This is a genomic window from Niallia sp. (genome assembly GCF_031978665.1).
In the GTDB taxonomy this organism is placed as follows: domain Bacteria; phylum Bacillota; class Bacilli; order Bacillales; family Cytobacillaceae; genus Niallia.
This window is the reverse complement of the sequence record NZ_DALZDK010000002.1, coordinates 1-57,671: the sequence shown is the minus strand read 5'-3', so window position 1 is coordinate 57,671 and position 57,671 is coordinate 1. Positions and strand designations below refer to the sequence as shown.

Genomic DNA, 57,671 nt, shown 5'->3' with positions numbered 1-57,671 from the left:
GGAACAAACCTTTGATATTACGGGAATGACTTGTGCTGCTTGTGCTACTCGTATTGAAAAAGGGCTTAATAAATTGCAAGGTGTTGAGAATGCAACAGTCAATTTGGCGCTTGAAAGGGCAACGGTTAAGTATAGAGAAGAGGAACTTTCAGCAAATGAAATAAAAGAAAAGGTTGAAGGATTAGGATATGGAGTAGTAACAGAAAAACTAGAATTAGATATTTCAGGAATGACTTGTGCTGCCTGTGCCACTCGTATTGAAAAAGGGTTAAATAAGATGTCTGGTGTTAACCATGCAACCGTCAATCTTGCTTTAGAGAATGCAACAATAGAGTACAATCCGGCAAGTGTTGCTACAGATGAATTAATTGGAAAAATAAATAAGCTAGGCTATGGGGCAACAAAGAAAGAGTCCAAACAGGCAACCCTAAATCAAAGGGAAGCAGAATTCCAAAGACAGAAACAGAAATTCATATTCTCGATGGTTTTATCGCTCCCACTTCTATGGGCGATGGTTGGTCATTTTACATTTACTTCTTTTCTTTATGTCCCTGCGATATTCATGAATCCATGGGTGCAAATGGCTCTTGCAACGCCTGTTCAATTTTTTGTAGGGAAGCAGTTTTACGTAGGAGCCTATAAAGCATTAAAAAATAGGAGTGCGAATATGGACGTTCTTGTTGCATTAGGAACTTCCGCTGCTTATTTTTATAGTGTCTATCTATCCTTTCAGACATTAGGACATCTAGGCCATCCCGTTGGTCTATATTTTGAAACAAGTGCCATTCTTATTACGCTAATTATTCTAGGGAAACTATTTGAAACGAAAGCAAAGGGAAGATCCTCTGAAGCAATAAAAAAACTGATGGGTCTTCAAGCAAAAACCGCTGTTGTGATTCGAGATGGGGAGCAAAAGGAAATTCCCCTTGAAGAGGTTTTAGCAGGAGATATACTATTTGTAAAACCAGGTGAAAAAATTCCCGTAGATGGTGAAATTATCGAAGGGCAATCAGCGATTGATGAATCAATGCTTACTGGTGAAAGTATTCCAGTTGATAAACAAGCGGGAGATACAGTAATTGGCGCCACCATTAATAAACATGGCTTTTTAAAAATGAAGGCTACAAAGGTTGGCAAAGAAACAGCACTTGCGCAAATAATTAAAGTAGTGGAAGAAGCTCAAGGCTCTAAGGCACCAATTCAACGATTGGCAGATCATATTTCCGGAATTTTTGTTCCAATAGTAGTAACTCTTGCGCTTATTACGTTTCTTTTCTGGTATTTCATAATAACGCCTGGAGATTTTGGAGAAAGTCTAGAGAAGTTAATCGCAGTATTGGTTATTGCTTGCCCTTGTGCGCTTGGGCTTGCGACGCCAACGTCGATTATGGCTGGATCAGGCAGAGCAGCAGAATATGGAATTTTATTTAAGGGTGGAGAACACTTGGAAATGACCCATAAAATTGACACTATTTTACTAGATAAAACAGGAACAGTAACAAACGGGAAGCCTGTTTTAACAGACATAGTAACAGAATGGAGGGAAGAAGAATTACTATCCTTAGTTGGAGCAGCAGAAAGCAAATCGGAGCATCCCCTAGCAGAGGCGATTGTCAAAGGGATAACCGATCGAGGAATTGTCCTTCAGGATGCAGCTCAATTTGAAGCAATTCCAGGCTTCGGCATTCATGCGAATGTAGAGGGGAATGACATATTAGTCGGAACCCGGCGATTAATGGATCACTATCGCATAAATGTTGGAAAAATTCTTCCAAAGATGAAAGAGCTTGAATCACAAGGGAAAACAGCAATGCTTATTAGTGTTAATGGTAAATATGCTGGTCTTGTTGCTGTAGCAGATACAATTAAACAAACGTCAAAAGCGGCAATTAAGCGATTGAAGCAGATGAATATAGATGTTCTAATGATTACTGGTGATAACCAGCAAACAGCAGAAGCGATAGGGAGACAAGCAGGCATTGAACATATCATTGCAGAAGTTTTGCCAGATGGAAAGGCAGAGGCTGTCAAAAAGCTGCAACAGCAAGGGAAAAAAGTTGCAATGGTCGGGGATGGAATAAATGATGCTCCGGCACTGGCTTTAGCAGATATTGGAATGGCGATTGGAACGGGAACGGATATTGCAATGGAGGCAGCCGATATTACGCTCATTCGAGGCGATCTACAAGCAATTGCCGACAGTATTTTAATAAGCAGAAAGACGATCACGAACATTAAGCAAAATTTATTTTGGGCATTTGGCTACAATACAATCGGCATACCAATTGCGGCACTGGGGTTACTAGCGCCTTGGCTTGCTGGTGCGGCTATGGCATTTAGCTCTATATCTGTCGTATTAAATGCCCTTCGTTTACAGCGTTTGAAGCTCTAAGGAAAAAACATTTTCTGTTTCGTTCATAATCTATGACCATTTATCTCATACTACAATTGTACGTCGATAACTACTAGCAGGAGGTAACCAATATGGCGAAGCAGAAAAAATCTGAAGTAAATAACCAATGGGCAACTGCCAATACAGAAGTTACAAGTAAAAAACAACATAAAACAGCAACAGATAATCAATGGGCTTCTACTAATAAGAAACAGTAATGATTTTCCTTGTGAAAAGCATACCAATTGTGAGTTGGTATGCTTTTTATGGTTAATTGAAATTTTAGAAAGTTATTTTGCAGCTGCCTGCATTGCTTTAAATCGTTCGATATCATCAGGATTACCAAAGCTGCGATTATTTGTATCAAGGGCAGTAATTGTTTTAATATCGTCTGCATTGAGTGTAAAGTCAAATAAATCAGCATTTTCAATAATACGATGTTCATGAACAGATTTAGGAATAATTATCGTATCTCGTTCTAAATGCCAGCGTAAAATAACTTGAGCAACTGTTTTATTATGCTTTTTGGCAATCTCCGCTAAAGCAGGTAAATCGAATAAACCATTTTTGCCTTGACCGAGCGGGGCCCATGCTTCATGCGCAATATTATGTTGTGCCATATAATTTCTTAATTCCACCTGTTGGAAAAGAGGATGCGTTTCTACTTGGTTTAGCATTGGTGTTATGTTAGCTGTTTTCGCTAATTTCTCAAAATGGTGAATTTGAAAATTACATACACCAATAGCCCGGACTAATCCTTCTTCATAAAGATCCTCTAATGCTCTCCATGTCTCTTCAAAGCCAGGTGCTGCCCAATGAATGAGATAAAGATCTAAATAATCAAGCTGCAATTTTTTTAATGATTCGTGAAAAGCTTTTTTTGTTTCTTCATAGCCGAAGTCGGTTACCCAAACCTTTGTCGTAATAAATAATTCCTCACGAGGTACTCCAGCTGATTTAATAGCATTGCCTACAAATTCTTCGTTTTCATATCTTGTTGCCGTATCAATAGAGCGATAGCCATTATTAATAGCAGCAAGGACACTTTGTTCACATTCTTTAGGATCATTTACTAAAAAAACACCAAAGCCTACGTACGGAATTTCTATACCATTACTTAATTTCTTTGTCGCATTGAGTGATAATTCCATCATTTCACCTCGTTAGAATAGTTTTACTATCCTAAGAGTATCGATTTCTGGTTGATTTTTCAAATAATTGAGATTGGAAGCTGCAAGTAAGAGTCGGGAAGTCGCAAGTAAGAGTGGGAGAATCGCAAGTAAGAGTGGGAGAATCGCAAGTAAGAGTGGGAGAGTCGCAAGTAAGAGTCGGGAAGTCGCAAGTAAGAGTGGGAGAGTCGCAAGTAAGAGTCGGGAAATCGCAAGTAAGAGTCGGGAAGTCGCAAGTAAGAGTGGGAGAGTCGCAAGTAAGAGTGGAGAATTGCAAGTAAGAGTGGAGAATTGCAAGTAAGAGTGGGGAAATCGCAAGTAAGAGTGGGAGAGTCGCAAGTAAGAGTGGGGAAGTCGCATATAATGGGGAAATATATCAACAAATAAAGGTTAATTACCAATAACCTACTCTACATAAATAAAAAAACCCTCCAAAAGAAGGGTCTTAACTTAAAGTAATTATTTTACTGTTTCAGGTACACTTAAGCCTAAACCTTCAGCAACTTTTGTGCCGTATTCAGGGTCTGCTTTGTAGAAGTGACCGATTTGACGAAGTTTGATTTCTTCTAATTCTACTGGTTTCATTGCGCCAACAATGTTTGCAACTAATCTTTCACGTTCTTCTGTAGACAATAAGCGATAAAGATCTCCTGCTTGTGTGTAATGATCGTTATGATCATATGCAACACTTTCTGCTACTCCAGATACTGCAAATGGAGTCGTTTTGTTTTCAGGTGTTTCTTTTGGACCGCTAAAGCTATTTGGCTCGTAATAAACAGAACCGCCACCATTGCCATCAAAGCGCATTTGGCCATCGCGTTGATAGTTATTTACTTCATTGCGAGGACGGTTAATTGGAAGTGCATTATGGTTTGCACCAACACGGTAACGATGTGCATCACTATAAGCAAATAAACGACCTTGTAGCATTTTGTCTGGTGATACTTCTACACCAGGTACTAATGTGCCAGGAGAGAAAGTAGCTTGCTCTACTTCTGCAAAGTAGTTCTCTGGATTACGATTAAGTACCATACGACCAACTTCGATTAAAGGATAATCTTTTTGAGACCATACTTTTGTTACATCGAATGGATCAAAACGATACGTATCTGCATCTTCTAATGGCATGATTTGAACATAAAGTGTCCAAGCAGGAAAATCTCCTTTTTCAATGGCATTAAATAAATCTTCTGTATGATAATCAGGATTTTCCCCAGCAAGCTTAGCTGCTAGATTTACATCAAGATTTTTAACCCCTTGTTCTGTTTTGAAATGATATTTAACCCAAACGCCTTCTCCATCTTCATTCACCCATTTAAATGTATGGCTTCCGAATCCGTGCATGTGACGAAGGGTTGCAGGAATACCACGATCTGACATAAGAATGGATACTTGATGTAGTGATTCAGGTGAATGAGACCAGAAATCCCATACAGCTGTTGGGTTTTTTAAGTGTGTTTTTGGATCTCTTTTTTGTGTATGAATGAAATCAGGGAATTTAATCGCATCGCGGATAAAGAATACAGGTGTATTATTCCCAACGATATCGTAATTACCGTCTTCTGTATAAAACTTCACAGCAAATCCACGTGGATCACGAACAGTATCTGCAGAACCTAGTTCCCCAGCAACTGTGGAAAAACGAATAAACATTGGTGTTCTTTTTCCAACTTCAGATAAGAAGTTAGCTTTTGTGTATTTTGTTAAGTCATTTGTAACTTCGAAATAGCCATGAGCTCCAGCCCCTTTGGCGTGAACGACACGCTCAGGCACACGTTCTCTATTAAAATGAGCTAATTTTTCAAGTAAATGCACATCTTGAATTAAAGTAGGTCCACGATGTCCAGCAGTTATAGAATTTTGGTTGTCCCCAACTGGTGCTCCCCAGCTAGTCGTTAATCGATTATTTGACATATAAAAAATCACCTCATAATTTTGTTCTTTAGTATATGTATATTATAATATCACCTATAAATAAAAAATCAATATAATTTTATAATAATTATAAATAAGTTTTTGATAAAAGGGATTTATAGGCAAATAAATACATAAAACTAGTAGATATAGTAGAATTGGTAGAAAAAACTAATAGAGAATGGGTAAGCATGAATGAGAATAGGAGAACCTTTAAATAAGCTAAGTATGCCTTTAAGAAGAATGTTGTTTTATCCGATACATTTTATGATTGTAGTATCTGATTTATTCCGAATATCTGCTAGGATATAGGCTCTATTTCCCTTATAATGAAAGAAAGATTTTTGTCGGACAAAGATTATAGGGGGCTTTACTTGATGTTGCAAAGTGAGAAAAGTATTGTATTAATTGGTTTTATGGGAGTGGGAAAAACAACGATTGGAAATGCTTTAGCTAAAAAGCTTCAACAAGAATTTATTGATGCTGATCAGCAATTAGAAAAAAAATATAATATGAAGATTACTGAAATTTTTCGTAACTATGGAGAAGCGTTCTTTCGGAAAAAAGAGAAAGAGATGATCATAGCCTTATCTAAACAAAAGCAACAAGTCATTTCCTTAGGAGGCGGAGCTTTTTTGCAAGAAGACATTCGTAAGGTTTGTTTAGATAAATGTATTGTCTTATATTTAGATATGTCTTTTGAAGCGTGGAAGGAAAGAATTCCTTTTATTATTGATAGCAGACCGGTATTACAAGGGAAATCAGAGGAAGCAATAAAGGAATTATTTAATGAGAGAAAGAAAATCTATGCTAATCATCATTTGAAAGTAAAGATGGATGGAACAGAGCTAGAAGAAATAGTAGATTCCATCATTCATTCATTAAATCTCATAATAAAGGAGTAAGTGTTGGAGGGGAAAAATGTGAGGAAAAGAGTAACGGTCAGAGATGTCACAATTGGAGTAGGTATGCCGAAAATATGTGTGTCTCTTATTGGAAGAACAGAGCAAGAATTAAGGGAAGAGGCAGCATTACTTAGCGAACTCGAAATCGATATAATCGAATGGCGTGTTGATTATTTCAAAGAAGTGGAAAATACGAAAAGTGTTTTGAAAACACTCCACCTGTTAAGAAAAACGATCGGAGATATTCCATTGCTATTTACTTTTCGAACAGCAAAAGAGGGGGGAGAAAAGGAAATAGAAGAGGAAGCTTATTTCTCATTAAATAAAAGTGTAATAGAAACAGAACTTATTGATTTACTAGATATTGAATTATTTATGGGAGAAGACAGGATAAAGCAGGTAATCGATATGGCGCATTCACATCAAATCGCTGTTATACTATCCAATCATGATTTTGAAAAAACTCCTACGAAGGAAGAGATTCTCTCTCGGCTGCAAAAGGCTCAACAATTAGGTGGGGATATTCCGAAAATTGCAGTTATGCCTCAGTCTATTAAGGATGTCTTAACTCTATTAGATGCAACAGCAACGATGAAAGAGCTTGCTGCAGATCAACCAATTGTGACGATGGCTATGGGAGGAAAAGGGGTAGTGAGTAGAATGGCAGGAGAAATATTTGGCTCAGCTATTACATTTGCAGCTGCAAAAAAGGCATCAGCGCCAGGGCAAATTCCAATTGAAGAATTGAGAAATATTTTAAATATTTTACATAAAAGTTTATGAATCGGATTTCGCATAAGAAACGAATGGTGGTTGAGTTCTTATGCGAAGTCTTTTTTGTTTGGTTAAGGAAAAAATAGAGTAGGGTTTAAACTGACAGTCACCCAAAAAGCTTGCTTAAATAAAGAAAAAGTTGATACACTCATCTTTAAACGATATCTATTAATGGAGCTGTTTTTAGAAAATGGAAGTAAATGAGAGATTAGTTCAAACAAAAACATTCTTTGCGACACAACAAACATTGCCACTTGCTTTTCGGCTTCTGCAGCTGGAAAAGTTGAAAAATGCCATTTTAAAAAAGGAACAAGTTCTAATAGAAGCACTGCAGAAAGACTTAGGAAAGCATCCATTTGAGTCATACGCATCGGAAATTGGATTTGTGCTTAATAGTATAAGTCATACAATGAAACAGCTAAAAAGATGGATGAAACCAAAAAAGGTAAGAAGTACATGGAGTCTATTTCCTTCCAAGGGAGAAATTCTGTATGAGCCATATGGAACAGTTCTAATTATTGGCCCCTTTAATTATCCCTTTCAATTATTGATTGAACCATTAATTGGAGCAATTGCAGCAGGAAATTGCGCAATATTAAAGCCTTCAGAGCTTGTACCGACTGTTTCAGCCGTAGTAACAGAAATGATTAATGCTACATTCGAATCTTCTTATATTTGTTCTGTAGAAGGCGGAGTGGAGATGAATCAAGCATTAATCCATGCTAACTTTGATTATATTTTCTTTACAGGTAGTACGAAGGTGGGCAAAATAGTGATGGAAGCGGCAGCGCAACATTTAACGCCTGTTACGTTGGAGCTGGGTGGGAAAAGTCCTGTGGTTATTGATGAAACAGCAAACTTACTGATAGCAGCTAAGCGCATTATATGGGGAAAGACACTGAATGCGGGTCAAACATGTGTAGCACCAGATTATATTATGGTACACGAATCAGTCAAAGAGGCGTTAATCATCGAATTTAAAAAAACACTTATGAACTATTTTGGAGAAACGATTGAAGATAGAGAGGATTTCGGCAGAATTGTGAGCGAACGACATTTTCTTCGCTTAAGAGAGATGTTAGAAGCAGACCAGGATGGCATCCTATTTGGAGGGAAGAGTAACATAGAAACACGATTTATTGAACCGACTTTACTTGATGCTACTTGGGAATCGGCAGCAATGCAAGAAGAAATCTTCGGTCCTATTTTACCTATCTTATCGTATTCAAACTTAGACGAAGCCGTTGAATCGATGAATAAGCTGGATAAACCTTTAGCCCTCTATCTTTTTACGAACAGCAAGGAAACAGAAGAAAAGGTGATACATGCGATATCATCAGGAGGTGTTTGTATTAATGATGTACTGACACATATTGTTCCTCCAAGTTTACCGTTTGGTGGAGTTGGTGCGTCTGGGATGGGCGCTTATCATGGAGAATATAGCTTTACTACATTTTCTCATCAAAGAAGTATACTCAGGAAGAGTAGCAGAATAGATATCCCGATTCTTTATCCCCCATATACAGAAAAAAAGGACAAAATTATTCGTAAAGTACTTAAATAATAAGCTTTAGGAGGTTGATTTGTTGATTAATATACTACTAGAAGAAGCAAAAACGTTTATTGATACGGCATATAAGGAACTGAACAAGTCAGAAGAAGAGATCGAAAACCGACTTGCACAAGTAGAGAAAACTATCTATGAAAAAGGATATTATGAGCATACAGAAGAAGAATTGATATATGGGGCTAAAATGGCTTGGCGTAACAGCAATCGCTGTATTGGTCGATTGTTTTGGGAAAATCTACATGTAATAGACAAACGCCAGGTTAACACAGAAGAAGAAGTAAAAGAGGCCTTGTTTCAACACATTGCGTATGCAACAAATGGAGGGAAAATTAAGCCAACGATTACGATTTTTCCACAAAAAAGGGAAGATGCTTCTATCCGAATATGGAATCATCAGCTCATTCGTTATGCAGGGTATGAAACAAAACATGGAATCGTTGGCGACCCAGATTCTATAGCCTTTACCAAGGAGTGCCTAAAGCTTGGCTGGACTGGACAGCAAACAAATTTTGACATCCTTCCACTTGTTATTCAAATAAATGGGAAGAAGCCGAAACTATTTGAAATACCTAGAGAAATTATAGTAGAAGTACCAATTCATCATCCAGACTATCCATGGTTTAAAGAGCTAGATTTACAATGGTATGCTGTGCCGATTATATCTAGCATGCGTCTTGAAATTGGAGGTATTTCCTATACGGCAGCACCATTTAACGGGTGGTATATGGGAACAGAGATTGGCGCAAGAAACTTAGCGGATGAGAATCGGTATAATATGCTGCCAACTATTGGAGAATGGCTTGGCCATAACGTGAAAAAGAATGTCACACTGTGGAAGGATAAAGCTTTAGTTGAATTAAATATTGCTGTATTGGACTCTTTTCAAAAAGCAGGAGTAACAATTGTTGATCACCATACAGCTGCACAGCAATTTAAGACATTTGAAAATAAAGAGGTGGAAAAAGGGAGAGGTATTACGGGCAATTGGGCATGGCTTATTCCACCGCTATCTCCTGCAACTACCCATATTTTTCATAAACGATACAATAATGAAGGAAAAAAACCAAATTATTTTAATCAAAAATGTCCATTTAACTAGATATTAGAGTGGAACTAGATTATCTAAACTAGCTTAGTTCCCTCTAAATTCGGTAATGCCGAATGTTTGATCATAGTTGTAACCATTAAAATAAATATCTAAATCATGAAAATATCGATGTAGGTTTCTCATAGCGTCACGATCATCCTTCTCCGCTACAACTTGAGCATTTACAGTGATATCCTCGATGTCTTGGGCAATTTCTTCATCGGATACTTTTATATCTTTAAGCTCATCAAGAATGGATAGTGCTGCTTCCTTTTGTTTTTCATAGCTTGTCGTTTCAAGTCTGCCCCAACCCAATGTTTCGTTATAAAAGTCATGCCAATTAGAAATAAATGTGTGCCCACTCGTCCCATCTGCTAAAACAACAACTTCCTCATTTACAGGCGTATTGACTTGTTCTGTATCAAAGGATTCTTCTACTTCGGTAGATGCTTCCTTTACGACAGGTCGCTCATTTTTTGTTTGTAAGGGAGATTTACTGTCAAATAGAATTTGCATAACAAAAAAGGAAGAAACGCCGATTGCGGTAATTGATAGTAGGATGATAATAGTCCAAGTCCAAAGTTTCATCTGTAAAATATTCCCTCCTTTTGAAATACTCAACTATTAGTCTATCATTTGTCAAAAATGAATTCAATGATTCAAAATGAGTTCGGTAAGTGAATCAGCACACCAACTTCCTCTACTGCATGCATAAATTCATTAAAGCTGGACAAGGTAACAAAAAAGGGAGTGTTAGTATGGAAGGAGAAAAACATTTACCTATAGAATTTAGTGATCGCATGCATCATTTATTGGGCAATCTCCAAGAGAAAATTGGAGAACTCCAGCATACCATGGACGAAAGAGATTGCTGCATCTTAAATGACTTTGAAGAAGTAAATAAGTTATTTAAAAGTATTCATCACAGTGCTGCTACCTTCTATTTGCAATTATATTTAGAGCCTTATACAAAGGAGTTAGAAATACTTACAGCATGTGCACAAGCTTTATCAGAAAAACGTCATGGTGCATTAATTGCTATTAAGCGGAGAGGTGCTTTAGAAACGCTTATTCATTCAGGAGTGCCCTTACATGCGAAATTAACTGCGTCATTATTAGAAGCAATTTTCTATCCTGGAAATCCCTTGCATGACGGTGGGGTGCTAATTGAGGAAAATTTGATTGTTTCTGCGGGAAATATTTTTCCGTCCTCGGTTCATTACAGTGGAAAGGAAAAATTAGGGACAAGACACCGAGCGGCTATTGGCTTAAGTGAAATATCCGATGCTTTAGTTATTGTTGTATCCGAGGAAACAGGTAGAATATCATTTGCTCTGGGTGGCGTTTTATATCCTATTCAACCTGGCGGGATAAATAGGTAGAAGCTTATTTAGAAGCTATTTAGAAGACTAAACGACAAAAAAGACCAATAATGGTCTTTTTTGTTGAAATTAGATTAATGTCTTCAGGGTTTCCTGAAGCGTGCCTCTTGTTTCGGCATCTTTTTTTAAATGGATGCCTGCATGAATCATTTTTTTTACTAATTCTGGTCTCAATCCCGTAAGAATAGCTTTACAACCCATCATAGAAATTCCGGCTAATATTTTTTCGAAATAATCTATTACATCCATTTCCATTATAGCTATACCAGAGAGGTCAATTACGAGCGTTTGAATCTTTGATTCTGCTATGTCGTTTAGCACTTTTTCTTCAATAACTTTAATTCTGTACGAGTCAATAAAACCAATTAGAGGTAAAACTGAAACAAATTGCTTGATAGGGATAATAGGGACGGATAAGTGTTCCACCACTTCCCTTTGTTTATGGAGCATTTCATCTTTATATTTGGAATAACTAAGAAAGAAAGTATTTAAAAATTGATCTATTTTTTCATTAAATAATTTTTCCATGCTGTAAAAATTTTCACGACCATGTAAGATGTCCTTTTCTTCATCTAATATGCTTATAAAATGCCATAAAGTTCTTCTTATCGCTTGAATCCATTCTAGTTTCAACTCTAATGTCAATGAGTGTTTTGCCCAAGCAATTCCTTCCACTTTAGCAAAAGAGACTAAATCCTCCTCTTGTTGATCTACTGCATAAAAAATTAATTTTTTTGCATTTTTTAATAGATCGATGTTCCCTTTATTTAAAATATCTGTAATTTTAGTTGAAACATTAATTGCTTCCGTGAGTAATTTATTATTAAACTTCTTCTCATTTTTATTAATAAAAATTTTAAATTCTTCCTTTATGTACATTATTGAATTCATTTCTACTATCCTCCTGGATTAAATTAATGTAGAAAACATTAATTTACACAAATAAAAAGAAACATTAATGACGAACAATATCATTTACCCTCTTGTTAAGAAAATAAAACCTACAATGTTAACAAAAAAAGGTTTGGAATAGGAATTAGACTGATTTCTCTTGTATGAAAGGTCTAATAAAGATATAATAAAATTAACTGATAAAAGAAATGAGGTGGGAAGGATGTTAAGTTCAACTGTTTTAGTGCAAGGTTATATGATGGAAAATCTTTATATTAACCGTGCAAAATTTGCGATTGATGTTGTTAACGGGATAGGTATGCCCTTTTTTAAACAACTAAATAGCAAACTAAAACAGTGAAAACATCTCTTACCCACATCTATATGGACGGTTAAAGGAGTGCATTTTCATGCGCTCCTTTTTTAATGGCTTTGGTATAATCAAAGTCTTTTATTCTAGAGGATTTCAGTATGCCATTTATAAACGAATCTTTCTAAGTGTTCATGTAGAGGTATTTATATTTGATGGAAAAGCAGAACAATCTTTTCCTAAATAATGTGCCATGGAGAACTTGTTTTTCCATGGCTTTTTTGCGTTCTTCATAGCATAGGAATTAGTCGTCCATCAAGGAGGCTGGGAAAAGAGATAATCATAAAAAGGAGCGGGAATATGATTATTTGCAGTGTTAATAATGTAGCGAAAATGTATGGAGGAAATGCAATATTTGAAAATATCTCTTTAGAAATTAAAGAAAAAGAAAGAGTTGGTCTTGTAGGTAGAAATGGAAGCGGCAAGACAACATTATTTCGACTACTGGCAGGGAAGGAAACTCCTGATTCTGGGCAAATCCATTGGAAGAAAGGATTGAAGATTGGATACTTAGAGCAAATACCTGTTTTTGACCATTCTTTAAAGGTTAAAGAAGTTCTAAAAAGTGCATTTGCAAGCCTAGTCACTATAGAAGAGAAGATGAAAAAGATGGAAGATGGGATGGCTAGAGATATCAATCCAGATCAATTACAGTCATTAATAAATGAATATGGAAAATTACAGGAGTTTTTTACCAATGCTGGTGGATATGAGATAGAAGCTAGGATAGATAAAATTATCCATGGCTTGAATATTCAACATTTAGTAACCAAAGAATATGGGGCATTGAGTGGCGGAGAAAAAACAAAAATTGGTTTAGCCATGATACTTCTTGAGGAACCAGATTTTCTCTTATTAGATGAACCAACGAACCATTTAGATTTAATAGCGGTGGAGTGGCTTGGGAAGTTTCTTCAAGAGTATGATGGAACGGTTGTAGTTGTCTCGCATGATCGCTATTTTCTCGATGAGGTCATTCAGAAAGTTGTAGATTTAGAAGATGGTGAGGTAACTACTTATCATACTAATTTCACCAATTATACGAAGGAAAAGGAAGAAAGACTTTTAAAAGAGTTTCAAGCCTACGAGGAACAACAAAAGAAAATCAAAAAAATGAGAGAAGCCATTAAACGACTTCGTGAGTGGGCGAATCGGGCAAATCCACCAAATGAAGGACTTCATAAGCGGGCAAGAAATATGGAACGTGCTATTGAAAGAATGGAAAAATTATCTCGACCAATTATTAATAGAAAGAAAATGAATTTTGACATGGAGTCAAGTGAGCGAAGTGGCAAGGATGTGATTCTTGTTCGTAATGTTTCGAAAAGCTTTGGAGAACAGCTCCTTTTTCGCGGTGTGGATATGCAGATTAACTATAAAGAGAGGGCTGCAATCATTGGAGAAAATGGTACAGGGAAATCTACATTGATTAAGATGATTCTTCAACAATTGGACATAGAGAATGGAGAAATAAAGATTGGAAGTAAGGTGAAAATCGGTTATCTTTCTCAGCATGTATTAATGGAAATGGAAGGGGAAACTGTGATCGAAGCTTTTCGAAATGAAGTACATGTGACAGAGGGAGAGGCAAGACATATTTTAGCTCAATTCCTCTTTTACGGTTATTCCGTTTTTCAAAAGGTTTGTAATTTAAGCGGAGGAGAAAGAATGAGGCTTCGCTTAGCCCAACTTATGTATCAAGAAGTCAATCTATTAATTTTGGATGAGCCGACCAATCATTTAGATATTGAATCTCGTGAAGTATTAGAAGAGGCTCTAGAAAATTTTGATGGGACTATTCTTGCAGTATCCCATGATCGATATTTTTTAAATAAACTATTTCAAAAGATTTATTGGATTGAGTCACAAGAGATTCGCTGTTATATAGGAAACTATAATTATGCGCGAGAAAAATCAGAAGAAAAGCGCTTATCAAAAAGACAGGTAATCGATTCAGGAAAATGGAAAAAGCCGATTCAACCGATTAAGCCAAAACCAATGAGAGAAACTAGATTTAATCAAGCTCATTGGGAAAAAGAGTTAGAGGGATTAGAAAAGGAGATTACAGAAGTAGAGCAAAGAATAGAAAAAGAGGTGGAATGGGATTCATTAGAGAAGTTGGTTTCTGAAAAGGAAGAGCTTGAAAGGAAATGGGAGCAACTGTATCGACGAATAGATGATATTTAAAAAAAGCGAGAGGCTGTCTAAAGGGGGACAGTCTTTCGCTTTTTTTTCGCTGTTACAATTCAACAGCGCTTGCGTATATATCCTTTATCTTTATGATATAGAGCGAGTGCTACGATTAATATGAAGGTAGCAACCCAAATCGCTTTATTACCAAATTGTGTTGTTGTAAAGGTGCCTAATAATGCTCCAAATAAAAAGGAGCCGATAATAATCGAAAACTCTTTGAACTGTATCTTTGCTTCTTGACTCTGTTTGGTAAAGGCAGCATAAGCGGCTTGTGTAGCAGTCCGAAGATTTCCAGTGGTCATAGTCGAATTATAGGCCCATTTATCAAGTTTATTAAAGGTCGATATTTGTAAAGAAGATACAAAGGAAATACATGTTGTAACAATAATATTTGGTACAGAGGTTGGCAAAAATCCGACAACAAGCAATACGATACATTCAAGAATAAGAATCGAGCGTCTATAGCTATATAAAATTTCTCTAATAGAAGGAATTTTAACAATTTCAGAAACTAAAACCCCTAAAACAAAAGCCACTAATGGCGGGATGTAATGAAGGGATTCCAGCCATTTCCCTGTTGCAGCATTGACTGCAAATAAAACAATATTCCCTGTTTGGGCATTAGCAAATACCCCATCTCGGCTAATAAATGTATATGCATCTAAAAAACCACCAACAATCCCTAATAAAGCAGCTAGTAAGACGGAATTAGAAGATAAGGAAGGTATTGGTTTTAATTTATCAATCATAAAATGACTCTCCTTGCAGGATAAGTTCTTTCCCGTAAAAATGCTTAGGAAAAACACTACTATCTTATCATAAATCATAGAATGTTTATTTGAACAAAAAACGAATTTTTGATTTAGGAGATGGGACTCTTACTGAGCAAAAAAAGAGAAAATGCAAACATTCTCTAACTTTTCCTCATCTAGATAGTTTTTTTTTCGATGTACTCCAAATAATTATGTCAAGAATTTCATTACTGGTATAATGTAAATTTTTCGTAAACACTGTATTAATTTCGTGTAAATAATATTCAAGAATAGTGTAAATTTGTGTTGCAACTTGTTAAGATAACTTGGTATGTGTCTAAATGAAATAGGAATTAGGGGGACAAACTTTTGGAAATAAATTATCAAGAAATGATTTTCCAGTTTCTTGGAGGATTAGGGGTATTTCTTTTTGGTATTAAATATATGGGGGATGGCCTGCAGAATGCTGCAGGAGATCGTCTGCAAGAAATCTTGGATCGATTTACGACAAACCCGTTTATGGGTGTATTAGCAGGGATATTTGTAACGGTCTTAATCCAGTCTAGTTCAGGAACTACTGCAATAACAGTAGGGTTGGTAAGTGCTGGCTTTATGACATTGCGTCAAGCAATTGGTGTTATCATGGGTGCAAATATCGGAACAACTGTTACTGCATTTATCATCGGTATCGATATTGGGGAGTATGCTCTACCGGTTATTGCAGCGGGTGCGGTTCTTTTATTCTTCTTTAAAAATCCAAAAATCACTTCATTCGGACAAGTTGTATTTGGATTTGGAGGACTATTTTATGGACTAGAACTAATGAGTGCTGGTATGAAGCCACTACGATCATTAGAAGCTTTTCATGAGTTAACAGTTAATATGAGTAACAATCCAATTTTAGGAGTTGTAGTCGGAACAGTCATAACATTAATTGTTCAAAGCTCTAGTGCAACAATTGGGATTTTACAAGAGTTGTTTGCTACAGATGCTATCTCTTTACAAGCTTCTTTACCAGTATTATTTGGAGATAATATTGGAACGACAATTACAGCAGTTCTCGCTTCCATTGGTGCTTCAATTGCAGCAAGAAGAGCAGCAATGGTACATGTACTCTTTAACATTATTGGTACTGTGATATTTGTAATTATTTTAGCGCCGTTTACTCATTTCATTTCATATTTACAAGGAGCTTTAGGCTTAAACGAACCAATGACCATTGCATTTGCGCATGGGATATTCAATGTTTCCAATACGATTATTCAATTTCCATTTATCTTTGCATTGGCATGGATGGTGACAAAGCTAATTCCAGGAGAAGATGGGGCTATTATTACAAAACCGCAGCATTTAAATACAACCTTTATTGAACATTCGCCTTCCATTGCTATAGGTCAAGCAAAGGAAGAATTAGAAAGAATGAAGGACTTCTCTATTAAAGGCTTAGAAGAAGCATTTATGTACTTACAAACTGGTGAAAAGAAGCATAAAGAAAAAGCACTTCAATATGAGCAAGGGATAAATAATTTAGATAAAGAAATAACGAGCTATTTAGTAGAGCTTTCATCTAAAGCACTGACGTCGCATGAAAGTGAAGAGTTTTCCATCCTAGTTGATTCTATCAGAGATATTGAAAGAATCGGTGATCATATGGAAAATATCGTAGAACTTGTGGAGTATAAAATCAATAAAAAAGTAGAGTTTTCCACAGATGCGAAAAACGAATTAGATGACATGTATCGCTTCACAGTGGACACGTTAAAAACTTCTTATGAAAGCTTTTTTGCTAAAAATGTCGAGCTTGCAAAAAAAGCTATTACAAATGAAGAAGAAATTGATAAAATGGAAAAACAATACCGTAAAAAGCATATTAGCCGCTTAAATGAAAGAAAATGCAGTGGTGATGCGGGAATTGTTTTTGTAGATATTATCAGTAATCTGGAACGAGTAGGCGATCATGCTGCAAATATCGCAGAGGCGATTGCTATCGTTAAATAAATAAGTTAGGACCACATGAGTTATTATCATGTGGTCCTAACTTATTTTTATTGCTACTATTTTGACCAATAAATAGATAGCCATAAAAAAATGGTGAAGTATTCTAAAATAGTGAGTTTTTCATAGAGACTTCTGTAATAAAAATAGGAAGAAATAACGAAATATTCTATTTCTATTACTAATTTTACAAAAAGTTAGTGTCGATTTTACAATATTCAGTTATCTTTATATAGTAATGGATTCTATTAAAAATGTTTTTAGTAATAAAATTAATAGAAGAACATAACGATAATAGTTTTGAGGAGGAAAAAAGTTGAAAGACAATAGTAGAAAAAGATTATTTTCAATATTTTTAATTTTCTTATTAGTTTTTTCAAACTTCTTTAGCACACTTACGGGAAAGGCAGCCTCAGAAAATACAAAAGCAAAAGACTTATTTATTTCAGAATACATAGAAGGTACTTCCAATAATAAGGCCATAGAGTTGTTTAATGGAACTGGAAAAGACGTAGATTTATCATCCTATTCAGTTGAACTCTATTCAAATGGAAAAACAACGACAACATCTGCCCTTCGTTTAGAAGGTAAATTAAATGATGGGGAATTATTTGTGATTGCCCACCCATCTGCTAATGATACGATTAAAGAACATGCAAATATAACAAATGGTGGTGTAGCAAACTTTAATGGGGATGACGCTATTGTTTTAAAATATAATGATGAGATTATTGATGTATTTGGGAAAGTTGGGGTACAGCAAGAGTGAGGGAAAGACCGTACTCTAGTAAGAAAAGCTAATATCGTGTCTGGAAATCCTGGAAACGGTAATTTTGATTCATCTATCGAATGGGATACATATAAAAAAGATGATTTTTCTAATTTAGGAAGTCATCTGTTTGGAGAAGTGCAATATGGAAAAGAAGATCCATCAACAGAACCAACTGCACCGCTTTCTATTAAAGAAGCACGTGCAAAGATTGGGCAAAATGTAACAATCGAAGGCATTGTTACTGCCGACAATTCGAGTATCGGTGGAGGAAAGCTATCCACTTATATTCAAGATGATGAAGCGGGCATTAATATTTTTTCTCAGAATGCAAGTTCCTTTCCTGCATTAACAGAAGGACAGACAATAAAAGTTACTGGGAAAATAACAGAATACAATCAGTTATTAGAAATTGTTCCAGTGGAAGATGGAATGGAGGTAGTTTCTGAAAATAATGAGTTACCTGCACCTATTTCTATCAATTTAGCAGATTTAAATGATGCTAATGTAGCAGAGTTAAAAGAAGGACAATTAGTGAAAGTAAAAGGCTATGTGCAAACCGTTCCTGAAACACCTGCAGGCGGTGGATATAATGTTACAGTGCTAGATGAAAACTTTAATGGGACAACAGTACGTGTAATGGAAGAAACAGAGGCGATTTCTTCTATACAAACAGGAAACTGGTATGAGTTCACAGGAATTCTTAGCCAATATAATACGTATCAAGTCTTGCCTAGAAAATCCAGTGATGTTCAATTATTGGCAGAACAACCAGCCGCACCTTCTGCGAAAGGGGAATATGAATCTACTGTTAGCAGTGTAGTAGACGGAGATACCATTCATTTACAGTCCCCAGTATTAGGGACAACGAAAGTTCGTTATGTGAATATCGATACACCAGAAACCTATCATACTCCACAGAATGAAGCGGATGAAAATCAATTAGAACATGGAAATAAAGCAAAAGCATACCTAAATACACTTTTAAAGCCGGGGGATGAAGTGATTGTAAAAGTAGGGGAAGAAGCAACAGACGATTACGGCCGCCTACTTGCACAAGTTATTCGTAAGAGTGATCAATTAAACACCAATCTGGAGATGGTGAAACAGGGATATGCATCGACTTATTTTATTTGGCCAGTCGGGGATGAAGCGGATTATAAAATGTTCCAGACAGCAGTGAAGGATGCGAAGGATAAGAATAAGGGGATTTGGGATAAAGACAATCCTTTAATGGAACAGCCGTTTGAATTTAGAGCAAGGGAACAAGGAAAAGGCTTGTTACGATATGTAGGAAATTCCGAAACAAAGAAATATGTGTCACCAGAGGATTTTAAGGAAGTTCCAGTAGAAAATCGCATTTTCTTCGCTAGTGTAAAAGAAGCAGAGAGCAATGGGTATACTCCTTTAAATGTTGATGGAGAGAAAGATGCCATTAAACTACAGCTTCTCAGTGTAAATGACCTTCATGGCAAGGTTACAGAAGAATATGAGGATGATACGAAAACGAATAAAATTGGCAGAATGGATTATTTAGCTACTTACTTGAAAGAAAGAGAAGCAACAAATCCGAATACGCTTATTGTACATGCTGGGGATATGGTGGGTGGAAGTTCACCGCTTTCCGCATTGCTTCAGGACGAGCCTACCGTAGAAATGATGGAATCAATCGGCTTTGATGTAGGTACAGTTGGCAACCATGAATTTGATGAAGGGGTAGACGAGATGCTCCGTTTAATCGATGGTGGAGATCATGTAAATGGAACAAAGGGGTATGATGGTATTAATTTTCCAGTGGTGGCAGCAAATATTGAATACAAGGATACTGGCAAATTAGTACTCAATCCATATGCTATCAAAGAAGTAGAGGGAGTCAAGGTTGGCTTTATTGGGGTCGCTACAACAGAAACGCCAAATATGATCATTGCAAAAGGGAATGAAAATGTTCGCTTTACAGACGAAGCAGAAGCCATCAATAAGTATGTGCCAGAACTGCAATCACAAGGTGTAGAAGCGATTATTGTTCTTGCACATGTTCCTGGAAATCAAGCTGGCGAAAGTGCAACCGGTGATATTGCAAAAATCGCAACAGAAGTAGATGATGCCGTTGACGTTATCTTCGCCGCTCATAATCATGTGAAAATAAATGCAGAAGTGGATAATAAATTAATTGTACAAGCAGGAGAATACGGAAAAGCTTTTGCAGATATTGATTTAGAACTTGACCCCAAAACAGGAGATATCGTGGGAAAATCAGCTGAAATCGTGGATGTAGTTCAAACTGGAGTTACTCCAGATTCTGAAGTCTCTTCTATTTTAGCGAAATACCAAGAATTAATTGGACCAAAACTAAATGAAGTAATTGGTTTTGCTGCGACTGATATGGTTGGTGGATATGCAACAAAAGAGGCAGAAGGGGATAACCCTGTAGGAAATTTAATTGCTGATGGCATGAAAGCGGCCATGGATAGTGATTTTGCTTTAATGAATGGAGGTGGAATACGTGATAATATTTTTTCCGGGGAAATAACGTGGAACGATTTATTTAATATTCAGCCTTTTAATAATACATTAGTAAAAGTAGAGATAAGCGGTAGTGATTTAGAAGAAATTTTAAATAGTCAATTTAGTAGCTATGGACCAGATCTTAGTATAGGTGGATTTTCGTATACTTGGGATAGCAAGGCAGGCACATTTGGAGAAGTAGTAGATATTTTCTTGCCTAATGGGAAGAAAATAGATCCGAATGGAAGTTACACAGTAACAGTTAATAATTATATGGCAGAACATACGTCAGATAAATACCTTCTTCAAAAACTAGGGGAGAATCCAATTCAAGGTGGAGAAGATTTAGAAGCGACTGTAGAATTTGTAAGAAGCTTTAATGGTCCAATCTCTTATAATACGGGAAGAATTAAGGAGATAAATACAGAACCACTTCCATCCATTTATGGTCAGTTCCTTGGTGTCAATGACTTGCACGGAAAAATTGATGTAACAGGAACAGTCGATGGTATTAATTATGGAAGAATGGATTATTTGGCGACCTATTTAAGAAAAGCGGAAGCAACAAATCCAAACACATTGTTAATACATGCAGGGGATATGATTGGCGGAAGTTCGCCTGTATCAGCTCTTTTACAAGATGAACCAACTGTCGAAATCATGGAATCATTAGGCTTTGATATGGGAGTGGTAGGGAACCATGAATTTGATGAAGGGGTAGAAGAAATGCTCCGCATGATAAATGGAGGGGAGCATCCTAAAGGAACGAGTGGATATGATGGAATGAATTTCCCAGTCCTTGCAGCAAATGTGGAATATAAGGAATCTGGTGAATTAGTATTAGACCCATATGCAATAAAAGAAATCGATGGAGTAAAGGTTGGCTTTATAGGTGTTGCGACTGTAGAAACACCGAGTATGATTGTAGCCACAGGCAATGAACATATTCGCTTTACAGATGAGGCAGAGGCAATTAATAAGTACGTTCCTGAATTGCAAAAGCAAGGGATTGAAGCAATTGTTGTTTTAGCACATGTTCCTGGCGACCAAGAAGATGGAACAAATGAAATAACGGGAGAAATTGCAGATATCGCACGCAAAGTGGATGATGCAGTAGATATTATTTATTCCGCACATAATCATGTAAAGCTTAATGGCATTGTTGATAATAAACTAATCGTTCAAGCTTGGGAATATGGAAAAGCTTATTCAGATATTGATTTTACGCTTGATCCAGCAACAAAGGATTTTTCAGAAAAGACCGCTGAGATTGTGGATGTAATACAAGAAGGTGTTACACCAGATCCTGAAGTAAAGTCAATATTAGATAAGTATCTGGAGCAAGTTGGTCCAAAGTTAAATGAGGTTATTGGAATAGCTGCTACCGATATAACTGGTGGCTATGCACAAAAAGGAAAAGTTGGCGATAATGGTCTTGGCAATTTAATTGCCGATGGAATGAAAGCTGCGATGGACAGTGATTTTGCCTTAATGAATGGAGGTGGAATCAGAGATGATTTACTGGAAGGAGAGATTACGTGGCAAGAACTCTTTAATATTCAGCCATTTAATAATACCCTTGTTAAATTAGAAATAACTGGTCAAGAGCTAAAAGAAGTATTGAATTCACAATTTAGCTCTTATGGTCCTGATGTAAGTATTGGAGGATTTAAATATACTTGGGATGCCTCTTTAGGACAATTTGGACAAGTTGTTGATCTATTCATGCCAGATGGTTCAAAGGTAGATTTAGAGAAAACATATACTGTTACGGTTAATAGCTATATGTATCCACATAGCACCGATTCTTATTTATTAAATACCTATGGCGAAAATCCAGTTCAAGGACCCGAGGATTTACAAGCAACGGTCGATTTCATTCACTCTTTCGATGAACCAATTACTTATGATGCTGAAGGACGTATTTCCGAAGTGTCTAGTGAATTAGAAGAACCAGAAGTGGATCCAGAAACGCCAAGTAATGGAGACGGAGATCAAGGAGAGGAGCCAGAAACACCAGGCAATGAAGACGGAGGTCAAGGAGAGGGCTCAGAGACTTCAGGTGATGGAGATGAAGATCAAGGAGAGAATCCGGAAACGTCAGGTAATGGAGATAGAACAGAAACTTCATTGGATGGCAATAACGATACAGTATATCAGCAAGAAAACGAAAAAGGAAATTTATTGCCAAATACTGCTACCATGGCATACAATTTAATCATCGTAGGATTAGTATTGTTCGTAATTGGGTTTGTTGTTTTCTATACAAATAAGAGAAGAAAGGCATAAGATAACATGAAGTGGACGAAATGGTTATCCCTCCTGCTTATAGTAGGAGGAGTACTTTTTATTGGGTATGGTGCTTGGAATATTATGGACACGAAAGCACAAACAGAGAATTCTTTATCGGAAGCTAAGGCGGCCATCGACAAGGGGAATGAAAAATGGGTGGACAAAGAAAGTGAACGTTTTGTACCGTCCATTGGTGATGCAGTCGGATTATTACAAATTGACAAAATCGATGGGGTATTACCAATTGTAGAAGGGACCGATCCAGATGATCTTGAAAAAGGAGTCGGCCATTACAAAGGTAGCTTTTATCCAGATGAAAATGGACAAATTGTCTTATCAGGCCATCGTGATACCGTATTTAGGAGAGCAGGAGAATTAGAAATCGGAGACGAGCTTAAAATTGTGTTGCCCTATGGCGAATTCTCCTATCAAATCACTTCGACTAAAATAGTTGAGGCAGATGATCAATCGATTATTACATTAGATAATTCGAAGGAAGAACTCATCCTAACAACATGTTACCCTTTCCGATTTGTAGGAAACGCGCCACAACGTTATATTGTTTATGCAGAAAGAATAGGTTAACTTATACAAACTAAAACAAAAATGTCACATAGAGTATTTTATTGGTGTATCACTTATATTTAGTGGTGCATCTTTTTTTATTCTCTGGCTTAAGAGATAGTGAATTATCTTATCCTTTGTTTCCCTTAGAGTAAAAATTTTTAGGCTAAATATTAAAAAAATGTAAAGTATGGAACTTTATACAATAAAATTCGTAATAGTAATAACCAAGGTAAATACCTTTATTAAATTATATATGGTTTTAATAGAAAGGGGAGAAATTAGATGGCCTGGTTGCTTGTACTTGTAGTCATTATTAGTTGGTTTATTCTATTTTTACGCAAAAAACTCACCTTTAAATTTGGTTTATCTCCTAAAATATTAGAGATACAGCCAATTAAAGGGTTAAAAAAATTAAATGATGACCTAGAGCGTTCCCTTACTAGAAGTTATATGGAAAATGTAGAAGAAAGAGTTAAAAGTGAGAATAAATTGAAAGAAAATGAATATGAATGGCGTTTACTTGATTTAAAACGTTTTTTTGTTTTAACATCCCTTTTAAATGAGTCTCCGATGTTTAGTAAGAAAGTCGATGAATTATGGCATCAAATGCTCATGTTCACCCGAGAATACGATGATTTTTCCAGAAAATATCTAGGCACGACTCTTCATCACAGTCCAAATGTGAAGGTGAAACCTGATCCTGATTTGCGAGGATTTTTTGATTGGGTGTATGCAGAGCTTTTTCTGATAAGAAAAGAGAATATCTATTTGTATAAGGGATTTTTCCGGCATCCTGTCCATCCAACTATTATAGAGGACTTTAAAAATTTATCAGAAGATGAACTGATTAACCTATATTTTAAAAGTGATACGAAATATCAAAATACGGTACTCGCACTTATCGCATCCATGAAAAAAACGGTAAAAAAGGTAAGAGATTATCAAAGAAGTGTCATATATGACAGAATGAAAAAAAGCAAAAGAGAACAAAAGTTTAACTCTATGCTTGTTCCTTTTTTATCTGTTTCTTATTTTCATTATGAGGAATTTTCAAGTTATATGAAAATGACAAGTGATAGTTCTTCAAGTTGCACAAGCTGCGGATCGGGGTCGGATAGTTCCTGTAGTAGTAGTTCTTGCTCTTCCGATAGCTCCTGCTCAAGCTGCGGGGGAGGTTCGGATTAATAAAGGGAAAAAAGGAAAGATGATGACATCCTAGATGCAATATCTTTCCCTTTTTGTTTAAAACATGCTATTCCAAATTAGCATGCTTTCCATACATTTTATTGGAATCTAGCTCGTTTATTTCCATGTATTTTAAGATCACGCTATCCAAGACAATTAAGAGTAATTGTTCAAACAACGAACCCATTGGCTGAATGCTATGTGCTTCTTCATTACCTCTATCTTTCGGTGAACCGGGCAATGTAATGACCTGATCAGCGAGTTTCCCTACAGTAGATGCAGGAGAGATAGTTAGAGCCGTAATATTCCCACCAATACTTTTTGCTTTTTCTACTATAGTAATAATACTTTTCGTTTCACCAGATCCAGTTCCTACGATAAGAAGATCGTCTTTTTCATAGGTAGCGGCAACTGTTTCACCCACAACAAAAGCATCAATTCCCATATGCATCATTCGCATTGCAAATGATTTAAGCATAAATCCAGAACGACCAGCGCCATAGACAAATACTTTTTTGGAATGAAGAATACGCTCGACGAGTTTTTCTAAGTCAACATTGGCAATAAGTGTTCCAGCCTGAGATAGCTCCTGAATAACATGTGCAAAGTAATCAGTTGTTTTCATCGAATTATCCTTGAGCAATTAGTTCTTTAAATTTAGAAGCAGCTTCACTTAAGTTATCTTGGCTAGTAATTCCTCCACCAACAATAACTAAGTCAGGTTGTGCAGCAATAACTTCCGGCAATGATTCTAATTTAATTCCACCTGCAACAGCTGTTTTCGCATTTTTTACAACACTTTTGATTGCTTTTAAATCTTCAAAAGAGTTTTTTCCAACAGCTTGTAAATCATAGCCAGTATGAACACAAATATAATCAACACCCAATTCATCAAGTTGTTGTGCGCGTTCTTTGATATCTTTAACAGCAATCATGTCGACAAGAATTTCTTTTCCGAGTTTCTTTGCTTCCGCAACTGCTCCTTTAATAGATTCATCTTCTGCAACTGCTAAAATAGTGACAATGTCTGCACCAGCATTAACTGCTTGGCTTACTTCATATCCAGCAGCATCCATAATCTTTAAATCTGCTAATACAGATACGTTTGGAAAAGCTTCTTTAACTTGCTTTACAGCGTGAAGTCCTTCGTTTATTACAACAGGTGTTCCAATTTCTACGATATCAACGTATTGTTCAACCTGAGATACAACCTCGATTGCTTGTGGGATATTAACTAAATCCAATGCTAATTGTAATTTCATTTTAGTACGCTCCTTTTCATTATAATGTGCTGTAATATGTTTAAATTCTGTACAATCGTCATTATACGTTTTATAATCCATTTAAGTAAGTACGCACTTTATTTTTATATAGTGACAAAAAGTATACTATGTATCTTTTTAATGAGGGAGGTTTTTTCTTGGAAAGAATGGCAGGCAAGGAATTTAATTGTGAGAAAGAACTAACGCTTAATATTATTGGTGGGAAATGGAAAATGCTGATTCTCTGGCATTTAGGAAAAGAAGGAACAAAACGATTTGGAGAGTTAAAGTCCTTAATTCCTGGAATAACCCAAAGGATGCTTGTTAATCAATTACGTGAATTAGAAAATGACTATATTGTAAAAAGAGTTGTATATCCTGTTGTGCCCCCCAAAGTGGAATACTCCTTAACGAAGGAAGGAGAATCTCTAATGCCTATTTTAGATGCTATGTATAGCTGGGGAAGAAACTATATGGATACGGTGCTAGAGAATCCTCCAGTGATCAAAGAACTGCAATCGTTGGAATAAATATTTTTTAACATGCAAAATATTAATGCCCTCCTTGTGAGGGTTTTCTTAATTCCCAAACTTATAATGTGTAAACACATTGCTGCTAAATTCGTTCATCCTTCGATTTCTTGCTCTAGAGCTTAATTTATTATTGATATAAGACTTTTCCTATGGTATTATTCTACATATGTTAATGCAATCGTTTGCACTATAAGGTGAATGATTACGCAATTTTTTTAATATGAAATGATAGCGTTTACTATGAGGGCGTAAAAAATAATGGAGGTGCAAGTATGGCAGTAACCATTAAAGATGTTGGTAAATTAGCAAATGTTTCTCCCTCCACCGTTTCAAGAGTACTTGCAAATCATCCGAAAATAAGTGATGAAACAAAGCGCAAAGTTCGCGAAGCAATGGAGGAATTAGGATATCATCCGAATCTCCAGGCGAGAAGTTTAGTAGTAAAGAGCACGAAAACACTGGGGATTGTCATGCCAAACTCGACTGAAAGGGTGCTGGAAAACCCATTTTTTCCAGAAGTATTAAGAGGAATTTGTTTAGAGGCAAGAAAAAGCCAATTTGGCATATATTTGACGACTGGCGCAACAGAAGAGGAAATATTACAAGAAGTAATAGAGATGGTTCATGGAAAAAGAGTAGATGGAATCATTCTTTTATATAGTAAAACAAATGACCAAATCATGGATTACCTCATACAAAATAAATTTCCGTTTACTGTCATTGGTAGACCATATCAAAATGCTGAAAGAATTACGTTTGTGGATAATGATAATGTGTTTATTACAAAACAAATTACGGAGCATTTAATACAATTAGGGCATAAAAAAATCGCCTTTATTGGTGCAAACATGGAAATGGTTTTTACCATTGATCGTTTAAAAGGATTTAAACAAGCATTAAAGGAAAATGGAATTGCTCATCAAAAGGAATTGATTGTTTATGATAAGGAATTAGCTGGTCGAACGAAAGAAAAACTTGCTGAAATATTAAATATGGAGAGTCGTCCAACAGCGCTAGTTGTCTCCGATGATTTTATCGCCATTGAATTAATTAGCTATGCCGAGGAACTTTCTATATCTGTTCCCGAAGATCTATCGATTGTAGCGTTTAATAATATTTCAACTGGTAAGTATATGAAGCCCTCGTTAACAAGTGTTGATATTAATATTTTTCAGCTTGGAGTCGAGGCTACGAAATGCTTACTAGATGATATTACGTATCCGAATTCGGTAACGAAGAGAATTACAGTACCAGCGAAAATGGTGGAAAGAAATTCTTGTTGTAAAGTAGCGGAGTAATCCAAGCTTTAAAGTGGTAATAAAACAGAAACTAGATGTAGAAAGGAAGAAAAAGCAGTGACTCAAAAGTGGTGGAAAGAAGCAGTAGCTTATCAGATTTATCCTAGAAGTTTCATGGATTCAAATGGAGACGGGATAGGGGATTTAAAGGGAATCATTACAAAATTAGACTATTTAAAAGAACTTGGTATTGATTGCATCTGGATTTGCCCAATGTATAAATCACCAAACGATGATAATGGCTATGATATTAGCGATTACCAGGATATTATGGATGAATTTGGAACGATGGAAGATTTTGATTTACTTCTTTATGAAGTTCATCAGCGGGGAATGAAGCTAATTATAGATTTAGTCATTAATCATACAAGTGATGAGCATAGATGGTTTTTAGAATCCCGTTCTTCCCTCGATAATCCGAAAAGAGATTGGTATATATGGAGAGATGGAGTGGACGGAAAAGAGCCCAATAACTGGGAGAGTATATTTGGAGGCTCTGCATGGAAGCTTGATGAGGCAACAGGACAGTATTTTATGCATATTTTCTCAAGTAGACAACCAGATTTAAACTGGGAAAATGAAGAAGTGAGAAAAGCTTTATACGACATGATAAATTGGTGGCTTGATAAAGGAATTGACGGATTCCGCATTGATGCGATTAGTCATATTAAAAAAGAAGAAGGATTAGAAGATATGGATAATCCTTTAGAGTTAGACTATGTACCTTCCTTTGATAAACATATGAATGTAGAGGGCATTCAACCATTTTTAGAAGAATTAAAGAATGAAACGTTTGCTAATTATGATATTATGACGGTTGGAGAAGCGAATGGAGTAAAGGTAGAGGAAGCAGAGCTATGGGTTGGAGAAACAAAAGGGAAATTTAATATGGTATTCCAATTTGAGCATCTTGATTTATGGGATAATGAAAAAAATTATGGCGTAGATGTCATGGAATTGAAGCAAGTCTTAAATAAATGGCAGAAAGGTCTAGAAAACAAAGGGTGGAATGCTTTATTTATCGAAAACCATGATAAAGCAAGATCTGTTTCTACATGGGGAAATGATAAGGAATATTGGAAAGAAAGCGCTAAGGCGTTTGGGATGATGTATTTCTTTATGCAAGGAACTCCGTTTATTTATCAAGGTCAAGAAATAGGCATGACAAATGTTCAATTTCCAACGATTGAGGAATATGATGATGTTGCAACAAAAAATCTGTATTATTTGAAACGGGAAGAAGGAGTCAGCCATAAGGATATCATGGAAATTATTTGGTCATCTAGCCGCGATAATTCCAGAACACCAATGCAATGGTCAAGTGAAGCGTATGCGGGATTTTCAGAGCATACTCCTTGGATGGGAATCAATCCAAACTATTTAGACATAAATGTGGAAAACCAAAAGAAAGATCCAGATTCTATTTATCATTTCTATAAGAAGATGATTGAGTTGAAAAAATCTGGTCCAATTTTGACATATGGAACGTTTGATTTAATCGATGAGGATAACAAACAGGTTTTTGCCTATACTCGTACCTTGGATGATAAGAAAATGGTCATTATCGCCAATTTATCAGCAGAAGAGGCTGTATTTGAAAATCGAGTAGTAGAGTTAGAGTATGAAAGTCTTTTATTAGCTAATTATAAAGTAGAAGGGCATGAGCCAACTACTTCGATTTCATTGAAACCATACGAAGCAAGATTATATACATGTGAGTAAAATGAGGAAAGGGGCTTCCGAAGTCAGGAAACTGGCAAAGTGGAAGCTCCTTTTCTGCTGTTTTTAGGTGGAAAATCGTTAGTCTCAGCTATCCATATGTCTTTAAAAGCGAACGGCTATTTCTACCTTTCTAAATGAATCACTGCCAATGTACACCGAGAGATGCAAATTAATTCTTCTTTTTCATTTACTATTTTTATCTCATAAACCATGCTTGATTTACCTTGATGGATGACGTTGGCTGTTGCAGTAACGATCCCCTCTTTAACCGAGCGAATATGATTTGCATTTATTTCTTGTCCGAAAACTGCTTGCTTTTTAGCATCGATAAGGCTTGCTGCACCAACGCTTGCAGCAGTCTCAGCCAAAGCTACAGAAGCCCCTCCATGTAGGAAGCCAAATGGTTGTCTTGTTCTGTCATCTACTGGCATCGTTGCAATACATGACCCATTCCTTTTAACTTCCACTATTTGCATTCCTAAACTTTCCATAAGTGTATTTTTCATTGAGATGTTTGGCAACATAATTTTAATTCTCCGTTTTATTTTTTTCTTATTATAGCATAGTGAATTTTTGAATAAAGACAAAGCTTTCTAAAAAGAAGAACTGGCAGGAAAATTGCCTAATTATTTTAATCATGAAAAAATATTATTGACATAAAAATAGCAATAAAGTTAAAATGTTTAATAGTTAAGTTGCTTAACTAAACGGATAAGAGGTGACAGTTATTAATCGAACGGATATTAATCTAATCATTGACCGATATGTAAGCATAAATTTTTCTGTTAATCGTAAGTTTGATCAATTAATCAGGCAGGAAATTGGAGATGTTCTTACAACAGAACAGCATTTTACACTGCGTCATATAAACAATGTCAAGGTGTGTACATCAACAGAGCTTGCGATTGTCTTTGGTGTGAAAAAAAGCGCCATTACCCCCATCGTCAATCGCCTAGTTGAAAAAGGATGGGTGGAAAGAACAAGGGATGAGAAAGACAGGCGGGTGATTTATCTATCGCTAACGCCGGAAGGAAATGTAATTTTTGTCGATATGGAGAAAAAAATTCAGAGTGTGATTGAATCGGTTATTTCAAAATTTGATCATGCAGAAATCCAAAATTTCTTAGATACTTATGCCAAGCTAGATAGACTTATTGAAGAAAGTAAGGAATAGAAGTAGGAGGGAAATAAAGGTGAATACTATTTTAAAAGGGAAATGGTTTATTCTTGGGGCTTGGGTTATTGCTATAATTGGGTTATTTTTAATCGCTCCAAATATGGGAGAGCTGGTGAAGGAAAAAGGACAGATTCGTATACCAGATGAGTATTCCTCTTCCCAGGCAGGAAAAATCCTTGATGAAGTTCAGAATCAAAAAAATGTAGGGGAGCAGTCAACGGTCGCTCTTGTCTTTCATAATGATAAGAAGCTGACTGAAAAGGATTTAGCCGAAGCGAAAAAAGCAGTGAATGCATTAGAGGCAAACAAGGAAGAGCTAGGAATTACGGATATTCTTTCATCTTTTAAAAATGAGGATCTAAAAGATCAATTGGTTTCAAAGGATGGAAAAACAATCCTTAATTCCCTAACAATCAGCTGGAATGGAAGAGAAGCGGATGAAGTAAGTGATTCATTATATAATGCGATTGAAAAATATGATGTAGATCACTATTATACGAGTAACTGGATGATTGATCAGGATTTAGTAAATAGTTCACAAGAAGGGTTAAAAAAGACGGAAGGAATAACGGTTGTCTTTATTCTTGCAGTGTTGTTAATCGTTTTTAGATCGATTATTGCTCCATTTATTCCGTTAATCACAGTAGGTGTTACCTACATAGCGTCTCAATCTATTGTCTCCATTTTAGTGGATACATTCAATTTTCCGATTTCCACCTACACACAAATATTTTTAGTTGCGATTCTCTTTGGGATAGGTACCGATTACTGTATCCTCTTATTAAGTCGATTTAAAGAAGAAATGATGCATAGAGAAAGTATTTGGGAATCAGTTGTGGAAACATACAAGAATGCAGGAAGAACGGTCTTTTTTAGTGGTGTTGCTGTAATGATTGGTTTTGCTGCAATTGGATTCTCTAAATTTGTGCTTTATCAATCTGCTTCCGCTGTAGCAGTGGGCGTAGCTATTCTCCTTCTTGCATTATTTACAGTAGTGCCAATTTGTATGCTCTTATTAGGCAAAAAATTATTCTGGCCTTCAAAAGGATCAGCAGAACATGCAGATAGCAGGATTTGGGAAAAGGCAGGCGGTTTTTCTTTAAAGAGACCATTGCTTTCTTTACTAGTTGTTGCTTGTATCTGTGTTCCTTTCCTTGTCACATATGATGGTGACCTTTCGTTTAATTCATTAGAAGAAATTAGCGATGATTATCCATCCATTAAAGCATTTAATGCGATTGCTGACAGCTTTGGACCAGGAGAGTCAATGGCAACAACCGTTATTATAAAAAACGATGACCAATTAGATACCATAGAGTATTTATCACTGGCAGACTCAATTACCAATGAACTGGCTAAAGTGGATTTAGTCGATAAAGTCCGTAGTGTTACGAGACCAATGGGGGAATCCATTGAAGATCTTTATATTTCTAAGCAGGCAGAGTCATTGGAAGAAGGTTTGGATCAAGGAAAAGAAGGCATTGATCAAATTAGTGATGGACTACACAGTGCTGGAGATGAGTTGCAAAAGTCGGAGCCACAGTTAAACGAAGCATCAGATGGCATCACAGGGCTCATCAAAGGAACAAATGATGTAAAATCAGGGTTAGGAGAAATTCAAACCAATTTAGAAAAAATTGAAGAAGGTATTCGTCTGGGCTCTACCGGGTCTGATCAAATAAAAGCAGGATTGCAAGATGCAAAAGCAGGGGCGGAATCGTTATTAGCTGCCCATAAAGATTTACAAAGTGGTTATCAAAAGGTAGAAAGCAATCTATCTACCATTCTTAAGGAATACCAAAAAATTGGTTCAGGTGTAGAGCAATTAGCAAGTGGACTAAATGCGGTTCCGAAAGAAACGTTTGGTTATTTAGAAAATAAATATAGTGGATTGGCTGATGAGGAAGGATATGTTGGTATTAAATCAGGATTTTTAGGAGCTCAGCAGCAATTGCCTATCATTAGTGTAGGCGTAGAACAATTAAATGATGGATTAGCCGAACTGCAAAAAGGAATTAGTGCAGCAAATGATGGGTATGCAGAAGTGTTAAAAAATCAGAGCAATCTATCGACTGGACTAGAGCAGCTAATTGATGGAATTGACGAGCAGCAAAAGGGTTTAAACCAATTAGCAGACGGTCAAGGCCAAATAGTAAAAAATATGCCTAAATTAACAAATGGATTAACTAGTATTAATGAGGGCCAAAAGCAATTATTAGATGGCTTTAGTGACATTGGCGGACAGCTTGGACAATTGACTGATGGACTGAAACAAAGTGCAGAAGGATTAGACCAAGTATCAGATGGATTAGGGTCTGCTACTGATTATTTATCAGGATTATCAAAGAATGAAACTAATAGTTTCTATATCCCTGAAGAAGTATTAACTAGTGATGAATTTAAGGAATCGTTAGATACGTATCTATCTCCAAATCGTAAAATCATGACGTTTGACGTTATTTTCGCTGACAATCCTTATTCTAATGAAGCGATTGATCAAATCGACACAATCAAGGATAATGTAGAGCGCGTGACGAAAGGAACGAAACTAGAAAACGCAGAAGTTGCTGTTTCGGGAATAACAAGTACCAATGCAGATCTGCGGACGATGTCTAATGCCGATTACACGAATACAGTTATTTGGATGATGATTGGGATTTCTATCGTATTAATCTTTTTATTCCGATCCATTATTATGCCGGTTTATATTATTGGATCATTAATTTTGACATTCTATACAGCACTTGGAATAAATGAGGCTATCTATGTAAATATGCTTGGCTACACTGGAATTAGTTGGGCAGTGCCATTTTTCGGCTTTGTTATTTTAGTTGCATTAGGTGTGGATTATAGTATTTTCCTTATGGATCGCTTTAATGAATATAAGGATTTAACCATACAAGATGCAATGCTTGAAGCAATGAAGAAGATGGGGACTGTCATTATATCAGCAGCGATCATTTTAGGTGGAACGTTCGCTGCGATGATGCCTTCAGGAATGCTATCCTTATTGCAAATAGCAAGTATTGTGTTGGTTGGATTATTCTTATATGCCTTTATCATCCTGCCACTATTTATTCCTGTATTTGTAAAGAACTTCGGAGAAGCAAACTGGTGGCCGTTTAAACGAGTAAAAGATTAATAAGAAAGAGGAAGACTTTTAGGCTAAACCTTTAAGTCTTCCTCTTTTATTTGCAAAATTATAGCATAGATTTTTTACTTGAATCATTCAATTTACTATGTTTATATCCATATGAAATATAAATAATTAATCCAATTACAAGCCAGACAAGGAATCCCTTCCATGTAAAAGCACTTAGCTGAAACATTAAATAAACGCAAAAAATAACGGCAAGTGCTGGGACGAATGGTACGAAAGGTGTTTTAAATCCACGCTGCAGGTCTGGTTGTGTATAGCGTAAGACAACGACCCCGATTGAAACCATCGAAAATGCAAATAATGTACCAATATTTGTGAGTTCTGCCAACCGATCAAGTGGAACAAATCCTGCAAATAGCGCTACTAAAGCAGAGGTTACCCAAGTACTTACAATTGGGACATGTGTTTTCTTACTAACATTCTGCATCGACTTTGGAAGTAGACCGTCTTTACTAATAGCATAGAAAAGGCGAGTTTGTCCAAACATCATCACCATTAGTACGGTTGTGATACCGATAATCGCTCCAAGCGAAACAAATCCAGCTACCCAATTTTGATTGATAAAGTTAAGAGCAAAGGCTACAGGATCTTTTACATCCAATAATTGATAAGGAACAATTCCTGTTAGAATCAGTGACACAATAATATAGAGCACAGTACAAATTGCTAAAGCAGATATGATCCCAATTGGTAGATTTTTTTGTGGGTTTTTAACTTCTTCTGCCGCTGTCGAAACAGCATCAAAGCCAAAATAAGCAAAAATGACAACCGCAGCCCCTGTCGTAACTCCAGAAAAACCGTATGGCGTAAATGGCACCCAATTATCAGGCTTTACATACCAAACGCCGACAAATATAAATAGTAATACAACAGCTAGTTTAATAAACACCATCAGTATATTCCATTTTGATGACTCCTGGATACCTCTTGTTAATAGAAGCGTAATGATGAATACGATAATAATGGCAGGGACATCGATAAATGTTCCGTTAGCTAGGTTAAAGGCACTTGTCATAAAGGTAGGTAAGTGAATCCCAAATCCAGCTAACAAGCTTTGAAAATATCCTGACCATCCACTCGCAACTGCTGCAGAAGCAAGTCCGTATTCTAATACTAAGTCCCATCCAAGGATCCAGGCTATTACTTCTCCAAATGCGACATAGCTATAGGTGTATGCACTTCCAGATTGTGGAATCATTGATGCGAACTCCGAATAGCATAAAGCAGCAAAAGCACAGGCAAGACCTGCTATTACAAACGAAAGAATAAGAGCAGGACCCGCATATTTAGCAGCCGCAACACCTGTCAATACAAAGATCCCAGTACCGACAATTGCGCCAACTCCTAGCATTGTTAGGTCAAACGCTCCAAGCACACGATTTAAAGAGGTAGCAGTGCTTGAGGTTACTGCCTTTTTTCGAAAAATATTCATGTAATCCTCCTAATGATAAAAAATTGCGAAAATTGTATAAAAATGTCGACTGAATTTTAAAACGACTTTTTTCATTTTACTAATTTTTATATAGGCTGTAAAGAAAGATTTTTCTAAAAATGAATAGTTCGGGACTTTTTTACCATACATTTTTTTATTGGATATAATAAGTGGACGATTATAATAGATACCTACTGCGAATTAGAAGGAAAGATTAGCTGGGAAATTAACTTGTTTTTCTTGTTATTTTTCTTTATTGGATTGATAATAAAGGAAGTGGATTGAAAGAAAAATTAGTTAGGTATTTTAAATCGTCAGGGGTCTTTCACATGGAAACATTGCTTCAATTTTTTCAAAAAAAAGGGGTAAAAAGATTTTTTATTTTATGTTTAATTGGTTTGTGCCTTTACTTTGTTAGAAGTATGATAAATCTCATTTTATTTACGTTTATTTTTTCCTATTTAATGGATAGACTTGTTCAGTTTTTTACAAGTAGGTTTGCGATTAAACGAACGATTGCTGTTATCTTGCTCTATTTTTCGGTTTTATCGTTACTTATATATGGGATTTCAACCTATTTGCCTGTTGTCATTCAGCAAATATCGGTGTTAGTATTTCAAATTACAGATTTTTATATGCAGCCACATGATAATGCTGTATTGAATTTTATAGTGAATCTTATCAACAATTTTAGTATTACGACTTATTTGCATCAGGGTTTCACCTTTATTTTTACGTATTTTACAAATATTTGGGGGAATCTCCTTCAAGTATTTATGGCGATTGTGCTCAGCCTGTTTTTTCTATTGGAAAAAGATCGATTGCGACTATTTGCGACTCGTTTCCATACGAGTAAGATAGCACCGATTTATTTTGAATGTATGTATTTTGGAGAGAAATTTGTTGCTACATTTGGAAAAGTAATAGAAGCGCAATTTATTATTGCGATAATTAATTGTATTTTAACGACAACTTCTTTATATTTCCTAGGTTTTCCGCAATTATTTGGTTTAGGCATCATGATTTTTTTACTTGGGCTTATACCAGTTGCAGGTGTTATCATTTCTTTCATCCCGTTGTGTATTATTGGATACACGGTTGGAGGAATTACCCATGTAATTTCAGTTATTGTTTTAATTATGGTCATCCATGCAATAGAGGCATATATATTAAACCCAAAATTAATGTCTTCTAAGACTGATTTACCAGTGTTTTTCACATTTATTGTCCTAATATTCTCTGAACACTTCTTTGGCGTATGGGGCTTAATTGTAGGAATTCCTATTTTTATATTCCTGCTTGATATATTAGAAGTAAAGAGCGACAAAAAGCTACTGAAGAAGGAGTAAGTAGAATAGAACCAAATCAAAAAAGTCATCTCAAAATGAGATGACTTTTTTACGTTGATACGACTGTTTTTATAAGAATACAACGATAATAATAATCGCGATAATAATACGATAAATCGCAAACGGTGTTAATTTAACTCGATCAATTAGCTTTAAAAAGAATCGAATGGATATTAGTGCAAATATAAAGGCACTGATAAATCCTATAATAAAGAATGGAAGAGCAGCTGATGTGATGTATTCCCAATTGTTTAATAAAGAAATAAAGCTAGCCCCAGCCATAATCGGAACAGCCATGATAAATGTAAAGTCAGCTGCAACGCGATGGCTTAATCCCATTAGTACTCCACCAGAAATCGTTGATCCAGACCTTGAAAAACCTGGCCATAAGGCAATACATTGAAATAAACCAATAAAAAATGCTTGTTTATTTGTAATTTGATCCAAAGAAGTAGTCGTTGGTTGCTTCTTCTTTTGCGTATAGTCTGCGATAATCATCAGAATCGCTCCAACAATCAATGCATACGCAACCGTTTCAAAATTAAATAGATGCTCATCTATGTAATCATCAAAAAGCAGTCCTAAAACACCAGCTGGGATTAACCCAATAAGAACTTGTACTAAGCTCAATTTATGTCCAGTAATTTTCTCGCCATTGATGGTTTTTTTCAAACCTAGAATATTGAGGAAACGATCTTTAAAGATAATGACTACTGCTAAAATCGAGCCTAATTGAATAACGACTTTAAAGGTATTTGCTACTTCAGGTGAAAAAATTTCTCCTGATTTTAGCCATAAATCATCTACAAGTATCATGTGCCCTGTTGACGATACAGGTGCAAATTCAGTTAAACCTTCTACTATGCCTAAAATAAAGGCAACTATTAATTCCCATAATTTATCCAAACTTTGTTCACTCCTATTTATCAATTAATATAAAAATTATATTTTTTTCAAAAAGCATATACCAAACTATCATATCAAATATTTAGCAAAAGCTGAATGCTATATTATGTAAAATTTCTTTAATTGAAAATACACATAGAATATAACGAAGAAAGAGTTTCATAAGTTTCACTATATTTAAATAAACTACTTACCTATTTAACATGGTTAATAGCAGGAAAGAAGATATACTAAGGATAGAAAAAGCTGGAGAGGAAGAGAAGGAGATGGCACTAAAAGGAATTCTATCACTTGGTGATGCATTTATTGATTATGTTGCACGATCGAGTGCTAATAATTGCTTTGAAAGAAATTTAGGTGGAGCTTCTGTAAATGTTGCTGTACATATAAGTAGATTTGGCATTCCGAGCTATTATATTACAAAGCTAGGGAACAAAGAGGATAGCAAATTTGTAGAATTAGAAATGCAAAAGGAAAAGATAAATTTGGCTGATGCTGTTCGTACGCCAACAAAGAAGATATCCAAGGTGTTTGTCCATTTAGATGCTTCAGGTGAGAGGCATTTTCATATGTATGAAAATGAAACCCCGGATGAGGTCGTATTTGAAACAGATATAAAAGCAAAGTCTTTTGTAAATAAGTCCATCTTTTATTGTGGGTCTGGTACCCTCTTCCATCCACATGCAAGAACAGCAACAAAGAAAGCAATAAGTTTAGCAAAGAAAAAAGGCCTGATTGTTGCTTTTGATGCAAATATTCGTCTGAAAAGATGGGCGAGTGAAGAGGAATGCAGACAGGTAATTATCGAACTCTTGCCATATGTTGATGTTCTAAAATTATCAGAGGAAGAGCTTTGCTTTCTGATGGAGGTAAATACGGTAGAGGACGGGATGGTAATATTGGAAAAATTTCAAGTTCCATTTCAGCTCATAACAATCGGAGAAAGAGGAGCTATTGGCCGATTATCTGAGCAAAAAGTACATATACCTGCTAAATCCATAAGAGTAATAGATACGAATGGTTCAGGCGATGCATTTATGGCCGCAATATTATTTTGCATACATGGAAGGGGATTTCCTCATACGAAAGAGGAGTTGAGGGATTACATAGCACTTGCAAATAAAATGGGGGCAATGGTAGCAACTAAAAAAGGCGCATTGCCAAACTTGCCTAATTATCAAACGATACTTTTTTAAGAAAACAGACTATTTTAGCATAGGTGATCTGCTATTTTTGAATAAAAGAAGAAAAAGCATACTTATTTAGAAGGAACTGACCTCATGATGGCAGAATTCTAATGCAAGTATGCTTTTTTGTAACTTTTTAAGTCTAAAGACGTAGATAAAAATAATACAAGAGTTTGTTTCCAGTTGTAGATAATCTCTATATGATAAGAAAGAGGAAAAGAAAAGAGCTATTATTGAATGAATGTCGTTCATTGCACACGAAAATGGAATTTTATATGCAAGAAAACAAACCAATGTTGAATGATATTTATCCCTTATTAAAAATTTGAAAATTATGAATATAAGAAAGGAGGAATGTTTAGGTGACTGAAAAAAAAGTATATATTATTTTAACGGATACGGGCACGTTATTCACGCGCTGTATCAAGTTATTTACGAGAAAACCCCATAATCATGCATCTATTTCCTTTGATCCCCAATTAAATGAAGTATATAGCTTTGGAAGAAGAAAACCAAGCAATCCTTTTATCGGAGGATTTGTGAAGGAAAATGTACAACATGATTTTTTCCGAAATAGTCGCTGTATCATTTATTCCGTCTCCGTGACAGAGACACAATATGAAAAAATGAAGAATAAGATTGAACAAATGGAGAAGGAACAAAGAAATTATCGTTATAATCTTTTGGGCTTATTATTTATTTTATTTAAAATACCATATAATCGAAAAAATGCTTATTTTTGTTCTCAGTTTGTGGCATCCATTTTACATGAAAGTGGTGTTTTATTTTTTAATAAGCCACCATGTTTAATAACACCTTATGATTTATTAGATGAATACAATATGCAAAGAGTTTATGAAGGGAAATTATATCTGTATCCATTTGTTTTTCCGAAAACAGTAGCATAATGCAATTATTTTTTTATACACAACAAATTAACATCCGCCCAAAAGTAATTATGGGAGAAAACGACTTTAATTAAAATCTTATTATTAAGATTCTTATATAAATGGAAAAAAGTGGCCGTTTGAAATGGCCGCTTTTTTTGGTATGAAATGGATATATCACCCATGGTTAATGTCAGAACTTTTGGTGAAAATAAAAGTTAGAATGAAAGCTTTGACAAAGGGAATCCCATATAATATGATAACAATTGCTGACAAAACTTATCGGAATTAGGAGGATTAATATGAAGAAATTAAGTATATTGTTTAGTTTATTACTTAGTCTTACCATTGTTTTAGCTGCATGTGGTAGTAAATCAGATAATGAATCAAATGATTCTGCAGATAAAAAGGATGATAACAAAACAGATCTATTAGCGCAAATCAAAGAAAATGGAAAATTAGTGGTTGGTACGGAAGGTACATATCCTCCCTTTACGTTTCATGATGATGCAGGAAAATTAACTGGTTTTGATGTGGAAATCGCACAAGAAGTTGCAAAACGTTTAGGTGTGGAGGCAGAATTCATGGAAACACAATGGGATGCGATATTTGCTGGTCTTGATGCAAAGCGTTTTGACATGATTGCAAACCAAGTAGGGATTAACGAGGAAAGAAAAGAAAAGTATTCATTCTCTGATCCATATATTTCTTCTTCAGCTGTCCTTATCACAAGAGAAGATTCAGATGTGAAAAGCTTTGAAGATATTAAAGGATTGAAGTCGGCACAGTCATTAACAAGTAATTACGCAGAAATTGCCAAAGCAAACGGTGCAGAGCTAGTAGGGATAGATGGATTTAATCAAGCAATTGAATTATTGAACGCTAAACGAGTAGATGTAACAATTAATGATAAATTATCTTTCTTAGATTTTAAAAAGCAAAAGCCAGATGCAAAAGTTGTAATAGCAGATACTGCTGATGATGTAGCTCAAAGTGGATTAATGTTTAGACAAGGAAATGATACGTTAGTAGAAGCGGTAAATAAAGCATTACAGGAAATGATTGACGACGGTACGTATAAATCAATATCTGAGAAATGGTTCGGAGAAGATGTACTTAAATAATATCTTTACAGACCCAGAAGCATTTCAGCGATATTATGATATTGCAGTTAGTTCCCTTCTCCCTTTGGTGAAGGGGGCTATTTTATATACAATACCACTATCAATTATTTCCTTTATTATTGGGCTAATTCTTGCTGTATTAACCGCTTTAGCTAGATTATCAAGTATTAAAATTTTGCGAATCATTGCAGGTATCTATGTTTCCATTATTCGTGGAACACCATTACTCGTACAGCTATTTATTATTTTTTATGGGTTGCCGAATATAGGTATCACCCTTGAACCATTTGTAGCAGCTATCATTGGTTTTTCCTTAAGTGTGGGAGCATATGGATCGGAAATAGTCAGGGGATCCATTTTAAGTATTCCTAATGGTCAATGGGAAGCTGGATATTCGATCGGAATGAGCTATGTTCAAAATTTAAAAAGAATTATTTTACCACAGGCTGCGCGCGTTTCGATTCCTCCCTTATCGAATACATTTATAAGTTTAATTAAGGATTCGTCGTTAGCTGCTTTAATCCTAGTGACGGAAATGTTTCGAAAGGCACAAGAAATAGCGAGCACTAATTATGAATTTTTACTGCTATATTCAGAGGTTGCTCTCTTGTATTGGCTTATTTGTTTCCCGCTTTCTATTATGCAGCAGTGTCTGGAAAATCGCTTCGGGCGTCACTTGAATAAATAAAAACTTCTATTCGAAAAGATAAATAATTGATAAGGAAGGAGGGATGAGCATGATTTCCATCAAGGGCTTGTCTAAGAATTTCGATGATTTACAAGTTTTAAAGGATATAAATTTAGAAGTGGAAAAAGGCAAAGTAATTGTTGTCATAGGACCGTCTGGATCCGGGAAAACGACGATGCTTCGTTGTTTAAACATTTTGGAAACTCCAACAACTGGTCACATTACAATCGAGAATAAACAATTAGATTTCTCGAATAAAGTTACGAAAAAGGCTATAACAGATTTTCGGAAATTAACAGGAATGGTATTTCAAAACTATAATCTTTTTCCACATAAAACAGCCATTGAAAATGTAATGGAAGGTCCCATTACGGTGAAAAAGCAATCGAAGGAAAAAGCAAGAGCCAAAGCAACCGACTTATTAAATAAAGTAGGACTCGGTGATAAAATCGATTACTATCCATTCCAACTGTCAGGAGGGCAGCAACAGCGTGTTGGCATCGCGAGAGCGCTAGCGATGGAACCAGAAGTGATGCTGTTTGATGAACCGACCTCTGCTTTAGATCCAGAGCTTGTAGGGGAAGTATTGAAAGTAATAAAAGAACTTGCTAATGAAGGAATGACGATGATTGTCGTCACCCATGAGATGAAATTTGCGCAAGAAGTAGCAGATGAAGTTATCTTTATGGATGGGGGATATATTGTGGAAAAAGGAAATCCTCATGATATCTTTTCTGTGCCTAAAGAAAAAAGAACGCAGCAGTTCTTGCAATTAATACAATAAAAAAATGAGTTGTTCAGGAATCTCAGGCTATGAGATAAATTCCTGTAACAACTCAAAACAAAAGGGGGAATTACACTTTGTAGTATCATTGTGGACCCTTTTTTCTTTTTTTATACATACAAATATAAATTATTTTAAAACGGGGTGATTTCCAGTTAGAAGAATGTTATTGTTTCTCGTGAATTTTCTTATGAATAACTTCCTCTTCTAATAAACTAAAGAAAGCAACAAGGATTCCTGATATCAACGAAGCAATTGTGTAGACGGATAAACCAGTCATAGCATAGAAAAGAAACGTCGTGAAGATAGTCAACAAGCAGCAATAGATTATTGTGTTTACATATACGGGATTTTTCATTTCGTACCTTCTTTCAGCTAAGCATTTAATTTAGTATATGTACAGAAAAATAAATATACTACTTCTAAAGGATGATTGCCCTTTTTTAACGATAAAGGGGATAAGCCCTCACTGATTTTACAAAAAAGCATATTTAATAAGTATAAAGAATAGCTTGTATCACCTTCTTAGAAGCTGAATACACAGTCATATTCTTTATACCGTAACCCCATAACCTCCTCTCACTTTAGGTATAGCCGTTCGTTGGCTATACCTCTTTTTATTGTTAGTTTCCTTCTAAAAGATTGGTGTCATTCAAGAGGGAAATTCTAAGCTGGACTGCTGAGTTACAATCTATAGAGTCATTGTTATTTTTTACAAATTGCTTAAAATTGCTTAAAGCAGATGTTTTTTGTAAAATAGGTATAAACAACTATTTGTTTAGAGGTTACTTCATATTTATAATTCTTTTGTCATGCCGATAAAAGAAGTGTAAACAAAAAAGTTAGGTGTTAAGGAAGAATGATAGGTATTAAGAATTATAAAGAGGTCAGGATGGTATAATTATATGAAGAAAAGAACGATTTTTCGTAGTTTAAGAACAAAGATGATTGTCATAATATTTTTTGCTACATTATTTAGTACCATGATTTCGTTTAAGCTTCATGAAATTATTCGAGAAGCAGGAGTTTTCCCAGAAGCATTTAGTATTTTTGTAAATACGATTATTAATCTAGTTTTTGTAACGGTTATTGTCGCATTATTTACGCGACGAATAATAATAACTCCACTTAAAAAATTATTAAATTTTACGAAGAAAATTACAGAAGGCGATTTAGATATAGAGATTAAAAAGACTTCAAATGATGAAATTGGCCAATTGACAGATGAGTTTATTTTAATGAAAGAATTTATAAGAAATTTAGTTCAGAAAGTAAATGAAACGTCTGAACAGATTAATTCATCTGCCGAAAAATTAACGGCTAATACGGTGGAAACAAGCTATGTATCGGAGCAAATTTCTTCCGCTATTCAAAGTGTTGCGGCAGGATCTGAAGAGCAAACAAAAGGAATGGAATTCATTGTTGAGTCGGTAGCGGTTGTTAATAACGAAATTAAAGATATTGCTAAAAATACAGAAGAAATGGTGAAAAGTACAAATATTACTGTTTTGAAGGCAAAAGAAGGACAAGAAGTTGTTGATAATACAGTAACTCAAATGAGCTTAATCCAAAATTCAGTGAAAGAATCCAATGACTCTATTGTATTATTACAGGAGCGTTCTCAAGAAATTGGCCAATTCTTAAATGTTATAACTGAAATTGCTGATCAGACAAATCTATTGGCATTAAATGCTGCTATTGAGGCGGCAAGAGCAGGAGAGGCAGGGAAAGGTTTTGCAGTAGTAGCAGAAGAGGTAAGGAAGCTTGCTGAACAATCTAATCAGTCTGCTAAGCAAATTGCTGTATTAGTAAATGAAATTCAAAAAGATACCCTTTCTTCCGTGAAAACAATGAAAAGAGTAACTGAGGAAGTAAAAGACGGGATTAATATTACAAATGATACAAAGGAAAAGTTTCATATCATTTCAAACTCTATGTTATCTATGAGCAGCCAAATGGAAAATATTTTGGAGGCTGCCAATAAGATTTCTACAAATATAGTAGAAGTTGCAGGATCTGTAGATCAAGTTACTGGCATAGCGAAGGAAAATAGTCATAACTCAATAAGTGTTTCAGAAGCGTCGCAAGAACAATTGGCAGCAATTGAAGAAATTACTTATTCCACCAAATCACTAGCAAAAATTGCAGATGATCTAGTGGAATTAACAAAAACAATTCATGTAAATTAACTTTAAAGGAAAAGGTTATTAAAGAATGATCATAAGATAGTTAACATTTCCAGGAAAATTTTTCTGTGAGATGAGCTATTTTGATCATTCTTCTTTTTTTAGGGAAAACTAAATGGAATTAATATTTTTTATGACAATTGAAACAGATTTTATTCATTTTGGTTAAAGTTAGGAATCAAAATAATAAATTTCACGAAAATGATTGTCGAAAGTTGTTATTTCATGCAAATACAAATATAATGGAGAACTGTAAATATATAAATTACTCAACTAATTTACAGTAAATATAAATGAAAAAGAAATAATTTAGGGTGAAGAAGATTTAACCCACTGTTAAAAGTTTTACTGAACAAGGAGCAATGACAATATGTCCCAAAAAAATTCATCGAAAATAGATTATACACTTGTTCTAATATTAATGCTTCTATGTTTAACAAGTCTTATTTCTATATATGGAGCAAATTCTTCTTATGTGTTAAAGCAAGTTCTTTTTTATGGTGTTGGTATAGGAATTATCATCGGAGTGATTCGTTTAGATTCGGATCAGTTAAAAAAACTAACTTGGTATTTATATTCTTTTGGTCTTTTATTATTAGTCCTGCTTATTCTTGCACCGGAAAGCATTGCCCGAGAAATAAATGGTGCAAAAAGCTGGTTTACGCTTCCTGGTTTTTCTTTACAACCATCTGAGTTTGTAAAAGTATTTTTAGTATTAGCGCTCTCCCGATTAATTGTAGAACATCAAGAAAAATATATTGTGAAAACTTTACAAAGTGACTTCCTCTTATTATTTAAAATAGGAGGTGTAACAGCACTTCCGTTATTTCTAGTAATGCTTCAGCCTGACTTAGGAACATCTTTAGTATTGCTTGCTATTATGCTAGGGATGGTTTTTATCTCTGGTATCTCGTGGAAAATATTATTGCCTATCTTTTCCAGTTTTGCAGTTATTGCTACAGTTGTCCTTTATCTTGTTATTTGGCATTCAGATTGGATTACAACGTACTTCGGCGTAAAAGAATATCAAATGGGAAGAATCTATTCTTGGCTGGATCCGTATACGTATCAAAGCACAACAGGTTATCATTTGACACAATCCTTACTTGCGATAGGATCTGGACAAACGACAGGGAAAGGTGTTGGCACTAGTGAAGTGGTACTTCCAGAAAATCATACCGATTTTATTTTCAGTGTAGTTGGAGAAGAGTTCGGCTTTATTGGTGCGAGTATTATTATTAGTTTGTTTTTCTTACTTATTTATCACATAACAAAAGTAGCATTGGAAACAAAAAACACTTTTTATACTTGTATGAGTGTAGGAATTATTAGTATGCTTTGCTTTCATGTTTTCCAAAATATCGGGATGACAGTAGGAATCCTTCCGATTACTGGAATTCCACTCCCGTTTATTAGTTACGGTGGTAGTTCTTTAATGGGGAATATGCTTTCGATGGGATTAATTTTTTCGATAAGATATCATTATAAAAAATATATGTTTTCCAGTGATGAATAACGATTTTTTCTTAAAAAGATGAAAAGAGGCTGACAGGGTGCAGCCTCTTTTCGTCTATTCTTCCACAATTCTTAAATGAGGGGGAAAGAAAAGGAAAGAATATTAATTATGGGAAATCAATGATATTGATAATCATTATCAATAGGTGTAATTTAATAATAGAACAATTTATGGAAGTTGTCAACGCATATAGAAGGAGGAATGGAGAAAATGAATGAAAAATTTCGAGAAGAGTTTGATTCATTATTAAGCAATTATACGGAATTATTACTTGGAGAAGAAAACGAAGAGCTTAATGAAAAAGTACAAGTGTGGATGCTTTATTCATTTATGTCGAAAAACATGCCAGGTCTAGTGAAGCATTGGAATGCCAAATTTCCAGATGGCAAACAAACGATGATACAAATAATAACCGAAATAAAAAAAATAAATGAGATGAGAAAACAAAATCAGAAATAAAACATATGCTATATAGAAAGCTGGACAAAGTGTAAGAAACATACCACCCAATCATTAGGTGGTATGACGAAAAGAAGGTTTACTGAATGTTGGTATTTCCGTATGGAAACTGGTTACTATACCCTTTAAATTGCTGATAGGACTGTTGAAGCTTTTGCTGCTCAGCAGCTTCAAGCTTATACCAACCTTTTTGAAACATTAAATCATACAATTCTCTTTGCATATTTTGTGTTTCCGTAAAAATCGATAATAAATCTTGATATAGTGGCTCATTACTAGCTTCATTTAAAGCTATTGAATAAGAGTCTGTCATGTATTTCTCTGTTGAAAGCATATCATTAGTAAAATCACGATCATTCATTTGTGGTGTTTTTGGTACCTGCGCTTCAGGATTTTGAATTGGTTGTTGTTGGTTCATATCCTTTGTCCTTTCTCACAAGATTATTATTTATAAAGTCTGATTGGTGATTCATCCCCGAGAAGATGCTCATTCTGCCAAAGACAAGGTCAAAGCACGACATTGGCATTCTCTTTAGCAGAATGAGCATGATAAATCAACAATCGTTGCTTTTTCGTAAGTAGTTATTGTGTTTGTTGAGACATAGGCTGACTATTAGCATTTAGGTGATTAAGTATTCTTTCATAATGATGCTGATGCATTTGTCCACATTTTTCAAGCTGTGATTTAATAGCTGGATCTTGAGCGGTTTGAGCAAAAAAATGTGCTTTTTTCATCGCTAATAAATTCCAAGCAAGCATGTCTGTTAAGTAAAGGGAATCTTTTACTGTTACCATAACGGGTGGTTTCATCATCATCCCATTTGATTGAGCCATATTATTTGGTTGTTGCTGCATCAAGTTCGACCTCCTAATAAACTATTGCTTTTTATATTGATTATTTTGACTGTTAACTTTTCCACCACCATCTGTTTCAACGGTTGGACCAGCGTTACCTTTCACGCTAGCCGCACTAACCCCTGCTTTAGAAGGATTCTTTTTAAGACGTGCCATCTTTTTATTCACCTCCCTTTTCTTGGTTCATTATTAGCATTTCCTATTTTTCTTTTTTAATGAGCACGTTGCTTGGAGATGAATGATGTTTTATCCTTCATTCGGTATCATTTTCACATAGCATAAAAGGGTAATGAGTCAATAAATAATCATAAAATGAGAACAACCAAAACTTAATTTACTTTTCAAGGAGGAAGTAAGGTGAAAGAGATAAAATCAGTTGCGGTTATTGGATCTGGAGTAATGGGTGCAGCGATTGCAGCGCAGTTTCTTAACGCAGGAATTTCTACGATTCTTTTGGATATTGTTCCAAATCAGCTAACAGAAAAAGAAAAGCAACAGGGATTGACAAAAATGGATAAGGTGGTAAGAAATCGATTGGTACAGCTTGCCATCGAAAAAATGCAAACAGATTCTCCTAGTCCACTCACTTCCTTTGATAATTTATCGCATTTAACAATAGGAAATCTAGAAGATGATTTCTCTTTATTGAGAGAAGTAGATTGGATCGTGGAAGCAATTATTGAAGACATTCAAATAAAGAAGGAACTCTTTATAAAGGTCGATCAAATTAGAAAAAAAGGATCAATTGTGAGCAGCAATACTTCTGGTATATCCATAAATAGGATGAAAGAAAATCTTTCCTCAGATTTTCAGGCTCATTTTTTAGGCACACACTTTTTTAATCCCCCTCGTTTTATTAAATTACTTGAAATTATTCCTACAAACGAAACCACTCCAGATGTCGTGAAAAGTGTAAGTGAGTTTGCTCAAGAAGCGTTAGGAAAAGTGGTAGTAAAAGCAAGTGATACACCTAATTTCATTGCAAATCGCATTGGTTCTTTTGCATTTTTAAATATTGTGAAAGAAATGATAAAGGCTGATTTAACCATCGATGAAGTTGATCAATTAACAGGTCCACTCATTGGGCGTCCAAAAAGTGCTACCTTTCACACTTTGGATATGGTAGGGTTGGATACTTTTTATCAGGTCATTCAAAACATGCAAGGCAAAATGAAAATTTCAGAAGAAATAGAGATGTACCAAATTCCTGCGTTGTTAGAAGAAATGCTTAACAAGAAAATGTTTGGTAGAAAGGTGAAAAAAGGGTTTTATAGAAAAACGGAGCAAGGATTAAAAGTTCTAGATTATCATACGTTCACATACAAAGATTTGTCTGTAATGAAAGAACAAGTAATAGGCAAATCACTCCCTTTGTTTTTACAGGAGAAAAATAAAAAAGCGCAATTTCTATGGAAAGGGATTGCCCCATTTTTGCTTTATTCGGCAAAAATGGTTGGGGAGATTACCGATTCCATTTATGAATTAGATCAGGCTGTTCAGTCTGGATTCAACTGGAAAAACGGACCATTTCGTTTATGGGATAAATTATCTTTAAAAGACACGGTTCAACGAATGGAAGAAGAATCAATGAATATTCCTTTATGGATTAAAGAAATGATTGAGCATGGATTTGACCGATTTTTTATAGAGATTAATGGAGTGGATCATTATTATCATCAAGGAAAATATTTGCCCCTTCCAAAAAGCTTAGATCAAATAAGTATTCAAGAAAGCAAAAAGCAAAGAGGCGTACTTCTTTCCAATGATGGTGCGAGTCTTATTGATATAGGGGATGGCGTTTTATTGCTTGAATTGCACAGCAGAAATATGAGTATTGGTGTCGATATTCTTTCGATGATTGAGCATTCGATAGCAACGGTAGAGACAGAAGACTATAAAGGATTAATTATCGGCAGTGAAAAAAAGAATTTCAGTCTCGGAGCTAATTTAGCATTAATGCTGCTGGAAGCTCAAAACGAAGATGTTGTAGAGCTACAGCTAGCCGTCCGCCGTTTTCAACGAGTGATGAAACGTATAAAATACTGTAAAAAGCCAGTAGTAGCTGCCCCTTATCAAAGAACATTAGGGGGAGGAGCAGAAATTTGTCTTGCTGCTGGCAAGGTGCAAGCATCATTAGAAACATATATCGGACTTGTGGAAACAGGGGTCGGACTTATCCCAGGTGGGGGAGGAACAACAGCATTATATTGTAATAAGTGGAAGCAAAAGCAAAATCCATCCACAGAAGAATTACTACAGCTTACAGTTGAGGTATTTCAGACGATATTAACAGCTAAGGTTGCCTCTTCTGCTGTCCATGCTAAAGAATTAGGGTTCTTAACGGAGATTGATGGAATAACGAATAATGACCGATTTTTATTGAGGGATGCCAAAAAGGCAGTCCTCCAACTAGCAAATGAAAAGTATCTAATACCGAAAAAAGAAAAAATAGTGGTTGCAGGTAGAGTTGGGTATCAATTCTTAATGAAAGAAATAGATAAGCTTCAAAAAATCGGTTTTATATCTAAATATGATGCTTTTATTGCAAGTAATCTTGCGACAGTTCTTACAGGTGGCGATGTAGAATGTGGGGCATTGGTAGAAGAGGACTATTTATTAGACCTAGAAAGAGAAGGTTTTATTCGTTTGATTCAGGAACCAGAGACACAGCAAAGAATGCTACATCTATTACAAACAGGAAAGCCATTAACTAAGAAAAAAAAGAGATGACCGTTACTTCAAGCCTTAATTAAGTAGATAAAGAAAGGAAGGAAAGAATTACTATGCAAAAGGGTGGAAGTTTTTTAACAGAACAAATCACCGAAGAGGCTATTTTTACACCTGAGGATTTTACAGAAGAGCATCAAATGATTGCAGAAATGACGAGCGAATTCGTACAGAAAAAAGTATTACCACATTTAGCTGAAATGGAAAATCATCAATTTACTATTACGAAACAATTGATGGGGGAAGCGGGAGAGTTAGGATTATTAAGTTCTGATATTCCTGAAGCTTATGGCGGTTTGGGATTAGATACAATTAGTACTGCTGTTATCTCAGAAGCGATGTCTGTTGCAGGGGGATTCTCTGTTACTCATGGCGCTCATATAGGAATCGGCACCTTACCAATTGTTCTATTTGGAAATAAAGCGCAGAAGGAGAAATATTTGCCAGATCTAGCTTCCGGTAAAAAAATAGCATCCTACGCACTAACAGAACCTACTGTCGGATCAGATGCACTAAGTGTAAAAACAACCGCTGTTTTAAACAAAGAGGGTACTCATTATCGATTGACTGGCGAGAAGCAGTGGATTACTAATTCAGGAATCGCTGATATTTTTATTGTATATGCAAAAGTGAATCAAGAACATTTCACTGCCTTTATTGTAGAAAAAGTATTTCCGGGGATTTCAGTGGGAAAAGAAGAAAATAAATTAGGAATCAAGAGCTCGTCTACCTGTGCAGTCCGCTTTGATCAAGTAGAAGTACCAGTTGAAAATGTGTTGGGGGAAGTAGGAAGAGGTCATTTAATAGCATTGAATATTTTAAATATTGGGCGCTATAAGCTAGGTCTTGGAGCAATTGGCGCTAGTAAGGAAGCACTTAAAAAGACGATTGCTTATACAGACAAACGAATCCAATTTTCCACTCCCATATCCCGTTTTCCCCTTACGCTTGAAAAGTATGCGACAATGGCTTCCTATATCTACGCGGCAGAAAGTACCGTTTATCGAACAGCTGGATTGCTTTCAGAAGCGATGGACGGATTATCCGACGATGTAGGAATGAGAGAAATGGCAAAAATTATAAACGAATACGTAATAGAGTGTAGTTTAAACAAAGTTTTTGCTTCAGAAGTATTAGATATGGTAGTAGATGAATGTGTTCAGCTCCATGGAGGCAATGGTTTTATGGAAGATTACGACATTGTTAGAATGTATCGCGATTCAAGAATCAATCGTATTTTTGAAGGAACAAATGAAATAAACAGGTTATTGATACTGCCTACCTTGGCAAAAAAGAGTTTAAAAGGCGAGCTTCCGTTATTGTCATTAGCAGCTAAGACCGAGAAAGAAATGATTTCCTATCTACCAGAAGTGCCGGATGGAAAGCCATTATCACAAGAAAAGCTTCTCCTTTCGAATGCAAGAAAAATAAGCTATCTCCTATTTGGGATGATGCTGAAAAAATATAAAGAACAATTGGAAGAACAGCAAGAGATTATGGTGAATCTAGCAAATATCATCAATGCTGTCTTTGCAATGGATTCCAGTATTTTAAGAACGGAAAAGGCAATGGCGATGGGGATGCAAGAAGAAAAACAAAAATTATTATATACGGAAATATATTGCCAAGAAGCTTTTCAACAAGTGGTCACAGAGGCAACAGAAACTTTGGTATATATGCTTAGCGGCGATGAATTAAGATTAGCCCTTTCCGTATTGAAGAAATATACAAGATATACACCAAAGCCGATTATTGCAAGTAAGAGAGATGCTGCTCTACGAATATTAATGACTGGAGAATATCAACTATAAGGTTTAATTATGCTTAGGAAAGGCTCTTCTTGTCAGTACTAGTAAGTCTATGAACTGCCAAGAAGAATCTTTCTTAATAGAATGATAAGCACTGCAGAATGTAGAAAAAATTGAGAATTCTATCTCGGTAAAGAGGGAACGTAAAAGCCCTTCTTGATTGAAGTTTTACTTTATATAAAATTGTGATAATATTTAGTTGAATGATTTAAAATACATAGATTATGGGTGATGGAATGAAAGTTACTTTTTATTGGTATCCAAAATGCTCAACTTGTCGCAAGGCAAAAAAGTGGCTGGATGAAAATCATGTGTCATATGAAGAAGTACATATTGTTGATAATCCTCCTTCCCGCGAATTATTAGAGGATTTGTATAAAAAAAGTGGCCTTGAGTTAAAGAAATTTTTCAATACCTCTGGCCAGAAATACAGAGATCTAGGATTAAAGGATAAAATGAAAGAAGCTTCAGAAGATGAGCTACTCGATATACTTGCTTCTGATGGCATGTTGATTAAACGCCCTTTAACGACAGATGGAAATAAAGTAACATTAGGCTTTAAAGAAGAAATGTTTAAAGAAAGTTGGGCATAAGAAACCTGCTTTTTTTAATAGGTGGCTCTGGAAACAGAGTAAAAATGAAAAATACGGAGGGGTTTCATAATGACGGTACCAAAGGATTTGCGATATTCAAAAGAACATGAATGGGTAAAAGTTGAAGGGGATAATGCGCGTGTAGGAATTACACACTTTGCACAATCTGAATTAGGGGATATCGTATTTGTTGAACTACCAGAAGTAGGCGATGAAGTAACTGCAAATGAGCCTTTTGGAAGTGTAGAATCTGTTAAAACAGTTTCTGAATTATATGCTCCAATCAGCGGCAAAGTAGTGGAAGTGAATGAAGAGCTTAGTGATAATCCAGAGTTTGTAAACGAATCTCCTTATGAAAAAGCGTGGATGGTCGTTATCGAACCAAGCGAAAAAGCAGACATTGAAACACTAATGACAGCAGAACAATATGAAGAAATGACGAATGAAGGATAATTCAGGTAACGATGACATCGGTAAATTGCCGATGTCTTTTCTGCATTTACGTGTCTCTTTGTTAAGGATATGAATGAAAAGGCTCAAAAGAACATATAATTTTGAAAATGTTTAAACTATTTACCGTAAAACCTACTTCTTTCTCTTCTAGTTCGAATATGTTAAAGTAAACGAAATAATTCCTTTAGGTGATAAAATGAAAAAAGTAATCATTGTAGAAGGCAAATCGGATAAAAGAAAAGTAGAAAAGATTGTGCGTGAACCAGTGGATATCATTTGTACAAATGGAACCATTGGCGTTTCGAAGCTGGATGAATTACTAGAGGAACTAATGGATAAAGATGTATATATTCTAGTGGATGCAGACAAATCAGGAGACAAGATAAGAAAGCAGTTTAAAAGAGAGCTTCCTGAAGCAGAATTTCTTTATATTGATCGGAAATACAAAGAGGTTGCGGCCTCTCCAGAATATCATTTAGCAACACTATTATTACAGGCAAACATCGAGATTGAAGCAAAATATTTAGATGCAAGGATGAATGGATTATGATAGATTGGAAGATCGATCAATGGGAGGAACTAGTAAAGGAGTCTCCCGTTGCGTTTCTTTATTTGTATACACCTCTTTGTGGAACATGCATGGTTGCTTCTAAGATGCTAACGGTATTACATACGATGAAGCCAGAGTTAAACATAGGAAAAATGGATTTGAACTATGCACCAGAATTGGCCAAGAAGTACGAAGTCGAAAGTGTTCCATGTCTAGTTATTATGGAAGACGGGGAGCTAAAGAAGAAAGTATACAGATTTGAATCGGTTCCTCATTTAGTAGAAGTTATCAATACATATACGAAGTAAATAAGCCCTTTCCTCAGGAGGAAAGGTATTTTTTTATTTGTGCCATATAATACAAAATGTCTTGATCAATGAAAGCCGATTTGTTTTGAGGAGGGCGAAGAAGGTAACAGAGAAGCCTCATCAGAGCCCGTTTATTCAAAAAAGAGGCAAAAAGGTAATAGATAACTCTTCCTCAAAGACACAATCCTTTGAAAATCAAAGCTTACCAATACTGATTTCTATTCCAAAACAAATTTTCAAAAAGATTGTTTCTTATTAAAGAAGGTTTTTTTCTGCTGTTGCAAGAATAAGTAATAATAAGATTGTTCGGCAGAAAGTAGGAGATGCTTTTGCAGGAATGGATGACAAGTTTTGTAGATAAGTTGAACCGTAAAGAGTCTTTAAAACCATTATTACGAAACACTTCGTTTTCATTAGCAATATCATGTCAAAAGGACTCCTATCTAATGGAGGTAAGGAACAATCATTTTTCATGGAGAAGGATGAAAAATGAAAATCCAGATGTATGGTTAACGGGAGAAAAAGATAGTATTATCTCCGTTGCAAGTGGAGAGATTCTTCTGAGAGAAGCGAAAAAGAACGGAATGATTCAATTAGATGGATCTTTAAGGAAACTCCTTTTGTTGGAATCTTTGCTTTTCTTATGTAATTTACAACCTGTAAAACGAATCAGTTGAGTAGTGGACTCCTAAATAAACAGAAGAGATAATTACTTCCATGTTTCCTGAAATTCACCTTTTCTTACAGCAAGAGAAGGAGATTACAGGTTATTTTTTCACATTAATTCCAATTTTTCTTATCGTCTTAATTATGTTAGAAAATCTCACTAATTTAATTTGAAAATTCAGAAAAAATATTATATTAAAAAATGTGTTGACACTAATATCAGTAAGTGGTAAATTACATCTATCATATAAACGAATGTTAAATTTCATATAAATAATTTAACTCTTATCAAGAGAGGTGGAGGGATGTGCCCGATGAAACCCGGCAACCGTCAGTATACTGAAACGGTGCCAATTCACACAAAGCTATAGGCTTTGATAGATGAGAGAAAGGGATACTACTAATATTAGAAACCTTTCTGCTCATCTTGCAGAAAGGTTTTTTTATTATGTGGAATGATATGATGTGCTTTGTTGAAAACTATTCTAAAATAGTTAAACTGTAATTTTATATAGAAGTAGGTGAACAATATGATTAATGTGAACTCAGTTAAAAAAATATACTCCTCGAGAAGCGGGAAGGTCACTGCGGTTGATCACGTGGATTTAACGATCCATTCAGGAGAGATATTTGGAATAATCGGATATAGTGGTGCTGGAAAAAGTACATTAATCAGAATGCTGAACGGATTGGAAATTCCTACTGAAGGAAGTGTTTCGGTTGCAGGTCACGAAGTTTCCAAAATTAAAGGAAGCAAGCTTCGCAAGGCGAGACAGGAAATCAGTATGATATTTCAACATTTTAATCTGCTATGGTCAAGAACGGTAAAAGAAAATATAGCTTTTCCTTTAGAAATAGCAGGTGTAAAAAAAACAGCAAGAGAAAAGAAAGTGCTTGAGTTAATCAAGCTAGTTGGATTAGAAGGGCGAGAAGACGCGTATCCTTCTCAATTAAGTGGAGGACAAAAGCAGCGAGTTGGTATTGCTAGGGCACTTGCGAGCGATCCGAAAGTACTTCTTTGTGATGAAGCAACGTCTGCATTGGATCCACAAACGACCGATGCAATCTTAGATTTATTAGTAGATATTAATAAGCGTCTTGGTCTTACTATTGTTCTTATTACACACGAAATGCATGTCATTCGAAAGATTTGTCATCGAGTTGCTGTAATGGAAGATGGAAAAGTAGTAGAAACGGGACCGGTCATCGATGTCTTTAAGCAGCCAAAGAAAGAAATTACCAAACGCTTTGTACAACAAGTAATTGAACCAGAAGAAGCAAAGGATACGATCGAACATTTAACAGAACAATACCAAACAGGAAGCTTAATTATGTTGGGGTTTGTTGGTGAAAGTGCAGAACAGCCAGTTATCACTAACCTAATTCGATCATTTGCTGTTTCCGTAAATATCATCCAAGGCAAAATCTCTCCGACTCAAAATGGCTCGTATGGAACATTGTATATTCACTTGGATGGAGAGAAAGAAGAAATAGAGAAGGCTATACAATATCTTCATGCACAAGAAATTAGTGTGGAGGTGATTGAAGGATGATCGAAAGCTTACTGCCAAATGTAGATTGGGTAATAATGTGGAAAGCTACTGTTGAGACTCTTTTTATGACTGGATTCTCGATTATTTTTACCTTTATACTTGGAATTATTCTGGGGATTACTTTATTCTTAACCGATAAAGGGAATATGTGGAATAACATTTTTATTAATAAGGTGATTAGTGCAATTGTTAATATATTTCGCTCTATTCCTTTCATTATTTTATTGGTGTTATTAATCCCATTAACAACTTTCTTAATTGGGACAATGATTGGACCGAAAGCAGCTTTACCTTCCCTTATTATCGGTGCTGCTCCGTTTTATGCAAGACTTGTGGAAATTGGACTTCGAGAGGTCGATAAAGGCGTCATTGAAGCTGCCAAGTCAATGGGTGCAAAACCAATAACCATTATTTTCAAAGTTCTGTTACCAGAGTCAATGCCTGCCCTTGTCTCTGGACTTACTGTAACTACAATTGCATTAGTTGGATCAACGGCAATGGCTGGAATAATTGGAGCAGGTGGGCTTGGAAACTTAGCGTACTTACAAGGGTTCCAAAGGGGCAATGGCGATGTGACGCTAGTGTCAACCATTATTGTATTAATAATCGTATTTATCATCCAATTTATTGGTGATTCTATAACAAAAAAATTAGATAAAAGATAAGGAGAATAAAAATGAAAAAATTATGGTCTTTACTTATTGCCTTAACATTTGTATTTGTTCTAGCAGCATGCGGAAGCACAGATGATAAAGAAAATGGCGCTTCAAACACAGATAAAGAAACAACTAAATTAGTAGTAGGTGCTTCTAACGTACCACATGCTGAAATTTTGGAGCAGGCGAAGCCAATTCTTAAAGAAAAAGGAATTGACTTAGAAATTGTTACGTTCCAAGATTATGTATTGCCAAATAAAGCGTTAGAATCAAAAGAATTAGACGCTAACTATTTTCAACATATTCCTTACTTGAATCAACAAATTAAAGAGAACGGATATGACTTTGTAAATGCTGGCGGAATCCATATTGAGCCAATGGCTGTTTTCTCTAAGAAATATAAAAGTTTAGATGAGCTTCCAGATGGAGCAACGATCATTTTAAGTAACTCTGTTGCTGAGCATGGCCGTGTGCTTTCTCTTTTAGAAAAAGGTGGATTAATCAAACTTAAAGACGGCATTGACAAAGTAAATGCAACGATTGAAGATATTGTAGAAAATCCGAAAAATATTGAATTAAAAGCAGATTATGAGCCAGCTTTACTTCCGCAAATTTATAATAACAATGAAGGCGATGCAGTTGTAATCAATGCAAACTATGCATTAGATGCAGGCTTAAACCCAGTTGAAGATTCTATTGAAATTGAAGGAAGTGAATCTCCATATGCGAATATCATTACAGTTCGTAAAGGAGACGAAAATAAAGAAGCAATTAAGACATTGGTAGAAGTGCTTCATTCTAAAGAAATTCAAGATTTTATCAATACGGAATATAAGGGTGCGGTTGTACCAGTTAATGAATAACAATTAAGGCGATGTTCCTATAAAAGACCAAACATATGCGTATATCCAATTGAGAATTAAGTTAGTTTTATCAATAATGGATATAGCTTGTGTACAGGTCTTTATAGGAACATTTTTATTTTTTAAGTCTTTTAAAAAGGCTGTTTTCGTAAAGTTTGTTGCTATGACCTGCAGCCTGAATACACTTCGCTTTCCATGGGGCGAGCGGTGAGCCTCCTCGGCTACGCCTGTGGGGTCTCACCTTTCTCGCTAATCCC

Annotated in this window: 53 protein-coding genes and 1 riboswitch (1 of these 54 running past the window's edge); of the genes, 39 read left to right on the top strand and 14 right to left on the bottom strand. The window is 35.5% G+C overall.

The features are described 5' to 3' along the window. A protein-coding gene (locus tag RTL21_RS01425; protein ID WP_312092589.1) for a heavy metal translocating P-type ATPase crosses the window boundary here: on the top strand, window positions 1-2,392 show its 3' portion. The gene continues 41 nt to the left of window position 1, outside the view; 2,392 of the gene's 2,433 nt are visible here — the last part of the coding sequence; the start codon falls outside the window, past its left edge; its stop codon occupies window positions 2,390-2,392. A gap of 92 nt (window positions 2,393-2,484) precedes the next feature. After that, window positions 2,485-2,610, top strand: coding sequence for a hypothetical protein (locus RTL21_RS01420; protein ID WP_263479846.1), 126 nt, complete (start codon window positions 2,485-2,487; stop codon window positions 2,608-2,610). A gap of 72 nt (window positions 2,611-2,682) precedes the next feature. On the opposite strand, the gene RTL21_RS01415 is transcribed toward RTL21_RS01420, so the two are convergent. Next, window positions 2,683-3,543 carry an aldo/keto reductase gene (locus RTL21_RS01415; protein ID WP_312092586.1) on the bottom strand — a complete coding sequence of 287 codons (861 nt, stop codon included), beginning with the start codon at window positions 3,541-3,543 and terminating at the stop codon, window positions 2,683-2,685. Between the two features lie 113 nt (window positions 3,544-3,656). On the opposite strand from RTL21_RS01415, the gene RTL21_RS01410 reads away from it, so the two are divergent. Further along, window positions 3,657-3,842, top strand: a complete 186-nt coding sequence (locus RTL21_RS01410; RefSeq protein WP_312092584.1) for a hypothetical protein — start codon at window positions 3,657-3,659, stop codon at window positions 3,840-3,842. A gap of 178 nt (window positions 3,843-4,020) precedes the next feature. Here RTL21_RS01410 and katA read toward each other — a convergent pair whose 3' ends face one another. Next, window positions 4,021-5,475, bottom strand: a complete 1,455-nt coding sequence (gene katA / locus RTL21_RS01405; RefSeq protein WP_312092582.1) for a catalase KatA — start codon at window positions 5,473-5,475, stop codon at window positions 4,021-4,023. Between the two features lie 377 nt (window positions 5,476-5,852). On the opposite strand from katA, the gene RTL21_RS01400 reads away from it, so the two are divergent. From RTL21_RS01400 to RTL21_RS01385, 4 genes are all read left to right on the top strand, one after another. After that, on the top strand, window positions 5,853-6,380 hold the full coding sequence (locus RTL21_RS01400; protein WP_312092580.1) for a shikimate kinase: 528 nt from the start codon (window positions 5,853-5,855) through the stop codon (window positions 6,378-6,380). Between the two features lie 18 nt (window positions 6,381-6,398). Then, on the top strand, window positions 6,399-7,163 hold the full coding sequence (gene aroD / locus RTL21_RS01395) for a type I 3-dehydroquinate dehydratase (protein WP_312092578.1): 765 nt from the start codon (window positions 6,399-6,401) through the stop codon (window positions 7,161-7,163). Window positions 7,164-7,344: 181 nt separating this feature from the next. Beyond that, window positions 7,345-8,718, top strand: a complete 1,374-nt coding sequence (locus RTL21_RS01390; RefSeq protein ID WP_312092576.1) for an aldehyde dehydrogenase — start codon at window positions 7,345-7,347, stop codon at window positions 8,716-8,718. A 31-nt stretch (window positions 8,719-8,749) separates the two neighbouring features. Beyond that, window positions 8,750-9,823, top strand: coding sequence for a nitric oxide synthase oxygenase (locus RTL21_RS01385; protein ID WP_396954407.1), 1,074 nt, complete (start codon window positions 8,750-8,752; stop codon window positions 9,821-9,823). A gap of 33 nt (window positions 9,824-9,856) precedes the next feature. Here the strand turns inward: RTL21_RS01385 and RTL21_RS01380 are convergent, their stop codons facing one another. After that, complete coding sequence (locus tag RTL21_RS01380; protein ID WP_312092572.1) at window positions 9,857-10,399, bottom strand: hypothetical protein; 543 nt, start codon at window positions 10,397-10,399, stop codon at window positions 9,857-9,859. A gap of 170 nt (window positions 10,400-10,569) precedes the next feature. Here RTL21_RS01380 and cdaS point away from each other — a divergent pair, with 170 nt between their 5' ends. Continuing rightward, window positions 10,570-11,193: a sporulation-specific diadenylate cyclase CdaS gene (cdaS, locus tag RTL21_RS01375; protein WP_312092570.1), complete on the top strand. Its 624-nt coding sequence runs from the start codon at window positions 10,570-10,572 to the stop codon at window positions 11,191-11,193. A gap of 69 nt (window positions 11,194-11,262) precedes the next feature. Here cdaS and RTL21_RS01370 read toward each other — a convergent pair whose 3' ends face one another. After that, window positions 11,263-12,084, bottom strand: a complete 822-nt coding sequence (locus RTL21_RS01370; protein ID WP_312092568.1) for an STAS domain-containing protein — start codon at window positions 12,082-12,084, stop codon at window positions 11,263-11,265. Between the two features lie 223 nt (window positions 12,085-12,307). Between RTL21_RS01370 and RTL21_RS01365 the strand changes: the two genes are divergently transcribed. Beyond that, window positions 12,308-12,445: an RAxF-45 family protein gene (locus RTL21_RS01365; RefSeq protein WP_312092566.1), complete on the top strand. Its 138-nt coding sequence runs from the start codon at window positions 12,308-12,310 to the stop codon at window positions 12,443-12,445. Window positions 12,446-12,640: 195 nt separating this feature from the next. Then, window positions 12,641-14,641, top strand: a complete 2,001-nt coding sequence (gene abc-f, locus RTL21_RS01360; protein ID WP_483870163.1) for a ribosomal protection-like ABC-F family protein — start codon at window positions 12,641-12,643, stop codon at window positions 14,639-14,641. A gap of 59 nt (window positions 14,642-14,700) precedes the next feature. On the opposite strand, the gene RTL21_RS01355 is transcribed toward abc-f, so the two are convergent. After that, on the bottom strand, window positions 14,701-15,396 hold the full coding sequence (locus RTL21_RS01355) for a YoaK family protein (protein WP_312092562.1): 696 nt from the start codon (window positions 15,394-15,396) through the stop codon (window positions 14,701-14,703). A 372-nt stretch (window positions 15,397-15,768) separates the two neighbouring features. Between RTL21_RS01355 and RTL21_RS01350 the strand changes: the two genes are divergently transcribed. The 5 genes from RTL21_RS01350 to RTL21_RS01330 all read left to right on the top strand — a co-directional run bounded on the left by RTL21_RS01350 (window position 15,769) and on the right by RTL21_RS01330 (window position 24,712). Beyond that, complete coding sequence (locus tag RTL21_RS01350) at window positions 15,769-17,397, top strand: Na/Pi cotransporter family protein (RefSeq protein WP_312092560.1); 1,629 nt, start codon at window positions 15,769-15,771, stop codon at window positions 17,395-17,397. 313 nt (window positions 17,398-17,710) lie between these two features. Then, window positions 17,711-18,163 carry a lamin tail domain-containing protein gene (locus RTL21_RS01345; RefSeq protein WP_312092558.1) on the top strand — a complete coding sequence of 151 codons (453 nt, stop codon included), beginning with the start codon at window positions 17,711-17,713 and terminating at the stop codon, window positions 18,161-18,163. 36 nt (window positions 18,164-18,199) lie between these two features. Then, on the top strand, window positions 18,200-22,957 hold the full coding sequence (locus RTL21_RS01340) for a 5'-nucleotidase C-terminal domain-containing protein (protein ID WP_312092557.1): 4,758 nt from the start codon (window positions 18,200-18,202) through the stop codon (window positions 22,955-22,957). Window positions 22,958-22,963: 6 nt separating this feature from the next. Next, window positions 22,964-23,545 (top strand): class D sortase, encoded by a 582-nt coding sequence (locus RTL21_RS01335; RefSeq protein ID WP_312092555.1) that lies wholly within the window; start codon window positions 22,964-22,966, stop codon window positions 23,543-23,545. 264 nt (window positions 23,546-23,809) lie between these two features. Continuing rightward, a complete protein-coding gene (locus RTL21_RS01330; protein ID WP_312092553.1) occupies window positions 23,810-24,712 on the top strand; it encodes a glycine-rich domain-containing protein in 903 nt (300 codons plus the stop codon). A gap of 67 nt (window positions 24,713-24,779) precedes the next feature. Here the strand turns inward: RTL21_RS01330 and hxlB are convergent, their stop codons facing one another. Together hxlB and hxlA are read right to left on the bottom strand one after the other, a co-directional pair. Then, on the bottom strand, window positions 24,780-25,337 hold the full coding sequence (gene hxlB / locus RTL21_RS01325) for a 6-phospho-3-hexuloisomerase (protein ID WP_312092551.1): 558 nt from the start codon (window positions 25,335-25,337) through the stop codon (window positions 24,780-24,782). A 4-nt stretch (window positions 25,338-25,341) separates the two neighbouring features. Next, on the bottom strand, window positions 25,342-25,974 hold the full coding sequence (gene hxlA, locus RTL21_RS01320; RefSeq protein ID WP_312092549.1) for a 3-hexulose-6-phosphate synthase: 633 nt from the start codon (window positions 25,972-25,974) through the stop codon (window positions 25,342-25,344). A gap of 158 nt (window positions 25,975-26,132) precedes the next feature. Here hxlA and hxlR point away from each other — a divergent pair, with 158 nt between their 5' ends. The 3 genes from hxlR (at window position 26,133) to RTL21_RS01305 (ending at window position 29,527) form a co-directional block, all read left to right on the top strand. Beyond that, a complete protein-coding gene (gene hxlR, locus RTL21_RS01315; RefSeq protein WP_312092547.1) occupies window positions 26,133-26,504 on the top strand; it encodes a transcriptional activator HxlR in 372 nt (123 codons plus the stop codon). Between the two features lie 275 nt (window positions 26,505-26,779). Further along, window positions 26,780-27,805, top strand: a complete 1,026-nt coding sequence (locus RTL21_RS01310) for a LacI family DNA-binding transcriptional regulator (RefSeq protein WP_312092545.1) — start codon at window positions 26,780-26,782, stop codon at window positions 27,803-27,805. A gap of 57 nt (window positions 27,806-27,862) precedes the next feature. Then, window positions 27,863-29,527 carry a glycoside hydrolase family 13 protein gene (locus RTL21_RS01305; RefSeq protein ID WP_312092543.1) on the top strand — a complete coding sequence of 555 codons (1,665 nt, stop codon included), beginning with the start codon at window positions 27,863-27,865 and terminating at the stop codon, window positions 29,525-29,527. A gap of 122 nt (window positions 29,528-29,649) precedes the next feature. Here the strand turns inward: RTL21_RS01305 and RTL21_RS01300 are convergent, their stop codons facing one another. Continuing rightward, window positions 29,650-30,051: a hotdog fold thioesterase gene (locus RTL21_RS01300; protein WP_312092541.1), complete on the bottom strand. Its 402-nt coding sequence runs from the start codon at window positions 30,049-30,051 to the stop codon at window positions 29,650-29,652. Between the two features lie 194 nt (window positions 30,052-30,245). Between RTL21_RS01300 and RTL21_RS01295 the strand changes: the two genes are divergently transcribed. Further along, window positions 30,246-30,701: a MarR family winged helix-turn-helix transcriptional regulator gene (locus RTL21_RS01295; protein WP_312092539.1), complete on the top strand. Its 456-nt coding sequence runs from the start codon at window positions 30,246-30,248 to the stop codon at window positions 30,699-30,701. Between the two features lie 19 nt (window positions 30,702-30,720). After that, window positions 30,721-33,846, top strand: a complete 3,126-nt coding sequence (locus tag RTL21_RS01290) for an MMPL family transporter (RefSeq protein ID WP_312092537.1) — start codon at window positions 30,721-30,723, stop codon at window positions 33,844-33,846. A 58-nt stretch (window positions 33,847-33,904) separates the two neighbouring features. Here the strand turns inward: RTL21_RS01290 and bcaP are convergent, their stop codons facing one another. Beyond that, entirely contained in the window at window positions 33,905-35,296 is a 1,392-nt protein-coding gene (bcaP, locus tag RTL21_RS01285; RefSeq protein WP_312092535.1) for a branched-chain amino acid transporter BcaP, read from the bottom strand. Window positions 35,297-35,625: 329 nt separating this feature from the next. On the opposite strand from bcaP, the gene RTL21_RS01280 reads away from it, so the two are divergent. Further along, window positions 35,626-36,645 (top strand): AI-2E family transporter, encoded by a 1,020-nt coding sequence (locus tag RTL21_RS01280; RefSeq protein WP_312092533.1) that lies wholly within the window; start codon window positions 35,626-35,628, stop codon window positions 36,643-36,645. Window positions 36,646-36,714: 69 nt separating this feature from the next. On the opposite strand, the gene RTL21_RS01275 is transcribed toward RTL21_RS01280, so the two are convergent. After that, on the bottom strand, window positions 36,715-37,551 hold the full coding sequence (locus tag RTL21_RS01275) for an undecaprenyl-diphosphate phosphatase (protein ID WP_312092531.1): 837 nt from the start codon (window positions 37,549-37,551) through the stop codon (window positions 36,715-36,717). Between the two features lie 266 nt (window positions 37,552-37,817). Here RTL21_RS01275 and RTL21_RS01270 point away from each other — a divergent pair, with 266 nt between their 5' ends. The 5 genes from RTL21_RS01270 to RTL21_RS01250 all read left to right on the top strand — a co-directional run bounded on the left by RTL21_RS01270 (window position 37,818) and on the right by RTL21_RS01250 (window position 42,221). Continuing rightward, window positions 37,818-38,747 (top strand): carbohydrate kinase family protein, encoded by a 930-nt coding sequence (locus RTL21_RS01270; RefSeq protein WP_312092529.1) that lies wholly within the window; start codon window positions 37,818-37,820, stop codon window positions 38,745-38,747. 353 nt (window positions 38,748-39,100) lie between these two features. Beyond that, window positions 39,101-39,646 carry a hypothetical protein gene (locus tag RTL21_RS01265; RefSeq protein ID WP_312092527.1) on the top strand — a complete coding sequence of 182 codons (546 nt, stop codon included), beginning with the start codon at window positions 39,101-39,103 and terminating at the stop codon, window positions 39,644-39,646. A gap of 281 nt (window positions 39,647-39,927) precedes the next feature. Next, window positions 39,928-40,749 (top strand): amino acid ABC transporter substrate-binding protein, encoded by an 822-nt coding sequence (locus RTL21_RS01260; protein ID WP_312092525.1) that lies wholly within the window; start codon window positions 39,928-39,930, stop codon window positions 40,747-40,749. Continuing rightward, window positions 40,736-41,437, top strand: coding sequence for an amino acid ABC transporter permease (locus RTL21_RS01255; protein ID WP_312092523.1), 702 nt, complete (start codon window positions 40,736-40,738; stop codon window positions 41,435-41,437). The genes RTL21_RS01260 and RTL21_RS01255 overlap by 14 nt, the downstream gene beginning before the upstream one ends. A 49-nt stretch (window positions 41,438-41,486) precedes the next feature. Next, on the top strand, window positions 41,487-42,221 hold the full coding sequence (locus tag RTL21_RS01250) for an amino acid ABC transporter ATP-binding protein (protein WP_312092521.1): 735 nt from the start codon (window positions 41,487-41,489) through the stop codon (window positions 42,219-42,221). 166 nt (window positions 42,222-42,387) lie between these two features. Here the strand turns inward: RTL21_RS01250 and RTL21_RS01245 are convergent, their stop codons facing one another. After that, on the bottom strand, window positions 42,388-42,579 hold the full coding sequence (locus tag RTL21_RS01245; protein WP_312092519.1) for a hypothetical protein: 192 nt from the start codon (window positions 42,577-42,579) through the stop codon (window positions 42,388-42,390). A gap of 547 nt (window positions 42,580-43,126) precedes the next feature. Between RTL21_RS01245 and RTL21_RS01240 the strand changes: the two genes are divergently transcribed. From RTL21_RS01240 to RTL21_RS01230, 3 genes are all read left to right on the top strand, one after another. After that, on the top strand, window positions 43,127-44,410 hold the full coding sequence (locus RTL21_RS01240; protein ID WP_312092517.1) for a methyl-accepting chemotaxis protein: 1,284 nt from the start codon (window positions 43,127-43,129) through the stop codon (window positions 44,408-44,410). Between the two features lie 367 nt (window positions 44,411-44,777). Then, on the top strand, window positions 44,778-45,923 hold the full coding sequence (locus tag RTL21_RS01235; protein ID WP_312092515.1) for an FtsW/RodA/SpoVE family cell cycle protein: 1,146 nt from the start codon (window positions 44,778-44,780) through the stop codon (window positions 45,921-45,923). Window positions 45,924-46,133: 210 nt separating this feature from the next. Beyond that, window positions 46,134-46,382, top strand: a complete 249-nt coding sequence (locus tag RTL21_RS01230; protein ID WP_312092513.1) for a DUF2573 family protein — start codon at window positions 46,134-46,136, stop codon at window positions 46,380-46,382. A 79-nt stretch (window positions 46,383-46,461) separates the two neighbouring features. Here the strand turns inward: RTL21_RS01230 and RTL21_RS01225 are convergent, their stop codons facing one another. The 3 genes from RTL21_RS01225 to RTL21_RS01215 all read right to left on the bottom strand — a co-directional run bounded on the left by RTL21_RS01225 (window position 46,462) and on the right by RTL21_RS01215 (window position 47,393). Beyond that, window positions 46,462-46,800, bottom strand: coding sequence for a spore coat protein (locus tag RTL21_RS01225; RefSeq protein ID WP_312092511.1), 339 nt, complete (start codon window positions 46,798-46,800; stop codon window positions 46,462-46,464). 164 nt (window positions 46,801-46,964) lie between these two features. Beyond that, window positions 46,965-47,237: a hypothetical protein gene (locus tag RTL21_RS01220; RefSeq protein ID WP_312092509.1), complete on the bottom strand. Its 273-nt coding sequence runs from the start codon at window positions 47,235-47,237 to the stop codon at window positions 46,965-46,967. A gap of 21 nt (window positions 47,238-47,258) precedes the next feature. Further along, window positions 47,259-47,393 (bottom strand): YuzL family protein, encoded by a 135-nt coding sequence (locus tag RTL21_RS01215; RefSeq protein ID WP_082138326.1) that lies wholly within the window; start codon window positions 47,391-47,393, stop codon window positions 47,259-47,261. A gap of 201 nt (window positions 47,394-47,594) precedes the next feature. Between RTL21_RS01215 and RTL21_RS01210 the strand changes: the two genes are divergently transcribed. The 10 genes from RTL21_RS01210 to RTL21_RS01165 all read left to right on the top strand — a co-directional run bounded on the left by RTL21_RS01210 (window position 47,595) and on the right by RTL21_RS01165 (window position 57,414). Next, window positions 47,595-49,967: a 3-hydroxyacyl-CoA dehydrogenase/enoyl-CoA hydratase family protein gene (locus tag RTL21_RS01210; RefSeq protein ID WP_312092501.1), complete on the top strand. Its 2,373-nt coding sequence runs from the start codon at window positions 47,595-47,597 to the stop codon at window positions 49,965-49,967. 53 nt (window positions 49,968-50,020) lie between these two features. Beyond that, window positions 50,021-51,775, top strand: a complete 1,755-nt coding sequence (locus tag RTL21_RS01205; RefSeq protein WP_312092499.1) for an acyl-CoA dehydrogenase family protein — start codon at window positions 50,021-50,023, stop codon at window positions 51,773-51,775. Between the two features lie 233 nt (window positions 51,776-52,008). Continuing rightward, the gene (locus RTL21_RS01200; RefSeq protein ID WP_312092497.1) at window positions 52,009-52,365 is read left to right on the top strand and encodes an arsenate reductase family protein; all 357 of its coding nucleotides are present in this window, start codon (window positions 52,009-52,011) and stop codon (window positions 52,363-52,365) included. 69 nt (window positions 52,366-52,434) lie between these two features. Further along, a complete protein-coding gene (gene gcvH, locus RTL21_RS01195) occupies window positions 52,435-52,818 on the top strand; it encodes a glycine cleavage system protein GcvH (RefSeq protein ID WP_312092495.1) in 384 nt (127 codons plus the stop codon). Window positions 52,819-53,014: 196 nt separating this feature from the next. Further along, window positions 53,015-53,368 carry a toprim domain-containing protein gene (locus RTL21_RS01190; RefSeq protein ID WP_312092493.1) on the top strand — a complete coding sequence of 118 codons (354 nt, stop codon included), beginning with the start codon at window positions 53,015-53,017 and terminating at the stop codon, window positions 53,366-53,368. After that, window positions 53,365-53,676 carry a thioredoxin family protein gene (locus RTL21_RS01185; protein ID WP_312092491.1) on the top strand — a complete coding sequence of 104 codons (312 nt, stop codon included), beginning with the start codon at window positions 53,365-53,367 and terminating at the stop codon, window positions 53,674-53,676. The genes RTL21_RS01190 and RTL21_RS01185 overlap by 4 nt, the downstream gene beginning before the upstream one ends. A gap of 323 nt (window positions 53,677-53,999) precedes the next feature. Beyond that, the gene (locus RTL21_RS23195; protein ID WP_396954405.1) at window positions 54,000-54,353 is read left to right on the top strand and encodes an alkyl sulfatase C-terminal domain-containing protein; all 354 of its coding nucleotides are present in this window, start codon (window positions 54,000-54,002) and stop codon (window positions 54,351-54,353) included. A 271-nt stretch (window positions 54,354-54,624) separates the two neighbouring features. Continuing rightward, window positions 54,625-54,730, top strand: a riboswitch (SAM riboswitch). A gap of 142 nt (window positions 54,731-54,872) precedes the next feature. After that, a complete protein-coding gene (locus RTL21_RS01175; protein WP_312092487.1) occupies window positions 54,873-55,895 on the top strand; it encodes a methionine ABC transporter ATP-binding protein in 1,023 nt (340 codons plus the stop codon). After that, on the top strand, window positions 55,892-56,560 hold the full coding sequence (locus RTL21_RS01170) for a methionine ABC transporter permease (RefSeq protein ID WP_312092485.1): 669 nt from the start codon (window positions 55,892-55,894) through the stop codon (window positions 56,558-56,560). The genes RTL21_RS01175 and RTL21_RS01170 overlap by 4 nt, the downstream gene beginning before the upstream one ends. A gap of 11 nt (window positions 56,561-56,571) precedes the next feature. After that, window positions 56,572-57,414: a MetQ/NlpA family ABC transporter substrate-binding protein gene (locus tag RTL21_RS01165; RefSeq protein ID WP_312092483.1), complete on the top strand. Its 843-nt coding sequence runs from the start codon at window positions 56,572-56,574 to the stop codon at window positions 57,412-57,414. The last annotated feature ends 257 nt before the right edge of the window (window positions 57,415-57,671 follow it).

Coding starts and splice junctions, on each gene's coding strand:
- RTL21_RS01175 (WP_312092487.1), top strand. CDS start 54,873: ATGATTAATGTGAACTCAGTTAAAAAAATATACTCCTCGAGAAGCGGG.
- RTL21_RS01420 (WP_263479846.1), top strand. CDS start 2,485: ATGGCGAAGCAGAAAAAATCTGAAGTAAATAACCAATGGGCAACTGCC.
- RTL21_RS01240 (WP_312092517.1), top strand. CDS start 43,127: ATGAAGAAAAGAACGATTTTTCGTAGTTTAAGAACAAAGATGATTGTC.
- RTL21_RS01220 (WP_312092509.1), bottom strand. CDS start 47,237: ATGCAGCAACAACCAAATAATATGGCTCAATCAAATGGGATGATGATG.
- RTL21_RS01415 (WP_312092586.1), bottom strand. CDS start 3,543: ATGGAATTATCACTCAATGCGACAAAGAAATTAAGTAATGGTATAGAA.
- hxlB (WP_312092551.1), bottom strand. CDS start 25,337: ATGAAAACAACTGATTACTTTGCACATGTTATTCAGGAGCTATCTCAG.
- RTL21_RS01235 (WP_312092515.1), top strand. CDS start 44,778: ATGTCCCAAAAAAATTCATCGAAAATAGATTATACACTTGTTCTAATA.
- RTL21_RS01245 (WP_312092519.1), bottom strand. CDS start 42,579: ATGAAAAATCCCGTATATGTAAACACAATAATCTATTGCTGCTTGTTG.
- RTL21_RS01330 (WP_312092553.1), top strand. CDS start 23,810: ATGGCCTGGTTGCTTGTACTTGTAGTCATTATTAGTTGGTTTATTCTA.
- bcaP (WP_312092535.1), bottom strand. CDS start 35,296: ATGAATATTTTTCGAAAAAAGGCAGTAACCTCAAGCACTGCTACCTCT.
- RTL21_RS01200 (WP_312092497.1), top strand. CDS start 52,009: ATGAAAGTTACTTTTTATTGGTATCCAAAATGCTCAACTTGTCGCAAG.
- RTL21_RS01310 (WP_312092545.1), top strand. CDS start 26,780: ATGGCAGTAACCATTAAAGATGTTGGTAAATTAGCAAATGTTTCTCCC.
- RTL21_RS01380 (WP_312092572.1), bottom strand. CDS start 10,399: ATGAAACTTTGGACTTGGACTATTATCATCCTACTATCAATTACCGCA.
- abc-f (WP_483870163.1), top strand. CDS start 12,641: ATGTGCCATGGAGAACTTGTTTTTCCATGGCTTTTTTGCGTTCTTCAT.
- RTL21_RS01185 (WP_312092491.1), top strand. CDS start 53,365: ATGATAGATTGGAAGATCGATCAATGGGAGGAACTAGTAAAGGAGTCT.
- RTL21_RS01335 (WP_312092555.1), top strand. CDS start 22,964: ATGAAGTGGACGAAATGGTTATCCCTCCTGCTTATAGTAGGAGGAGTA.
- RTL21_RS01205 (WP_312092499.1), top strand. CDS start 50,021: ATGCAAAAGGGTGGAAGTTTTTTAACAGAACAAATCACCGAAGAGGCT.
- RTL21_RS01225 (WP_312092511.1), bottom strand. CDS start 46,800: ATGAACCAACAACAACCAATTCAAAATCCTGAAGCGCAGGTACCAAAA.
- RTL21_RS01250 (WP_312092521.1), top strand. CDS start 41,487: ATGATTTCCATCAAGGGCTTGTCTAAGAATTTCGATGATTTACAAGTT.
- katA (WP_312092582.1), bottom strand. CDS start 5,475: ATGTCAAATAATCGATTAACGACTAGCTGGGGAGCACCAGTTGGGGAC.
- RTL21_RS01230 (WP_312092513.1), top strand. CDS start 46,134: ATGAATGAAAAATTTCGAGAAGAGTTTGATTCATTATTAAGCAATTAT.
- RTL21_RS01400 (WP_312092580.1), top strand. CDS start 5,853: ATGTTGCAAAGTGAGAAAAGTATTGTATTAATTGGTTTTATGGGAGTG.
- gcvH (WP_312092495.1), top strand. CDS start 52,435: ATGACGGTACCAAAGGATTTGCGATATTCAAAAGAACATGAATGGGTA.
- RTL21_RS01270 (WP_312092529.1), top strand. CDS start 37,818: ATGGCACTAAAAGGAATTCTATCACTTGGTGATGCATTTATTGATTAT.
- RTL21_RS01355 (WP_312092562.1), bottom strand. CDS start 15,396: ATGATTGATAAATTAAAACCAATACCTTCCTTATCTTCTAATTCCGTC.
- RTL21_RS01215 (WP_082138326.1), bottom strand. CDS start 47,393: ATGGCACGTCTTAAAAAGAATCCTTCTAAAGCAGGGGTTAGTGCGGCT.
- hxlA (WP_312092549.1), bottom strand. CDS start 25,974: ATGAAATTACAATTAGCATTGGATTTAGTTAATATCCCACAAGCAATC.
- RTL21_RS23195 (WP_396954405.1), top strand. CDS start 54,000: ATGCTTTTGCAGGAATGGATGACAAGTTTTGTAGATAAGTTGAACCGT.
- RTL21_RS01170 (WP_312092485.1), top strand. CDS start 55,892: ATGATCGAAAGCTTACTGCCAAATGTAGATTGGGTAATAATGTGGAAA.
- RTL21_RS01260 (WP_312092525.1), top strand. CDS start 39,928: ATGAAGAAATTAAGTATATTGTTTAGTTTATTACTTAGTCTTACCATT.
- RTL21_RS01255 (WP_312092523.1), top strand. CDS start 40,736: ATGTACTTAAATAATATCTTTACAGACCCAGAAGCATTTCAGCGATAT.
- RTL21_RS01300 (WP_312092541.1), bottom strand. CDS start 30,051: ATGTTGCCAAACATCTCAATGAAAAATACACTTATGGAAAGTTTAGGA.
- cdaS (WP_312092570.1), top strand. CDS start 10,570: ATGGAAGGAGAAAAACATTTACCTATAGAATTTAGTGATCGCATGCAT.
- RTL21_RS01390 (WP_312092576.1), top strand. CDS start 7,345: ATGGAAGTAAATGAGAGATTAGTTCAAACAAAAACATTCTTTGCGACA.
- RTL21_RS01165 (WP_312092483.1), top strand. CDS start 56,572: ATGAAAAAATTATGGTCTTTACTTATTGCCTTAACATTTGTATTTGTT.
- RTL21_RS01370 (WP_312092568.1), bottom strand. CDS start 12,084: ATGAATTCAATAATGTACATAAAGGAAGAATTTAAAATTTTTATTAAT.
- RTL21_RS01190 (WP_312092493.1), top strand. CDS start 53,015: ATGAAAAAAGTAATCATTGTAGAAGGCAAATCGGATAAAAGAAAAGTA.
- RTL21_RS01280 (WP_312092533.1), top strand. CDS start 35,626: ATGGAAACATTGCTTCAATTTTTTCAAAAAAAAGGGGTAAAAAGATTT.
- RTL21_RS01365 (WP_312092566.1), top strand. CDS start 12,308: ATGTTAAGTTCAACTGTTTTAGTGCAAGGTTATATGATGGAAAATCTT.